Source organism: Caballeronia hypogeia, from assembly GCF_001544875.2.
Classification (GTDB): domain Bacteria; phylum Pseudomonadota; class Gammaproteobacteria; order Burkholderiales; family Burkholderiaceae; genus Caballeronia; species Caballeronia hypogeia.
The window spans coordinates 1-57,671 of sequence record NZ_FCOA02000029.1 but is presented as its reverse complement, the minus strand read 5'-3'; the positions used below and the strand labels follow the sequence as shown (position 1 = coordinate 57,671).

The window sequence follows — 57,671 nt, the reverse complement described above, 5'->3', positions numbered from 1 at the left end:
CGATTTGCGTCTGGATATACGCGAGGTGGCGATAGCCCACCGGGAATTCCGCGAGCGCCTTCCGATCGAGTTCGAGTCGCACCGAGGGATCCACCGGGTCGACGCGATCTTTTTCGTAGATCGGCTGGCGAAGGACAACACCCCAGCGTCCATCGCGTTTCTCGACAAAATCATAGAAGCGTCCCGTGCACACGACATCGCACAACACGCCCTGAACATCACCGCGCTGCGAGATGGTCATCTTCGTCTGCACGATGGCGCGATCGCCTGCGAGGTCGATCGACGAGCCACCGAGGAAGTGCAGAATGCTCACACCCTTCTTCCACCCCTCCTGCGTAACGCGAATGAAGTCGCGTGCGGGACCTTGAAACCAGGTCGCCATCATCACGCCATCGTCGTGCCATACGGTTGCAAAGCGCTCCCAGTCGCCCGCGTCGCGCCAAACAGCCCAGTTCTCGATGAGATCGCGAATGGCCAGACGATCGATGAGTTCCTTTTCCATGATTCGTATCCTGAAGATGTAAATTGCAGCTGCGAACAGCAAAAAGAAAGGCTCGCAGAGTTGTTACGAGATAGTCGAAACGGTCGAGGGCGCCTGCTCATCATCGGGAGTCGACGAACGAGCAGCGGCGCGCGCAACCCGACCCGGCGCGGTCTCCCGCAGCCCAGTTACCAGCAGTGCAGCGAGAACCGCCGATATGATGCCGACGACAAAAGGAGCACTGGCACCATACTTGTCGGCCGCTGCCCCGCACAGCACGGGCGACACACATCCGCCGATGACCTCACTGATCCCAATCACCCAGCCTATCGCCCGATTGGCGTAGACCCCTTCGACCGATTCGGCCGGGACGGTCGCAAGCATCACCGGCATCACCCCCATCCCGAGCCACGCGACGAAGATGCCAACGCATAGGATGGTGAAATCAGCCTGCACGAATGCGACCACGGCGGGAGCCGAACTTGCCAGTAGAAATCCAATCAACAGCGTCGGCTTGCGTCCAAGTCGGTCAGACAATGCCGGCATCAAGGCGCCGCCGACGACCGCCGCGGCACCCAGCGCGATCATGAAACCGCTCATCTGGCCGTCGGTGTAGCCGCGCCCCGCCATCAGATGAAGCGGGCCGAAGACCATGACGCTGTAAAACGTCGTGAGAAAGAGGCAGGCCATGGCCGCACAAATCATCACGTTCCGGTTGGCAAGCGGACGAATGGTCTTCGTCTTCGTCTTCGCCTTCACCTCCGCCTCGGCATCGTCGACGCGATGAAGCGCACTCGCCACACGTGTGAGCGACGGTTCATTGACGAAGCGCCACAGTACGAGGGCGAGGATGAGGCCCGGTATGCCGGTCAGATAGAACGCCGTACGCCATCCATGCGTGTGTGCAAGCGGAATGATCAGCGCCGGTCCCAGCAGCGATCCGAACACGCCCGCTGCCACTGCCTGAATGAAACCCATGTTGAAGCCGCGACGCCGGGGCGTCGATTCGACCATCATGAGCGTCTGCACGACGGGCAACACTGGCCCCTCCGCCACCCCCATCACACAGCGAGCCACGAGCAGCGACAGGAAACCAGCGGCGAGGCCTGAGCTCACCGAGCTGACGGAAAAGACGACGATGGCAACGACAAGTACGAGTTTCTTGATTGCGTGGCGATCGGCAAGTCGGCTGACCACGATGCCTGAGGTGGCCCATGTCAGCGACAAAGCAGACGTCAGCGCGCCTATCTGCAACCCGCTCAGGTTGAACTCAGCGTGCAGGTAGGGCGTTAGGAAATTGATGGCCAACCGGTCAAAGAACAGCAAGCCATTGGTGACAAACAGCATCGCCAGCAGCCGATTTTCGTATCGTTGCATTGTTGTCTCCGTCTTATCGTTATATGGTCGGTTCGCAGGTGGGTGCCCGCGCGGACTTACGCCGCTTCGTTGCGCACGGGATGCCTGAGCACACCGACGCAACTGACCTCGACCTCCAAAACATCCCCGTCCTTCATCCAGAGCGGTGGATTGCGTTTGCCGCCGACGCCACCGGGGGTGCCCGTTGCGATGACATCGCCCGGCTCGAGCTCGGTGAACGTCGAGCAGTAGGCAATCATCTCCGGGATGCTGAAAATCAACAGGTCCGTGGTGGTGCGCTGGACCTCGACGCCATTGAGGCGGGTCGAAAGAGTCAAGTCGGTCCCATCAGCGATTTCGTCGCGCGTCACCATCCATGGCCCAACGCCACCTGTGCCGACAAAGTTCTTGCCTGGTGTCCATTGCTGGGTATGGCGTTGCCAGTCGCGAATCGTCGCATCGCAGTACACGGAGTAGCCTGCGATGTGATCCCATGCGTCCTCGACCGAAATGCGGCGACCACGTTTGCCGATAACGACCGCGACTTCGCCTTCGAAGTCCAGCTGTTCAGACTCGGGAGGACGCAACAATGCTTGCTCATGTCCGACTTGCGAATTCGCGAAGCGCCCAAAAACCATCGGCTTCGCCGTGACGTCGCGACCCGTCTCGAGTCGATGCTCGTGATAGGCGACGCCAATGCAGAGGATTTTCGGCGGGTTAGGAATGACGGGTTCGAACGTCACGTCTGCCAGTTGCAACGTGGGTGTCGCGTTGCGTACAAGCTCCTTCACCTGTGACAGTGCATCTGCCGCGAGCGCATCGCGCAGGGTCGGCCACTGATTGCCGCTAAGCGCGCCGACGTCAACGATGCCGTCATCGGTCACTACACCCCAGCTCGTTTGACCGGCATGAGAAAAGCTAGACAGCTTCATCGTTGTTCCTTCAGATTACGCACGAATTCTGCAATCGCGAATTCCGCGAGTTGGGCGTCGAGATGCGGCGGTGCGCCCGCGACACCCACGGCACCGACACACAATCCGGCGACGGCTACCGGCACGCCACCCTCGATCGGCGTGTGGGGAAGCTTCAGCATCGAGAAGCGCCCTTCGTTCAACGGCTTTTCGAAGAACGTGGTCGGATGCCCACCCTCCGCAGCGCTTCGTGCTTTGTCGAACGCACCCTCGGCGCTCATCAACGGCGCGCCATCCATCCGCGCGCTCGCCTGCAGATAGGTCGTCACGTCAACCACGGCGACCGACACCGGAATGCCCAGTTCGCTCGCGCGCGAACACACCAAGTCAACCAGTTGCGTCGCATCAGCGAGACTCAGAGACGGCTTGTTCAGCATGCGTCCGACTCCTTCTCAGCGACCCCGCGTTCCTCTTCGATGTCATCGAAGAAGTTCTCCACGACACTGTTGTAATGCTGCGGCTCTTCGAAATAGGACGAGTGACCCGACTCGGTGAACGTGTAGGTGCGTGCGCCGGGGATGCAACGCGCGGCCGCAAGGTGTGTCTCACCACCGATGAGACGGTTTTGTACGCCGCCCATCACGAGCGTCGGCACGCGGTAGTCCGAGAAATGCTCGGGCATGATGCGCAGCTCTGCATCCGTGATCGTCGACAGATCAACTTTTTGATTCATTCGCGCGAGCATCTGGTAGAGCGCAATCAGTTCTGGACGCTCGGCGACGAAGCGCTCGCTGAAGCCCAAATCCTGCGGCGGTACAGCTTCACCGGCGGCCACCCGGCGGAAGCGCTCGGATACCTGCTCGAGCACTTTGTGATGAGGACCGTAGGCAGGCGTCGGCGAGCCGGACAGCACGAGTCCGGTGAATCGCTCCGGCTCCCGCACGGCGAGCGGAAGTCCAGACCACGCGCCCATCGACTGACAGACCACGGCAGCAGGTTCCGATACCTCTGCGTCCATCAGTCGTGCGAGATCCTGACTGAACAGGCGAGGGTGAAACGTAGCGGCGTCGCAGATCGAACCGCCGAATCCGCGCATGTCGAGGCAGATCACGCGACGGGTGCGCTGGAAATGAGCGACCTGCTGAAAAAAGACCGTTGAATTCGCACCGGCGCCGTGCACGAAGATCATCGGAGGGCCGTCACCAACCACGTCGTAGCGCAGACGCGCATTAGGTACATCAAGGAAAGGCATAGTTCGGTCCTCAGGCAATCGGGCCCATGAAGGGCGGTTCGTACCAGGCCGGACCACCGTGAACGATGGTCTCCGGCCATGTGTCATGCGAAGCGGGAAAAACTGGCGGCTGCGGCGCGAGTCCCGCGCGGTCGACGCGATCCATCCCGTAGAAGATCTGGATGGCCACCTGATCGGGCCCTTGCACCCAGAATCCGTAGTGAATACCGGGCGTCAATTCGTGCGGCAGATCAAGAATCCTGACGCCTTGCGTTTGAAGGAAGCGGCGTGCCTCAACGAGCTGCTGATAGCTCGAAACTGCGAACGCACATCCAGCGGCGAAACCGTACAACTCGCGCAAGTCGCGCGGATAGAGGGCAAGCGTGTGGTGCTCGTCGTCGGCACGGAGGAACACGCATTCGTGCCCATGGATCTTGACGCGCTCGCTCACTTTCAAGCCCAGAACGTCGCGATAGAAGCCGAGCGAAGCTTCGACGTCTGCTACGTAGAGCGATATCCGCGCAAGACGCGCGAGCTTGAAAGGCTGCGGCATGAGCACGCCTTCGACGTCGTAGCTGGCTTCCCGAAGTTCGAGGTTGCGATAGCCGTCGAGATCGTCGCCGCGCTTGAGCGCAAGGTCGACCTCCTTGTACTCGCCAATTTGAGGCAGCGGCGGCGTCGACGTGAAAGCGCGGTCGTACATGGACTCGGGCTTGCTCCGGCCATCCCAGCCGACCTGCTCCATGCCGTAAAAGATCTCGTTGATGTATCCGTCGGGGTCGTAGGCATACGCATGCCAGTTCGATCCCGGCGCATCGCGGCCGACGCGTCGCAGCTTCGCGGTCTTGTCGAGGAAGTGGAGTCCGTCCACGACTTCGCGAAGGCTACCGACTTGCCACGAGATCTGGCCTACGACGGCTCCCTTCCGGTTAGGTTCTCGCGTGTCGACGAGCATCTGACTGCCGATCACCACCGTGTGATGGTCGGTGCCACATCGAAGAAAGTAGCCCGTCGCGTGTTCCTTCGGAAGGCCGGGGACGCGTGACGTGAAATCGTCCACGTCGCTGATCGAAAGCCCAAGCTGCTGAGAGAGGAAGGCAACCGTTGCGCTGATGTCCGGCGAGTGGTAACCGAAGTGACCGATGCGACGAATACGGAACGGCTGTTCGAGGCGGAGACCGCCAACGTTGTAAGTCATGGTGAAAGTGGTCCTCTTCAGGCAGCGGATACGACCTGCGCAGGAGCGCGGACGGACTCGCCGATGGAATTGCTGTGAAGGCGAACGAACAGGTCCGCGACCAAGGCGTCAATACCGTTGGCCCTCACCGCGCCAAACAGGTAAAAGTCGGGCCGCACGATAGCCACGTCAGCATCAAGACTGTCGAGGAACGAAAGGTAGGTTCCGTCGATGTCCTCGAATGCGTGTTCGGAGGTCGCATCCTCGAAGACACCGACCTTGCAGCCGAGCCGATCCAGGATGTCGAGCGCCTGGGCGCCGATAAAGGCAGCGGGATCCTTGCGGCACCAGAGCTGAAACGCTCCGCCGAGAAACTGGTCGCCGCGATCCTCGATGCCATCACGGCGCAAGCGGCCCTGCGGCGTATAGCGTCCGCTTCCTGCAGCGACGATTCCAGCCGCATCGCGATAGAGGACACCGGCCTGCAGGCTCGGAAGCTCTGGTGGATGTCCCTCACCCTTTTCTCGCATGCCTTGGTTGCGTGCTTCGGCCGCAGCGACATCCACGATGTTCACAACACGCGAGAGGCGATCAGAGGCCATGACCAACGTGGTCACGTGTGGCCCGCGTTCTGCGCCATACTCATCCAGCAGCGCATCAGTGCTGCGCCCGGCGAGCACTTCGACCAGTTTCCAGCCGAGGTTGCGGCCGTCGCGGATGGCCGCGCATCCGCCCTGGCCCATATACGGCGGCATGGTGTGCGCTGCATCGCCCGCAAGGAAAACGCGGCCCGTGCGCCATTGCGAAGTGACACGCGTGTGATAGTGATAGACCACCTGACGCATGATGCGTACGTCCTCCGGACCCAAGCCATGCTGTCGGGAGAGGAAATCCCAAGCAACGTCGGGATGGGTCATCGCTTCATCGGTCTCGCCTTCCATCACCCGGAACTCAAGCCGGAGACGACGTTTGCCGATGGGCATGTGCATATGCGGGCGAGCCGGGTCCATGAAGATCTTCAGCTTCAGCAGCTCATCCGGAAGCGGACGGAGGATCTCCGCATCGAAGTTCAACCAGCGCTCGTGCAGATCGAAATCACGCATCTGGATGTCCAGCGCCGCACGCACGAAGCTACGCGCGCCATCGGTCCCGACCAGGTACTTGGCCCGGATGACCCGACTCGCGTTGTGTTCGACTCCGCTCTCCTCCGAGAATGGCGCAATGCCGAGAGTGACCACGTCATCCGTCTGCGAGAGCGATGTCGCCTCCCATCCGCGAAGGACGTCGACGTTCAACATCGTCGCTACCTTCGCCGCGATTGACCGTTCGAAGTCCGGTTGAAACACCGAGACGCGCGACGGCCACCCACCCAGCAACCCCGGGTATTTGACGACCATTAGCGGCGCACCGGCGGCGTCGACGAAATGGCAGGCATCTTGTACGGATGTTTCCTGAAATGCCATGTCTGTGTCGATGCCGGTTGCCTGCACGACACGGCAGACCTCGCCGTCCAGCGTCGTCAGACGGGGAAGCGGGTACGGCTGCGGCCACCGTTCAACCACGAGTACGCGGAACCCTGCCGCGCCTAGCGTCGAAGCCAGGACTTCCCCTGCCGGGCCGTAGCCCACGACCGCTACGTCGTATTCATCCGAATGACCGGACGCGTGCGTCGCCTTGAGGTTGGCGAGCGTCTCCTTGCTTTGATTCACTGATCTTCACCCTTCGTGTGTGTCGATGGGTTCCAAGAATATTCACGTCAGCGTCATTGATCAAAGCGGTTAGCAATATAATTGTCATTGTTTAGGATGATAATGGAGACAAAGATGACCTCATCGAGCGGGCCTACTTCCGGCGCTCTAGCGCCAATCATTGACCCCGCCCGGATGCGCCTGGATTTGAACTTGATGCGGGTATTCGACGTTGTAATGACGGAGCGTCACGTGACGCGCGCGGCGGAACGCCTGGAGATGACACAGTCTTCCGTAAGTAACGCGCTTAACCGCCTGCGCGATCTCTTCAAAGATCAGTTGTTCGTGAAATCGGCGCGTGGCGTGAACCCGACACCTCGTGCCATGACGTTGTGGCCGTCGATTCATCAGTCGATCGCGGACATCTACGACACGGTTTTGCCTGCGGGATTTGACGCCCCACATACTGCGCAACGTTTCCGGGTGTCGATGGGCGACTTATCCGCATCGCTGCTCCTGCCACATCTTTATCGGAGCATGGCCGACTTAGCGCCTGAGGCGAGCATTTTCGTCATTCCGCATGATCCGGCGACTGCCGGACCGCGGCTGATGCGCGGGGAGGTGGATTTCATTGTCAGCATCGAACCGCCCAAGACGTCCGTGGTTCAGTCGATGCCGCTGTGGTCTGAATCGTATGTCGTCGCGGCCCGGCGGGGTCACCCGGTCGTGAAGGGTCGAGTGTCGCTTGCGCAGTTCTGTGAGGCACCGCAACTTGCGATCAACCTGCCCGGCGATGATGATTATCCGAGCCCGATCGACGATGCGCTCACGATTCGGGGCCTCAGCCGCAATGTCCGCATGACCGTGAATCAATTCTCGGTAGCGACATCGATTCTCTTGGACTCTGACCTGATCGCAGCCCTTCCCGCTCGGTTCGCCATGACCGCGCGGGCTCGTGAGCAGATCGACGTATGCGCGCTTCCCTTTACAGTCCCGGACATTGTGCTGTCGCTCAGTTGGCACCAGCGCAGCAATTCACTCCCCGCGCATCAATGGTTCAAGCAGCGCCTGCTCGAGTCGGCAACGCAATTGAACGTCGGCGCCGACCTCATGGCGGCGGAACTCGGCGTCAAGAAGTCGACGCGCTAGCGGAATTTCCTAGCGCACTTCATCAATGACCGGGTGAAAGAGCGTGCCGACGTTGGCGATTTCGAGTTCGAGGTTGTCGCCCGGTTTAAGATACGTCGGATCTTCATTGTGTTCCCGCCGGCCACGTCCGCCGACAACGAGGACGTCACCCGGTTGCAATGTCGTGAACGCCGAACAGTACGCAATAGAATCTGCGATCTCCCGCTCGAATTCTGTCGCTGGCTGACGGCTCACTTCGGAACCGTTCAGGCGCGTTGCAATCTCGAAGGTCGCCTCTTCACCGGGAGACTCACGCATCTTCATCCATGGTCCGATTCCACAGGTGAGCGGGAAATTGATTGCCGGGGTGCTTGAGGAGCCCGGCCGTAGCCATTCGCGGACAGTGGTTTCCACGAACGGTGCATAGCCGACGACGTGATCGATCGCGAGTTCCGCGGGCACTCGTCGGCAGGAGCGTCCTATAACGACGGCTAGACGACCGCGAAACTCAAACTGCTCGGAATCCGCCGGGCGCACCAGCGGATTGCCGTGTCCAACCAGGGTACTGGCAAGCCGAATGACGACCTCCCGTCGCGCGTGCATCGAGACGCGCTTCTTGCCCGAATCGGCGCCAGCACTCGCTTCCGAACAGAAGATCGTCGTAGTGTCAGGGATCACGGTTTGAAGCGACACGTCTTGCAACTGGAACGTTGCTTCCGAGGATGCGACCAGCGACCGAAATTGGCCTAGGGCCCGGCCCGCGATGGCGCCGCGCAAAGTCGGCCACTCCCCGTCGGACAAGGCCTTAAAGTCGTACACCCCAGACTCAGTCAGAGCCCCCCAGCTATGGGACCCTTTGTGTGAAAAGCTGACCAGCCGCATGCTGCCTCGTCGATTAGATTGGGTAGCGAGACTGGCTGAGGCAAGATTCCCAAAAACCCGATCATTCTCCTCCACTGGCCGCCAGCTAGTCGCCCAAAGAGGCTAACCAGCCCACAAAGCGCATGCAACGTATCCAAGAATATGAGCATCATCACCGAGACGAATAATCGGTCACATCATCCTTTACGTAGCTCTCGCTCTGCGTCGATGTTCAACTGTGTTGCTGCTTCGATCAATCGCTGTTTGAGCCATTGATGCGACGGTAACGTGTTGCTCCGCTGATGCCAGGTCAAATAAAGCACGGCGTCCGGAATCGAAAAAGGAAGGGGTCGTGTCTCGATGATGCCGCGCGCCGTGTATGTCAAGGCCAACCTCGAAGGCAGCACGGCGATTAACTCCGACTCACGCAAGATCGGAGCGGCTACGGAAAATTGATTGACGGAGAACCGGACATCTCGTTTCAGACCGCGATTTGCCAGCGCATCGTCGACCGCGCTCGGCGCGTCATCTTCGCCAAGGACATTGACCGCAAGCTGGGGAGTCTCACAGAAGGACGCGAGTGAGATTGGTTTTTCAAACAGCGGATGTCCTTTACGGCCCGCGATCAGGTACGAAGTTGACCAGAGTGGCATCCCTTGGACAACCGCCGCCCGCGGAGGCTCAAGGCCAATCGCAAAATCCACCTCGCCACGCATGAGCCGCGCGCCCGCCATCGCCGGGTCGTGCGGAACGAACGACAGACGGGTGAGCGCGGAATGAGCGGCCAGCACACGGTAGAGATGTGGGGCTAGCAGGGAAGCAGACAGGTCGCCGAGCGATATGCGAAAGCGCATATCGGTGTCGCCGACGGCCATATCATCCAGATGCGTTGCCGCATGCAGTTCTTCCATGGCCTGATGCACTCTCGGCCACATCGCCAACGCACGCGGCGTGGGCATCACACCTTTGGGCGTCTTCACGAAGAGCTGGTCTTTGAACTGCACCCGAAGCCTGTTGAGCGAATTGCTCACGGCTGACTGCGTCATCTCCAGGCGCTCGGCCGCGCGCGTCACGTGCCGTTCTGTCATCACAACGTCGAACACGTTCAGAAGATTGAGGTCGATACGTTCCGCGGGCGCCGGCTCCGCCGGCCTCGTCGCCCGCTCCCCTTTCGTCTCCTTTGTTTCTTTCATTTCTCATCCTTAGTAATCACCGCGCGTGATGATATTAATATCGCGCACGGCTTTGATCAATGATCGTTCCACTTCTACGCTTGCGTCATTCCAGCCACGCGTTGGCGGATGAGCGCCCCTCAACGAGGGCGTGTTGATAACGCAAAACAGGAGATGGAGACAGCATGAAGAAGTCTGCTGCGCGCACGACCGCGTGCCCGCATAGAAACGCCAACAAGCTGCTCGCTGCCGGGACGGTGGCCCTTGCGGTTTCAAACGTCTGCAGTGCGCAGGTGTCCCTTTACGGGACCATCGACAACGGCATCACCTACATCTCGAATGTAAAAGGCGCTTCACAGATCGAGATGCAACCCGGAATCATGTGGAAGAGCGGTATCGGATTCCGCGGCACCGAGGATCTGGGTGCGGGAAACAGCTTCTTCTTCGACGTTTCTCAAAGCTTCAACGCCTCGACGGGCGCCAACTACGGGTTCGGGCCGCAGATCGGCGTGCGCAGCAACGACTGGGGTACTGTCACTGCCGGGCAATTGAACGACTACATGTTCCAGTCGCTCACGCTTTCACGTTGGGGTCCTGAGCTCTACGCGATGCCGCCCTACAACAGCGCGGCCGGACCCTTCTCCGGCTTCAATCTCGCGATGGGATCGCTGGACTTCAACGGTGTAATCGGCTGGTACCTGTACAACAATGCGATTTCATATCGCACCCCTGCGATATATGGGCTTTCTCTCGGTGCAATGTATGCCTTCGGCGGTGTGCCGGGACACACGGGCCGGGGCAATACGCAGAGCTTTGGCGCCGACTATTCTTGTGGTCCGTTGCAACTCGATGCCGCCTACACGTACACGCGCAACACCGATATCGTCAATGACGGGCAAGCGTTGCGCAACGTAGGCGTTGGCGGTCGTCTCGCGGTAGGCATTGGCTTCATCGACGCGCTCTACACGAACTCCAGGAACCCGAACAATGGTGCCGGTGCGCAGGTTGTCAGCGTCGGCGGATTCTATCCCGCTACGCTCAATGTCACGCTGTCGGTTCACTATCAGTACGGCTGGGGCAACGACGTCCTGAACAGTAACCACTATCATCAGGTCTCAGTTGGCGCATTCTACGGACTCTCGAAGCGGACTGACGTCTATGCGTTAGCCGCCTACCAGCGCGCCAGTGGAGACGGCGCGGTCGCGCGTATCGGCTTCCTGCCAGAATCGTCGTCGGGGGAGAATCAGTCGCTTCTACGGGTGGGTATTACACACCGGTTCTAACCATCTTCCACGCGCGTAGCAACTCTCTCTCGGAAAACCATCATGAAACGTATTCTCACCGTTCTGTTTGCCGGCGCCACGGTCACCGTCTCGCTGTTCGCCGGCGACAGCGTGGAAGCGCAGCCCAAAAAAGTTGTCTGCAAGGTCGGGTGGCATCAGGATCAAAAGACAGCGAAGTGTCGCCCGCCAAAGCGTGGCCCAGCCCCGCCGTCGCGACTTGACCATCCGCCCGGGCCTCCTCGCGGTCGCGGTGCAAGCCAGCCTGCGGCTCCCGCTGCCTCCGCACCACAAATGTCGTCAATCGGGAGGAAGCTAGACTAGTTCTGGAAGCATCCCGAGCACTGCAGCGATGCTCGGGATGTGTATCACCGCGCATGAGCATCCAATTACGCCTAGCTGCTCTCCCCACGCCCAGAATTAGAGGCGCTCTGCTCTGTCCTCCTCCAAAGCTGTGCTCGACCAAGCGTCGGCGAAAAGCCATCCAGAATTTTTCCATCACGCGTAAGTCATCAGAATCAGCTGAAGCTCGTGAACGCGACGCGCCTGGGGGGCGACGCGAGCATCAGAACTCCGGTTCCAGAGCGGTTACGCAACCAAGGCGACCGCGAGTTCCGATCGGCTGACCGTGCCCGAGCCAGCGATCACTGCCCGGCATGTCAGCAACTTGCCGTCACCGCTCGCCCTGCTTCGAATGGCTATCTTCTGTGCGCTCGCCGGATCGGCGCTGATGGCGCACGCGACACCTTATTTGCGCAGCCGCAAATTCATACGCGACGGTTCCGTGCTGTTGCTGACGTGCTCGAATGTCCAGGGAACTCTTGAAGACGTGTCTGCTAGACGTCGGGAGGGGCAGGACGATAACGAACGAAAGCGACTCTGCCGACGAGGGCAAAGTCGCTTTCGCTTCCACCTCCGTAGCCGTCAGAGCGCAGCCGCCTTGATCTGCGACACGGCGTAGTCTGCTGCGCGCGCCGTGAGCGCCATATACGTCAGGGACGGGTTGACGGATCCAGACGAAGTCATCGCAGCGCCGTCTGTCACAAAGAGGTTCGGGATGTCGTGACTCTGGTTGAATCCGTTGAGAACTGAAGTCCCAGGATCTCGTCCCATGCGAGCCCCACCCATTTCATGAACTGAACTTCCCGGGCGACCCAACTCCGGCGACGCGTGCAAGACATCCCACCCCATCATGGTCGCCATTTCACGCGCTGAATTGGTCGCGTGTTCAGCAAGTCGGTGCTCGTTGTCCGAGTAGTCGAAGTTGATGTGGAGTTGCGGCATCCCGTAGGCGTCAAGCGCGTTGCGAGACAGCGTGACAGTGTTACTCGCGCGCGGAAGTGATTCGATGAATCCGCCCATGAAAAGAATCCAGTCACCGACGCCCTTCAGTTCTTTCTTCAGCGGAACGCCTAGTCCCGGGCCTTCCGCGCCTCGTGGATAACCCCGTCGAAAGGCACCGCCCTGAAAGGCGTAGCCACGCAAGAGTCCTTCTGCCTTCTCCGTTACGTTGACGAACCGCGGGATCAGAAACGCAGCGGGTCGATTGATCGCATAGGTACTGTTGTCGAATTCCTTGATGCGTGCCACGAAGGTGGTCGATGCATGATCCATGATGAACTTGCCGAGCACACCGCTGGAATTTCCCAAGCCATCGGGAAACGCATCACATGCCGATCTCAGCAAAAGGCCTACCGAGTTGAAGGCGGACGCATTGAGAAACACGACTCGTGATGTGAGGCACTTGCGAGACCCGTCAATCGAACTCAGGAGGCTTACACCTGTGGCACGCTTCGATGTCGCATCGTAATCGACCTTTTCGACGATCTGGTCCGTCAGTACTGTGAGGTTTCCAGTGGCGCGCGCCGCGGGCAACGTCGAACTTTGCGTACTGAAGTAGGCTCCATAGGAGCATCCCCGTGAGCAGATGAGCCTCGCCTGGCAAGGGGCGCGCCCATCTTTCGGTTCCCTCAGGTGAGCAATTCGCCCGATGATCAACTGCCGCCGCCCATCATATTGTTTGGCGAGGCGCTCCTTCAGCGCGAGTTCAGGGTTCGTCAATCCAAATGGCGCCTGGAACACGCCGTTCGGTAAGCCCTCTACCTTGTCCGCCGAGTCGCCAGAGACACCGATGAACGATTCAACGTGGGCGTACCAAGGTGAGAGATCCCGGTAACGTATCGGCCAATCAACGCCGTTGCCGTCCTTCAGATTCGCCTCGAAATCGTGGTCGTCGCGACGGAATACATGTCGTCCCCACGTCAGGGATCGGCCACCGAGCTGGTAGCCTCTGCGCCACTGGAACGGGCTCGATCCGGACGTTTCGTAGGGATTCTGCCTGTCGTTGACCCAGTGATCCTGAGTCCACTCGTTGAAGAAGAGACCTTGTTGTTCCCGATAGTCACGGTCGTACAGACGCTGGTCGCCAATGCCGCGAAATGGCAACTCCCAAGGAGCTCGCATTTCGTTGTGGTAGTCGGTCTGGTGCTCGATCGGCCTACCGCGTTCGATCAACGCCACCTTGAGGCCTTTCTCGCACAGTTCCTTGGCCGCCCAGCCACCAGAAATTCCGGAGCCAACGACGATTGCATCGAAATCGTAACCCATGATCACATCACCCCAAACCAGTCGTTCGAATAAGCGCGGTCGCCAGACGCATACGGCACGTCAGGCTTAAACTCGCCCGGATCCAGCACGTACCGAAGTTCTCGCGAACCGCCCACTTCGGACGTGTAGTAGCCGACTATGACAAGACGTTTCACGGTAGGCCAAGCTCGACCGGGTTTGGACCGTCCTCGCTCGAAGCTGTCAGCATCATGTCGAGCAAGCACCTGCAATCGCGCATCTGCAGGCAGCGCCATGAACTTGCCTCGTGCTGCCGTATCGAGTTCCGTCGTGAGCGACTCAAGTAGATTCGACTTCGCACCGAGCAGTCCGCGGCTGATAGCGAGTTGAACGAATCGCGGCACGCCCACAGCAACGGCCCCCGGTGTATCTGTATCCGGGATTGTCTGATCACAGACATAGTCGAGCAGTGAATTGGAGGTGCCCGCGAAGGCCGCGATTCCGGTCATCGACCAGATTCCGGCCGCGGTCACGGTGGCACCCGCGCCTATAATGAATCCGCGGCGGCCTTTCAGCGTCGCGGCTGTCTCCGAATATTTTTTCATGTGGCATCCGTTTAAAGCGTCATTGCCCGTCTTTCCCTACCCCTGAACAGTCTCGACATCGCGGGTCTCGAGTCCCAGCAATCTTCTGTTTCGAGCGGAATCCGGCTGTGTCCCAGCGAAGTCATCGAACGCTCGCGCCGTCACCTTGATAATCTGTCTTCGAACGAAATCTGCGCCTTCAGCGGCTCCCGACTCAGGATGTTTTAAGCTGCATTCCCACTCGACGACCGCCCATCCGTCGTAGTCGTATTGGGCGAGTTTGCTGAATATGCCTTTGAAATCGATCGTTCCGTCGCCGAGCGATCGGAATCTCCCCGGCCGGTCGATCCAACTTTGGTAACCACCGTAAACACCCGATCTACCATTCGGTCGATACTCAGCGTCCTTGACGTGAAATGCTCGAATCCGGCTATGGTAGATGTCGATGAACTCGAGATAGTCCATCTGTTGAAGATGCAGATGACTGGGGTCGAACAAGATATTGGCACGCTGATGCGAGCCGGTTGCCTCGAGGAACCTTTCGAAGCTCGCTCCGTCGTGAAGGTCCTCGCCTGGATGAATCTCAAAGCAAACGTCGACCCCAGACTCGTCGAACGCGTTGAGAATTGGCAGCCATCGACGCCCGAGCTCTGAGAACGCCTCCTCGACGAGTCCGGTGGGTCTCTGAGGCCATGGATAGAAGAGGTGCCAGGCGAGTGCGCCAGAGAAGGTCGCGTGCGTTGTCAGACCCAAATGTCTACTGGCGACGGCAGCCAGGCGCAACTGACGCTCCGCCCACTCTCTTCTTGCCCGCTCGTTGCCTCGAACCTGCTGCGGCGCGAAACCGTCGTAAAGCTCGTCGTAGGCCGGATGCGTAGCGATGAGCTGTCCCTGAAGATGGGTTGAGAGCTCACTGATCTGGATCCCATGGCGACTCAGCACGGCGATGATGTCGTCGCAATAGCTGCGACTGCTACCCGCGAGTTCAAGGTCAAAAAGCCGGCGATCCCAGGTCGGAACCTGAATTGCAACATACCCAAGATCGCTCGCCCACTGAGCCATGGATTCAAGCGAGTTGTAGGGCGGCGTATCCCCAGCGAATTGGGCCAGGAATATGCCGGGTCCCTTGATCGTCTTCACGTGGACTCCTTGCTTTATGCGATGTGAACCCAGCCGCGCCCCTCACGGCTGGCCGTAACAGCGGTTTCGACGAATCTCATGCTTCGGACGCCCTTATCGATGCCATTTATGAGATCGTGAGTTCGAGTCTCTCCCGACCATTTGGCCCGAACGCAGGCTGCGAACTCGCGATAGAGATTGGCGAACGCTTCGATGTAGCCTTCTGGATGTCCCGACGGCAGCCTGGATGAGCCACATGCAGTCGGTTCCAGATAGGACGAGCCGGCATGTAGCATTTGAGCAGCGTGATCCGCCCAGGAAACGTTGAGCACATTCGGCCTCTCCTGCTCCCATCGCAGTGAACCTCGCTCCCCGAAGACACGGATCGTCAGCCCATTGCGCTCGCCAGCCGCAATCTGAGTTGTCTGGATCACGCCCGGCGCACCGTTGCGAAGCCGAACCAGCACATTGCAGTCGTCGTCGAGTTGGCGTCCTGAAACGATCGAAGAGAGATCGGCGCATAGCTTGACGACTCGCTCGCCGGTGACAAACTCAAGTAGGTTGAATGCGTGCACGCCAATGTCACCAATGCATCCTCCGGCGCCGGCTTGCGCCGGATCGGTCCGCCATTTCGCTTGTTTCTGATCGCTCGTTTCGAGCGGCTTGCTTAGCCATCCCTGGACGTACTCGACGACCACCTTTCGTATCTGGCCAAGCTCGCCATTCATGCACATCGCACGCGCCTGCCTGATCATCGGATAGCCGGTGTAGGTATAGGTCAGTGCATAAAGCTGTTGGTGGCGAGCGACGAGCTCGGCCAGCGCTTGGGCTTCCTGGAGCGTCGTCGTCGCCGGCTTGTCGCTTATGACGTGATAGCCGCTTTGGATCGCGGCGGCCGCAACGGGAAAATGCAGGTGATTCGGCGTGACGACGGCGACGAAATCCGCCGCATCTTCCCTGTCTCGCTCTGCGGCTAGAAGCGCTTCGTAGTGAGGATATGCGCGAGATGGATCGATGCCGTATCCGGCAGCCGCTTCGAGGGAGCGCCGGGCATCGCTGCTGAACGCTCCGGCGACAAGCTCAATCTGAGCATCGAGTTCGGCAGCCATCCGGTGAACGGGCCCAATGAACGATCCCGGGCCGCCACCCACCATCGCCATACGCAATTTACGCGGAATCCCTTGCATTCGCGACACCCGACTTATTTCGTTGAAGAGAGGGACGCAAGGTACGCAACGAGGTCGCGACGGTCCTTTTCGTTCTGGACGTTAAAGGGCATCCTGTTGCCGGGATACATCTTCGCCGGGTCGGCCAACCATGCTGAGAGTCGTTCCGGCGTCCAGGCCTCGTGCGCCGAAGACAACGCTGGTGAGTATCGGAAATTGGCTATTGAGCCCACCTTGCGACCCACAACCCCTGCAAGCGGCGGACCCACGAGATTGACGCCCGGAGTAATCGAGTGGCACGCTGCGCATCGCGTGAAGGCCGCTTTCCCTGCGGTTATGTCGCCGGACTCGGCCTGAGCCGCATGCGTCGCAAACGCTGCCATTGTCGAGATTAAAACTACCGCAAAACGCATAACATCCCTCTTCCTTGTAACTGACTACCAAATCGATTCATGCAATACGTGTACTATTTAACGAACCGGCTCAACTTCTTGAAGGTCATTCAAAACCCGACGGGCAAGTGCATGATGACGGCGCAGCTTGTCGAATCCGTCTGAGTCGGTCCACATATGGCCTTCATATTCGCTCGACATGTAGCCGTTGAATCCTGCATTGACGAAAATGGGAAGGATCCGGTCATAGTCCACTGATACTTCCGTGCCGTCCTCGGCGAAGTCGAAGAACTTGCCATGAATGTGAACCACCTGCGGCATGATCTCGATCCACGCTTGCGGGTCTTGCCTCGAGAAGAGCCCGAATATGATGCTGATCTCGGTGATGAAGCGTTCGTCGGCGTTGAGCGCACGTGCTTCGGCCTGAAATTTGTCCCGGCGAGGATAGGCCTCGCCTTCTCCATTCCAGTGTTCGAGCGCCAGTTGGATCAACGACTCCGGGATGCCGAGTTCGCGGAAATACGTGATAAAGCTCGGAGGAACGGCCCGTGCGGAGGCGCCGAAGTCCGGAATGAACCCAAGGTAAGGCGACCCAACGCGTTCGTACATCTCCCGGAAAGCGAGCACGTCCGGATGCTGCACGTGATGAGGTGCGTGAACCTCCAGGCCGAGCTTGACGCCGAGACGCTCAGCGAGCGGCACGAGACGTTCGATGACTTCAGGTCCTGCAGGGTACTGATATCGAACAACCGGGAATCCAAGTTTCGCAGCGGCGTGAAGCTGCCGCTCGTGATACTCGACCAGTTCTGCGACCGACATGTCTTGATCGCGCGAGATCCGGAAGTCGGCATTAATGCCGAGGCAGGACGGCTCAAGACCCGTCTCTTCAATGAGGGCGCGAAAGTGCTCGGCGAACTCGTCACTGACAGAAGGGAATCCGCGAATACTCTGAAAGCCGACCACTTCGAGCCCGGGGCCGAGGTTCTCGGCCGCAACCTTGCGCACGAGTTGATCGAACGTGTATTCGCGCCCATGGAATTGGGTTGTCAGGCTGTACAGCGTGGTGCCGAGTCGCAGACCTTTGGTTTGTTTTTCCATCTCAATGCTCCTTCGTTCAGGTCAGTTCGCGACCAGGCGCTTTTCAGTTTTGGTGAGTCGGACAAGCCCCTTGATGTACGGGGGACGTACGGCCAGCGTCACTGCAACGTTGTGCGCGGTCCCCGGTTGCATGGGTGCATGTTTGACATGAAGGAATGCCGAGTCGAGTACGTACCACCAGCGGTCCGTCAATGAACGAAGTTCGGTCGGTTTGATGCACTCACCATCGAGCTCGAAGGTGACGTCCTCAAGAGCAATGGTTTCGCCGTTCAAGGAGATTTCGGCGACATCGACAGTCGACAAGGGAAGCGAGCGATACCAAGGCAGTCTCACGTCAATCGCGAAGCCCGTTTCCGTGGCTCGCAGTCCGTTATCGCTCACTACGCGATTTTTCATCATGATCAAGTGTTCCTAAAATTTTCAACTCAGAGCGCCTTTGGTGCGCCCTCTCCTTGCATCGCATTGTGGTTACGCGATGCTCGCACTTCGTCGTATCGGTAAAACGACAGGCAGATGACCTGCAGAATCATCAGGACAACGGGTGTTACGTAGAAGAGAGAAGCGACTACCGAAGACGTTTTGTGGGTGAGGTCTGCTGGGTTGTAACCAGCCCAGCCGAGCGCAAATGCGGTCAATGCGGTACCGACCGCCATGCCAACCTTGATCCCGAAGCTGACGCTGGACACGACGAGGCCGTCCGCACGATTATTGAACTTCATCTCGTGAACTTCGACGGCATCCGCCATCATCACGAAAGTCGTGGCCGCTTGAACTCCCGTTACGATGTTGGACAGCACGAAGAGCGCGATAAACACCCCTGCTTGTGCCTGGAAGAACGGCATGGCAAGCGTAAGTAGGATCGAAATCGCGATCGCGGCGATGTTGCCGACTCGTTTGTTGTAGCGCTTGAAGAAGAGACCCGCGGAGAATCCGCCAATTAGAATCGCCACGGAGAGCAACGGCAACAGCACCGAGATCATCCACGGCATCTGAAGCACGTCCTTCGTGAAGTAGGCGACGCTCGATACCAAGACACCCAGCTTGATAAAGATGAGCAGCGCCATAATGAAGACAATGCGCCAGACTCGATTGCTGAACATCTGCGCAATACTCGTCTTGACCGGAACGCGCTGGACCACCTGAGAGGTTTGCGTGCGCTCCCTGCACTTGCGGAAAACGAGCAGATACAGCAAGGCCGAAATCGAGGCCATGATCACGGCGGCCACAGTGAAACCGTGCTGACGGTTGCCAGCGCCGACGTAGCCCACGATGGGCATGGTCAAGCCGTAGACAAAGATCGACGCAAGAGAAGTCCCCATCGAGCGGAAACTCCCGAGCTGGTTTTTCTCGGCTGGATTGCGCGTCATCAAGGGAAGCAGCGCGCTATAGGGGATGTAGAGCAGCGAGTACAGCAAGCCGAGAAGCGTCAGCGTGACGTATGCGTAAGCCAGCTTCCCGACGGGGGAGAGCTCCGGAACGGAAAAGGTCGCGACGCAAAGAATGCCGAACGGAACCGTGGCATAGAGGAGGTAAGGACGCGCTTTCCCGTAACGGCTGGATGTGCGGTCCACGATAATCCCGACCATCGGGTCGAAGATTGCGTCGAGCACTCGCGTCACCAGCATCAAGCCGCCCAGTGCGGCAACGGGCAGCAGCGCTACATCGCTGTAATAGAAGAGGAGAAAGCCCGTCACCATGTTCCAGGCAATGTTCGAAGCGATTTCTCCCGCTCCGTAGCTCAACTTCTCACCCATCGAGAGCGCCTGGGGTTCCGCCGCCGGGCTATTAAGGGACTGTTCCATGGTCCAAGAGCGCGGGTCGTCGCCTTCCCACGCCGTGTCTCCTATTAAGAGTTGTCGGTGTGGATGCAGTCTATGAGGCCGTCAGATGCTGATCAACGAACCACCCAATATCAACATCATCACGGGCGGTGATGACGAGAAGGACTGATTTGGGCTCTTGGGTCGACCAATGGAGTCAGCGAACGCTGCTGCAGGACTGTACGGACGGGCGTCCGGCGCGACCAAATCAACAGCCGCAGGGCCCTGTGGACCATCTTAACTTTACATAAATTAATTTATCGTCTTTTTAGTATGTAGCTAACACAACACCGTGCGCCGACACCGCGCGTGACCTCGTCGCATGATTTATTTTCGATAAATACAAAGTTTGCGCGAATTGGATTGATCAAATCATGCACCGCAGTCCTCGAGTGGCTGAATCAGGTGCTAAATGAAAAGCCTACCGCATGCCGCTTTTTAGCCATGAAGCGGCGCTCAGACATCATACAGCCGCCCTGAGCGCGCTACGTCGGGCTGTACCGACGTGGACGAAAAGCGCAAAATTTTGCGCCTTTTGACGCTTCGGCTTATAATTGGAGCGGAGGCCAACATGGACATTCGCTCACTCGGCAAGACCATCAGCGCACGGCGGCGGTCGCTTGGCTTGACACAAGAGCGTCTGGCGAAAATGGCTGGCCTGTCTCGTCGCACGATCCAGGCGCTGGAAGCTGGCACCTTGCAAGACCTTGGTTTTGAACGGGTCACACGGACCTTGGGGGTGCTCGGGCTGTCGTTTTCCCCGAACGTCGACGCACGAAAGCGCAAGCGCGGCTTATGGATGGCCGCAAAAAACGCCAGCGTAAGCTATCGCGGCGAACTGTCGGCGGAAATGTTGGAACGGGCGCTGGCCACGGCCGAAGTGCCATCGGGCTTCGAGGCACACGTCGGCCACTTTCTTGACGAGTCGCCGCTCGATTACGTGGTAATGGCCGTTGAGGAAGCCGCTCAGATGGAGCACCGCGCGCCGTCCGAGATATGGGCCAATGTCACGCGCCTCGCCCAGCTGCACTCGATCAACCGTAAGGATCTGTGGGCATGACCCAGCCGAAAGAGCTGCCGGCGGGTCTCTGGGAGTCCTTGCTCCCTAAGGCCCTGATGCTTGTCGATGAAATTTCGAAGCACGGTGGCGTGCCCAACCCATTTTTCACGTTTGGTGGGGGCACCGTCCTGATGCTGCGGTACGGACACCGCAACAGCAAGGACATTGATTTTTTCGTGTCCGATCCGCAGGCGCTTGGATACGTGACGCCGCGCCTGAGCGACGTCGCCGACGCCCTCTGCGATTCGCAATACACGGAAGCGGCGAATTTCGTGAAATTGCATTTGGAAGATGGCGAAATCGACTTCGTTGCGTCGCCTAATCTGCTACCTGACGCATATGCCTTCGACACTTGGGAGCTTTTCCAGCGTCCCGTCCGCGTAGAGACTGCTGCGGAAATCATTGCAAAGAAAATGTATCACCGGGGAAATCAAGGAACCGCGCGCGACCTTTTTGATCTGTCGATGGTCGCAGAGCGGGAGTCCGATGCGCTGGAGCTTGCGAGGCCGTACATATACCGTCATCTGGAGGCTTTTGCTGCTGCCCTCGATGCGCCCCCACCCGCAATGAAAGAGCGCTTCGCCGCAATCGAGATGTTGAATTATTCGCCAACATTTGAGCATGCGGTTGAGGTCGTGCGGACATTCTTTGCAGAGTTGCGAGCAGTTCGACAGAGGTCTGTGAACGAGGCCGAGTCATTCGTCTCGGACCGTGGTCTTACATTGCAGCAAATCGATACGACTCGAGGCGAGTACTGCGGCCGAATTATCTACCGCACCGAGCAACACGTGGTACAGGGTATTGGACTCCATGAGGCAGTCGTTCACAATATTGAACAGCTGGGCCGCAACGCTCAATCGGGCGACGAACTGCTCCGGATACGCTACCACAACGGGCAAGCGGCGGTCGTTTCCGTTCAGAAACCGGCCAGGACCACACATCCGTAACTCACCGGAAAGCGCCGGCACGGGCTCGCCTCAAGCAACTCTATAAGTTTATTAGTATGGCTATTCTGTCATCGTTGGAGATGTTCGTTGTGTTCAATGAATAGGAAACCTAAAAGTCTTCCACGTTGTTTGTGCATGACCCCACGTTACGATAGCGTCGACCTACTGCACGCAGCGAAACGAGCGTTTAAGCTAGACGTCGCGACTTTCCTGAGGCGCTCTTTCGAGTGCGTCGGTTCGTGTCAACACTCGCTCCCGCCCCCATTCGATCGCGGCCCGCCCGGCCCCATCGAACTCGCTAGCCTGTACAGAACCGGGCGGGGAGTGCTGAAAAGCGCTGACCGCCAAAGCCTTGGAGCCTCCTTTTTCGACGAGTGCCAAATTGCCATAAACTGCCTATATTTGACTAGGTACGCGCGAACAGCACGAATTGTAAGCAGGAGGCGAATAATGAACATCAACGCACGATCCACGTGGTTCGCGGTACTCGGACTCGCTGCACTATCAGGTGTCGCAATGGCAGGTCAACGCGACGAACTGGTCAATATTCACCTTTCCGCGACGTCGCAAAATGCGGGAAGGGTCGCAGTGGCTACCCTGGTCCCGACCAGTGCCACGACCATGCAAATTGTCCTGTTCGTCAGCGGACTCCCGTCACACGTCGCCCTGCCGGCGCGCCTCTATTCATACATCTACGCAGGCACGTGCGAGCAATTGGGACCCGCACCGGAGTTCGAACTGAATCAGCACGCAAGAGTCGGTGACCTCGTGCCGATGAGGATGTGGAAAAGCGTGCCAGTCCCGATGGCGCAGCTTCGCTCTGGCAACTACGCCGTGGTCCTGAAAACCAGTCCGGTGGACGGTTTTTATAACGTTTTTTGTGGCAACCTTGGCGGCGCTGGCCCCTCCCCGGCCTGACGACGCGGTGAGCCTCGATTTGTCCGCAGAAACGCGAGTCGTGAACGCGCTGTGACAGTAAGCGCCGATCCATTTACGTCTAGCGACCCCTCCGCCTGTTGCTCAAATCCCGAAGCCCCGCCCCTCCCTCTTCGGACGGATTTTCGTGCCCACTGCACTACAGGGTGTCGAGACATCAGAGATTTAGTATGATCGACATCGAGAGCACGCAAGCGACTGATCTCGCGGTTTCGCGCCGGTCCGCGTGACACTGAGCATTCCCTTTACCCCTGTTCTTTAAATCAGCATGCCACCGTCCGCGATTCGTTCCGGGAATCTTTTCGTCGCGACGAAATTCTCGCCGCCGCGTATTAGTACGCGCCACATCCCTCGCACCCATCTACTGGCGCGTCTGCATGAAGGCCAGCATTGCACTGCGACACTTGTTACCGGGAGCGCCGGGTTCGGAAAAACCATCCTGCTTGCGCAATGGCGGCAAAAATTGATGACAGCGGGAATCGACGTGGCGTGGCTATCGCTGAGCCACGACGACGGCCAGTTCTCGAGCTTCCATTCCTACCTGCTTGCTGCTCTGCAGCGCCTCGGCGTCCCTTGCGACGACGGAGGCTTGCTCACGGATGGCAGCACGCAGTCGATGGAAGCAACGGTTGCGGTCGTCACCACGGAGGCGGAGGCGGTCGGCAAGGAGCTTTTCTGCTGATCGACAACTATCATCACGCGGAGTCACCCGCCACGTACCGGCTGATGCAGAAACTGCTGGATCACTGCCCGGCGAACCTGCACCTCGTCATCTCTTCTCGTTCAACGCCGCAACTCGACCTTGGGCGCCTACGCATGCAAGGACAGTTGCTGGAGATCGATTTCAAGGCGCTGCCTTTCACCGTGGATGAGACGCGACACTTCCTTGAACAGAATCTCAGTTCGCCGAAGCTAAATGCCGACGAGGTGCATCTTATACACGATCTGACGGGTGGCTGGCCAGCGAGTCTGCAGCCAATCGCCACGATGCTGCGAATTCATCCCTCGAAGCGCTCCAAGCTGCGGACATTGCTGTGGAAATCAACTGATCTCCAGACTTATCTCGTCGAAGATGTCGTTGCGTATCTGCCCGCTGACTTGATCGAGTTCATGGAGAAGATTTCGGTATTGCGGCGCTTCAATGCCGAACTCGCTGAATATGTCGCAGAAAACCCCCAAGCGTCCGAAATGATCAAGCGTGCCGAGGACGAAAATCTGCTGATCTTCCGTATCGACATCGACGACGAGTTACCCTGGTATCGCTTTCATCCGCTCTTCGGCGAGTTTCTCGCACAGCGGCTGCCGCGACAAGGACACGACAAGGTTGAAGCTATCCACAGGCGTGCGAGCCGATGGTTCGCCGAGCACGACATTCTCGTCGAGGCCTTGCGCCACGCGAATCTCGGCGGAGACCTCGAATATGCGGTCGATGCGATGGAGAAAGCCACTCCCGCGACCTGGAGCATGGACTATATAAGCCCGATGCTGCATCTTCTCGACAGGCTGCCGCAGGAAACGCTGTTCGCCCATCCCAAGCTTTTCTTGTTGGGCTGTCTGACGTACGCATACTCCGGCAGGCCGGACAAGGCGGAACGATGGCTGGAAGAGATCCGTCGGACCGACGCGGTAAAGAATCCCGCCATTTCGTCCAAGCTCACGTTGATGGACGCGAGCGTCGCCATGCACCGCGACGACATGAAGCGAGTAATTGAGTTGCTCGAACCCTTGTACAAGGTGTCGTTCGATAATCGCTCCCTGCACTACCTCAGTCTGGCCGGGCTCGCGGTGGGCTACATGTCCTACGGCCGTTATGACGACGTGCGAAAAATCTATGACGACCACCCGGTCAGGCCCGAGGACCGCGACACCGATATGGCATTGGGGTTCGAGAGCCTTCGCGCGCAGATGTACCTGATGGAAGGCAACGCGCGGGAAGCCGAGCGCATCGGCGCGGATGTCCTGATCCGCGCGGAAACCACCTACGGACGCTTGTCGATCCCCGCCAATGTGTGCGCTGCCACGCTAGGCGACGTGTACTACGAGTTGGACCGTCCGGACGACGCGCTGGAAGTTCTGGCCAATCGCCCTGGCCTCGTGCGTTCGTCGACGCCGGACGTCATGATAAGGGCCTCGCTGACCCGCGCGCAATTGGATGTCTTGCGCGCATCGCCGGAGCTCGCGCTCGCCTTTCTCGAAAAGCAGACCAATCACTTCCACATTCACGGGCTGGATCGCGCGGAAGCGTACATGGTTGCGGAGCAATTGACGATTCTTCTCGCGATGGGCGATCGCTTGCGCGCCGCCGAGCGCGCGTCGAAACTGAAGGCGCTGGGGGCGCAATACCAGCATGCGACGGGGTCGCATGCGGAGATACTCGCCATCGTGGCAATGGCACGCGCACGCCTGGCGCTGGTCGATTGCAACCCCACGGACGCGCTCGATGCCTTGTCCAAAGTGCGTGATTTCGCAGAGAAATACGGCCGTGGCCGGATCCTGGTCAGAACGGCCCTGCTTTGCGCCGTTGCGCACGACGGCCTGGGCCAGGATGAAGACGTCCGACACTGCCTCGCGCAAGCGCTGCAAACCGCCGCCACACTCGGTCTGGTGCGCACGATCCTCGACGAATGGGAAGATGTTGGTGAGCTGCTTGAGCGCTTCCGGGATGAACTCGACCTGCAGCCAGCGGCTAAGCAGTATCTCGTCGACCTATTCGCCAGAGCGGTGCCCGAAAGTCCGCCGCCGGAACCCGTGCCGGCGGACCGGGACGGTCCCGAGGTACAGCGCGCTATCCTGACGCCCCGCGAACTGGAAATCATGGGGCTGATGGCGCAGGCAATGTCAAACAAGCGGATTGCGCTGACGCTCAACATTACCTTCGGGACAGTGAAATGGAACGTCAAGAACATCCTGGACAAGCTGGAGGTGTCGAGCCGCTACGCCGCGATCGCCGTCGCGCGCCAGCGAGGGTTTCTCAAGTAACGCGCGACGCGCTGGCGGTCGGCCGCAGCCGGCGCTTCCGGCCGGCCAGGCTTATTCCACGATGACCGTCTGTCCGCGAGCCGACCACTGCTGCATCTTGTTTTCGTAGCGGTCTTCGATCAAGCTGCGACGAATCTTCAGGCTCGGCGTCAGCAGGCCATTTTCCGTGGTCCATGCATCGTTCACGACTACCACGAAGGCGAGCTTTTCATGGCCCTCCAGCGTGGTGTTCGCGTCGTTGAGCACGGCCTGCAACTCGGCCTCGAGGACACTGCGACTGCCGGCATCCCGCATCTCGCTTCTCGCATCCGCGCCGAGCATCAGGAGAGCGAACGGTTGCGGAAAACCGTGTCCGGTCACACAGACGGCTTCGATCTTCGGATGGCCAAGCTTGTTCTCAATGGGCGCGGGCGCGACGTACTTGCCCTTGCTCGTCTTGAAGATCTCCTTGACGCGGCCGATGATCTTCAGGCGTCCGATCTCGTCCAGCTCGCCACGGTCCCCGGTTTTGAAGAACCCGTCTTCCGTAAAGCTCTCGGCAGTCAGCGCGGGCTGATTGTAGTAGCCCATCATCATCGTGGTCGCCTTGACCAGCACTTCGCCGTTCTCGCCAATGCGGCATTCCACGCCCGGCATTGCTTGGCCTGAATAGCCGGGACGCACGAGGCCCGGCCTGCTGTAGTGCGAGTACGACAGATTCTCCGTCATGCCGTACACATCCAGCAGTTCGAGCCCCAGCGCGCGATACCAGTTGGTGATTTCGAACGGCAACGGCGCTGAGCCTGTGAAAGCGATGCGCGCAGCATCGAGGCCGAGCATGCCCAGTAGCCGCTTCTTCAGCGCTTCGGCCTCGGACGACCGTTCGTGGATCAGCGCCTGTTGCTCGGCCGGCACTCTTGAGCAAATGCTCTGGTAGAACTTGGTCCACAGGCGCGGCATTGAGATGAATGCCGTGGGGCGGGCCCGCAGCAGGTCTTGTGCAAAGCTCGCCAGGCTGTCGTTGAAGAAAACGTGAAAGCCGTGGCACAGCGCGTTGCACTCGATGAAGCAACGCTCGGCCGTATGCGCGAGCGGCAAGTACGAGAGCACACGGTCCTCCGTGGTAAATCTACAGAACTCACCCGAGCGGCTTGCATATTCGAACATGCCAGCGAAGCTGTGCATCACGCCCTTGGGCCGACCCGTGCTGCCCGATGTGTAAATGATGGTCGCCATGTCGGCGGGAGCGGGCAGATGCACATCGCGCAGCGGCTCGTGCAAAGCGGCGATCTGATCCCATGTCTGCATGCCGGGCGCTTGCGGTGACATCGGCATGTAGATGATCGGCGCACCCGCCGGTACGACCTCGCGGATCTCGTTCCACGAATCTGTCTTGCCATCGAGCTTACCGGCGAAGATCACACGGACGTCGCAGTGGTCGAACACGTATTTCGCCGTGTCGGCGTTGGCGGTCGGATAGAGCGGCACCGAAACATGGCCCGCCAGCCAGATGGCGACATCCGCGAGCATCCAGTGCGCGCTGTTCTTGCCGACGATGCCGATGGAGCTGCCCCGCGGCAATTGCAGCGATTGCAGGTAGGCGGCCGCGCGGCGCGCCTGGTCACCGGCGTCGCGCCACGTATAGTCGACCACCCGCCCGTCCGGCATCGATTCGGTCAGGAAGACCGCATCGGGCTGGGTAAGCTCCCAGTGCAGGAAACGGTGGACCAGGGTGGATGAATTGTTGTCGATCATTGATGTCTCCATTCGTCTTCTTCGCCGGTGCGGCGCGCCGGACGAAGATCGTCCGTTGCGGCCTGCTGCCGGGTACGGTTGCGGCGGATCACTCGCGGCACCAGTCCTGCAATACCGTCTCGGTATGTTGGCCACGTTGTGGAATGCTGCGGGGTCTGCCTGTCGGCGTAGCGGAGAATCGTGGCGCGGGGTTGGCTTGCAGAATACCATCGACCGTGCTGTACACGCCGCGCGCGGCCATGTGCGGATGGGCCGCCGCCTCGTCCGGATTCAGTACCGGCGCGAAGCATGCGTCGGTGCCTTCCAGCAACGCGCACCACGCGTCGCGGGTTCGCGTGGCGAAGAGCACCGCGAAGCGCTCGTGCAGTTCCGGCCAGCGCACCGGATCGTAGGCCGCGGCATGAAGCGGGTCGTCTGTCAGGCCCAGCTTTTCCAGCAGCAGCTTGTTGAAACGCGGCTCGACTGCGGCGATCGAAAGGAACTTGCCGTCGGCGCAGCGGTAAGTGCGATACCAGTGCGGACCGTCCAGCAGGCTGCGTCCGCGCTCGTTGACGAACTGACCGGTCGACTTCAGGCTCAGAATCAGGTTCAGCATGTGGGCGCTGCCGTCGACGATCGCGGCGTCGACCACCTGGCCCTTGCCGGTCGCCCGCGCGCTCATGATGCCCGCCAGCAAGCCGACCGCCAGATACATCGAGCCGCCCCCGATATCGCCGACGAGGCTCGGCGGCGACATCGGCGCTTCGCCGGGCTGGCCTGACCACCACAAGGCACCCGATAGGGCAACGTAGTTCAGATCGTGACCCGCCGCTTGCGACAGCGGACCGTGCTGGCCCCAACCGGTCATCCGGCCGTACACGAGTTTCGGATTGCGCGCGAGGCACACATCCGGTCCCAGCCCGAGCCGCTCCATCACGCCCGGGCGCATGCCTTCGATCAGCGCGTCGCAGTTCTCCACGAGTTTGAGGACGGTTTCGACACCCTCCTGCGTCTTGAGATCGACCGCAATCGAGCGCTTGCCCCGGTTCTGGATCGCATGCTTGCCGAGGTCGAGGTCTTCCCGACCCATCTGCTTCTTGTCGACGACGACGACGTCGGCGCCCATGTCCGCCAGCAGCATGCCGCAGATCGGCGCCGGACCCATTCCCGCAATTTCCAGGACGCGCAGTCCCTGCAGCGGACCGCTCCCATTCCAAGTCATTTCCTAACCTCCAGAGCGGACGCCACCTCAGGAGGTGGCGTCTTGAACACGTACTCGACAGATAAGTGAACCGCCAGCGTCAGCCGCGTGCGGCCTGCATCCTCGTCACGTAGGCATGCACCTGCTGGCCGGCATCCTCGCGGAAGGCCGCCGTGCTCCAGTCGCTGATCTGCGCGAAGCGCGCCTCCACGGCTTCAGGCGTCAGCTCCGACACTGGGATCGCCACCGGCGCCGTGTCCACCATGCGCATCGTCGAGAACACCCCGCCGCTCGCACCGAGCACCACCCGGTTCGGCGCGTTCTCGCTGACGAGGTATAGCGCACCCGGCGTCACCGTTTCAGGACCGGTCGCCTCGAGCAGGTGCGCCGGGAAAACGTCTTCCGTCATGCGTGTGGCCGCCATTGGCGCGAGCGTGTTCACGCGGATGTCGTTCTTCGTGCCCTCGATGCCAAGCATGTTCATCAGCCCCACCAGCCCGACCTTCGCCGAGCCGTAGTTGGCCTGGCCGAAGTTGCCGAACAAGCCCGCCGCCGACGTCGTCATCAGTACGCGGCCGTAGTTCTGCTCGCGCATGATTTCCCACACCGCCTTGGTGCAATACGCCGAGCCCATCAGGTGCACGTCGACCACCGCGCGGAAGTCCGCCATCTCCATCTTCGAGAAGCTCTTGTCGCGCAGAATGCCCGCGTTGTTGATCAGGATATCGATGCGGCCGAATTCGGCCTTGGCCTGCGCGACCATCGCTGTCACCTGCTCGAAGTCGGCAACGTTGGCGCCGTTGGCGATGGCCTCGCCACCGGCGTGACGGATCTCCTCGACGACGGCAAGGGCGGCATCGGACGAGCCGCCCTTGCCGTCGCGGCTGCCGCCGAAGTCGTTGATCACCAGCTTCGCGCCGCGTCTGGCCAGTTCCAGCGCGTGCATGCGCCCCAGGCCGTTGCCGGCTCCCGTCACAATGGCCACTCGGCCGTCAAAGCGAATCGTCATGGTCTGCCTCCAAGCAGAAAGTAAAAGTTCAGGCAAACAGCCGAAGGATGGCCCGGCTAGGCATGCGGACCTATCCGGGCCGTCCGATCTAGCGCAGCACGCTGTCTCGCAGCAGCAACTACTCCGGGCTCAGTGTGAAATCGCTATCCGTCCGCTGCCTAGAGTTGGAAAAGGAGCTTGGCGATGATGCCGCGCTGCACTTCGCTGGTACCGCCATAGATGGTCGATGCGCGGCGGAAGAACATGTCGTTGGCGATGCCCCGCGCCGTGTCCTGCAGCGGATAGGGCTCGTCCGGTGCTGGATCGTGCGGATGCGCATACGCCACCGCGCCGTAGTCACCGAGCGCCTCGACCTGCGCTTCGGTGATGCGCTGCTGCAATTCCGTACCGCGGATCTTGAGCATCGAGCCCAAGGTCAGCGAGTCCGGGTGGTGCTCCATCTCCAGCTTGGCCACGCGTTGGACCATCATGCCGATCGCCTGCAACTCGGCGTCCAAACGTGTCAGTTTCAGTGCGAATTCCGGCCGCTCGATGAGCCGTTGCCCGCCGATGCGCTGCGCGGCGCCGAACTGGAGCAGTTCGCGCATGTAGCGCTTGAGCGCCGGCAGTTCCGCCGCGGTGGAGTGCTCGTTATTGAGCAGGAACTTGGTGATGCGCCAGCCGGCGCCCTCCTCCCCGACCAGGTTGCCGACGGGCACGCGCACGTCGTTGAAGAACGTCTCGTTCAGGTGATGGCAGTCATCGATACTGCGGATCGGCCGCACGGTGATGCCGGGCGTTTTCATGTCCACCAGCAGGAAGCTAATGCCAGCCTGCTTCTTGCCCTCGGTGCTAGTGCGCACCAGCAGAAAGATCCAGTCGGACTCGTGTGCATAGCTGGTCCAGATCTTCTGGCCGTTGACGACGTAATGGTCGCCGTCGCGCGTGGCACGTGTCTTCAGCGAAGCGAGGTCGGAGCCGGAGCCCGGCTCGGAAAAGCCCTGGCACCAGAGTCGCTCACCCTGCACGATCGCCGGCATGTGCTCGGCCTTCTGCTCGGACGTAGCGAACGCGTTCAGCACCGGGCCCAGCAGCTTGTGCACGAAACCGTCCTGGGTCGGGGTGCCGGCCGCCACGCACTCCTCATCGAACACCAGTTGCTCCGGCAGCGACCAGCCATTGCCGCCATGCTCGGCCGCCCAGTACGGCGCACCCCAGCCGTGCTCATGCAGGAGCTTCTGGAAGCGCAGGACCTGGTGTCGCGGCGAGCGGGTGCTGCGCGGCAGCCCCTTGAGGTCCGCCGGAACGTGCTGCTCGAGGAAATGCCGGATTTCCTGGCGAAACGATGCCAGGCCGGGATCAGGTTGAAAATCCATTCGAGATGCTCTCCGTCAGTCCTTGCGGTACATGGTGACGACCGCTGCCCCGCCGATGCCGACGTTGTGCTGCAGGGCGATACGGGCGCCATCGACCTGGCGCTGGTCGGCCCGGCCACGCAATTGCTGCACCAGTTCGGTCGCCTGGGCGAGACCCGTCGCGCCGATCGGGTGACCCTTCGATAGCAGGCCGCCCGACGGATTGACCACGTACTTGCCGCCGTAAGTGTTATCGGCGGCGTCGACGAATTTCTGCGCGCCGCCCTCCGGGCACAGGCCCAGCGCTTCATAGCTCAGCAGTTCGTTCTGCGCGAAGCAGTCGTGCAGTTCGAGGACATCGATGTCCTCGGCGCCGATACCGGCCTCCTCGTACACCTTGTTGGCCGCCGCCCGCGACATGCCGTAGCCGGCGACATGCCGAAGGTCGCCGGACCTGAAGGTCTCCGGACCATCCGTGGCGATGGCCTGGCCAGCGATCCACACGCTCGCATCGAGGCGATGTTTGCGTGCGTAGGATTCGCTGCACAGCACGACAGCGGCCGCGCCGCACGTCGGCGGGCACGCCATCAGGCGCGTCATGACGCCGGGCCACATCATCTGGTCGGCCATGACCTCTTCGGCGGTGACTTCCTTGCGGAACACCGCCATTGGGTTGTTCATCGCATGGCGGCTCGCCTTGGCGCGGATCTTCGCAAAGGTTTCCAGCGGTGTTCCGAAGCGGCGCATATGCTCCAGCCCGGCCGCCCCGAACAGGCGCAGCGCCATCGGCACGCCTTCGGGCACCACGCTGGCGCACTCCTGCAGGAACGGGTCGAGCGGAGCCGGACGGTCGTTGTAGAGACCGCCCAGCGCACCCGGATTCATTTGTTCGAAGCCGAAGGCCAGCACGATGTCCACTCTGCCGCTAGCGATGGCCTGATTGGCCAGGAACAGCGCCGATGACCCGCTCGCGCAGTTGTTGTGGACGTTGACGACCGGAATCCCGGTCATGCCGATGTCGTAGAGCACGCGCTGGCCGCAGGTCGAGTCACCGAAGATATAGCTGGCGTAAGCCTGCTGGATCGATTCGTAGCCCACTGCCGCGTCCGCCAGCGCGAGGCGCACGGCCTGTGCGCCCATGACCGTATACGGTTCGCTCTGGCCTGGTTTCTTGAACGGAATCATGCCGACCCCGGCAACAACGACCTTCTCGGTCATCTCTTTCTCCTTGGTTTAGACCACTCACGGGCAGGCGTCCCGACGACGTCCGCTGGCGCGCTGCGGCGCAACGGCGCGGCTTGCCGCGTGAAGTACGCATCAACGATATCCGTCGACCGTCCCGGGGCGCACCTCCCGAAATGGAGACAGGGAAGGGGTTCGCGTCAGCGCCTGCCTGAGCGCTCGTCAGATCCGATACATCGTGACGACCGCCGCGCCGCCGATGCCGACGTTGTGCTGGAGCGCAATGCGGGCGCCTTCGACCTGGCGTTTGTCCGCCCGGCCGCGCAATTGCTGCACGAGTTCCGTGCACTGCGCGAGGCCCGTCGCGCCGATCGGGTGCCCCTTCGACAGCAGGCCGCCCGACGGATTGACCACGTACTTGCCGCCGTAGGTGTTGTCGCCGTCGTCGACGAATTTCTGCGCCCCGCCTTCCGGGCACAGACCCAGCGCTTCGTAGCTGAGCAGTTCGTTCTGCGCGAAGCAGTCGTGCAGCTCGACCACATCGACTTCCTCGGCGCCGATGCCGGTCTGCTCATACACCTTGTTCGCCGCCGCGCGGGACATGCTGAAGCCGGCGAGGTCGCGCAGATCGTTCGAGGCGAACACCTCGGGGCCGTCCGTCGTCAGCGTCTGACCGGCGATCCAGACGCGAGCGTCGAGGCTATGCTTCTTCGCATAGGCTTCGCTGCACAACACGACCGCCGCTGCGCCGCAGGTCGGCGGACAGGCCATCAGTCGCGTCATCACGCCCGGCCACATCACCTTGTCGGCCATCACGTCCTCGGTGGTCAGCACGTTGCGGAACACCGACATCGGGTTGTTGAACGCATGACGGCTCGCCTTGGCGCGGATCTTCGCAAAGGTCTCCAGCGGCGTGCCGAAGCGGCGCATGTGCTCGAGCCCGCCGCCACCGAAAGTCTGTAGCGCCTGCGGCACGTCGACCGAGCCGAGCAGTTCGTTGAGCTTCTCGCTGAAGCGCTCGACGGGATTCGGCTTGTCGGCGAAATTGGAGCCGAGCGCGCCCGGGTTCATCTGCTCGAAGCCAACCGCCAGCACGATATCCACTTCGCCGCTCGCGATGGCCTGGCGCGCCATGTACAACGCCGTCGATCCGCTCGAGCAGTTGTTGTTGACGTTGATGATGGGGATGCCCGTCATGCCGACGTCGTACAGCACGCGCTGGCCGCAGATCGAATCGCCATAGATATAGCTGGCGAACGCCTGCTGGATCGATTCGTAGCCCACGCCAGCGTCCGCCAGCGCGAGGCGCGCCGCCTCGGCGCCCATCACCGGGTAGGGATCACTCTGCCCTGGCTTCTTGAAGGGGACCATGCCGACCCCCGCAACCACGACCTTCTGTGTCATGTCTTGTTTCCTTGGAAAGTTGAATGTATGTCAGAAAAGACGCTCGGCGCCCGGATAGATCGGCGCTTCTTTCGCGAAGAAGCGCCGCATCGCTTCGGCGCTGAAACTGCTGGACGTACACATACCTTGCAGCGTCGCCTCCATCTGGAGCATCGCTTCCCGGTCGGTCTCGTAGGCGCGGTTCATGATCCGCTTGGCCGCGCCCAGCACGTGAGTCGGCGCATCGTCGAAGCGCTGCGCCATCTCGATGGCGATATCGCGCAGTCGCTCGGCCGGCACCACTGCTTGAACCAGGCCTAGCGCCAGCGCCTCGTCGGCCGAAATGTCGCGTGCGGTGAACACGATCTCCTTGGCGCGAGCCACGCCGACCAGTCGCGGCAACGTGTACATGAGCCCGAGATCCGGACCGAAGCCGATGCGCGCGAAGTTGGCGACCAGTTTCACGTTCGGGCCGGCGATCACGAAGTCCGCCGCCAGCGCGAGCGAGAAGCCCGCGCCCACCGCGAAACCGTCGACCGCAGAGATCACCGGCTTCTCCAGATCCATCAGCGCCGTGTACCAGCGCTGGTGGTTGACCAGCACGTCACGGCCGATGAAGCCTTTGTCGCCCTCTTCGTCACCGCCCGCCAGGTCCGCGCCCGAGCAGAAGTGACCGCCCGCGCCCGTCAGCACGACCGAGCGGATCTCGCGGTCGGTCTGCACCGTCCGGATGGCGGCGATCAGCAGATCCCGGGCAGAACTGTCCAGCGCATTGCGGCGGTGTGGCCGGTTCAGCGTGATGACGGCCGTCTTGCCGATGCGCTCGAAAATGACCGCGTCTTCGCTCATGCGACTCCTCCTGTTCTGTGTTTCTTGCGACTATTTTTTTCAGGCGCGGGCAAAGATGCCGACGTGCTCGGTCGACTCCTCGACCCGCCACAGTCCGCCGCCATTGCCCTGCAGTGCGATGCGCGCGCCTTCGACCTGGCGCTTTCCGCAGTTGCCGCGCAACTGTTCCACCAGTTCGAAGATCTGGCCCAGGCCAGTGGCACCGATCGGGTGGCCCTTCGACTCGAGGCCGCCCGACGGGTTGATCGGCAGCCGGCCGCCCAGCGTGGTCTCGCCCCGCTCGGCCATTTCGCCGCTCGCGCCCGGCTCGCACAGCCCCAGCGCCTCCACCGCCAGCAGTTCGCCGATCGCGGTGGCGTCATGGATCTCGGCCACGTCGACGTCTTCCGGTGAAATACCAGCCTGCTCGTAGGCCGCCTTACCGGCCTGGAGCGTGCAGCCGTTGTCGAAATCAGTGGCGGCGCGAGCCGAGGCCGAGCGCACCACGCTCGCCAGCACCTTGATCGCGCGCTGGCGATCGAAGCCGTACTTTTTCAGTGCGGATTCCGTGCAGACGATGGCGGCGGCGGCGCCGTCGGAGATCGGCGAGCACATCGGCAGCGTGATCGGATAGGTGATGGGCGGCGCCGCGAGAATTTCCTCGATGCTCATCGCGTTGCGGTATTGCGAGCGCTCGTTATGCACCGAGTGGCCGTGGTTCTTCGACGACACGGCTGCCAACTGGCGCTGCGTGATGCCGAAGCGCTCCATCAGTCCGCCTCGGCCGATCGCCGCATACACGTCCATGAACGGGCTGTACGGCTTGTCCGACTGCGAGCCCGGCGGCGGCACGATGCCCTTGCCCATCTCCGCGAGGTAGTTTTTGTTCTCCTCGAATGTCTCGATGTCCCAAGCCGACTCGAAGGCCGAGAACATTTTGGCTTTGTCCTTCGAGAACATCTTCTCGGCGCCCACGGCAATGGCGATATCTGCCGCCCCGGCTCGCAGCTGGTTCACCGCGAGGTTGAACGCGTGGCTCGATGAAGCGCATGCGCCTTCGATATTGAAGATAGGAATACTGTCGAAACCGAGCGGCAGCAGCGCCACTTGACCACGGATCATGTGCTGCCCGTCGAAGTGGCCCTGCGTGCAGTTGCCATAGAAGGCCGCCTGCACCCACTTGCGCTCACAACCGGCGTCCGCCAGGGCGTCTTCCACGGCCGAGGCGGTCAGTTGCTTGATGGTTTTGTCGGCGTGGCGGCCAAACGGCGTCATGCCGACGCCGACGATGTAGATGTTTTCCATGATGTTCTCGATCCAGTATTGGGCTCAATAGCCCTTGAATTCCGGCGTACGCTTCTCGGCGAAAGCGCGCAGGCCCTCGGCGATGTCATACGAGCGTTGGTGATTGCGCAGTTCCAGCAGTTCGTGGCGCAAAGCGTCGGCCAGCGGCTTGTCGGCGGTCTCGTCGGCCACCTTCTTCATCTTGCGCAGCACCAGCGGGCTCTTCGTCGCGAGCTTGTCGCCGATGGCCTGCACACGCGCCACCAGTTCACCGTCGGCCACGACCTCGACGACCAGGCCGTACTGCTTCATGTCGCCGGCCGGCAGCGATTCGCCGGTGAACAGCAGGTACTTGGCCACGTTCAGCGGAATCTTTCGCCCCAGAACGGCCGCGCCGCCGCCGCCGGGGAACACGCCGAAGTTCGAGTGGGCATCGCCAAAGCGCGCGCTCTGCGCAGCGATCACGAAGTCGCAGGCCAGCACCGTCTCCAGGCCGCCGGCCACCGCGAGGCCGTTGACAGCGGCGATTGTGGGCTTCGGAAAGGCGCGTAGCGTGTCGAAGAACGCGACGAGCGTGTCCAGAAGGTCTGGCTCGCCGGGACCGGGAGTACCGCTTGCCTTCAGGTCGGCGCCCGCGCAGAAGGCGAGGCCGGTGGCAGTCACGGCGACCACCCGCACCTGGTCGTCCTGCTGCCAGTTACGCAATTGCGCGGTCATGGCCAAAGCCATGTCCTTGCTGATGGCGTTGCGGGCCTGTGGCCGCATCAGGGTGATCCAACCGACCTGGCCTTTCACCTCAAAGGACACAGATTCACTCATGTCTTCTCCTCAATAGATTCCATACGGCGTTCTTGCCTGCTCGTCACGATATGCATCGCGGCGCTTGCGTTCACCTCCCCTTGCGGACGCAATGCGCTTCCTGTTTGCTCTGGATGCCGGCCTACGCCTCACTGGCGGCCTCGGCCCTGTCTACTAGGGAGGGGACGTTCCAACATGCAGCTGGCTATCGTTCGATGAGCCAATCTGGCCCATCACCCGTCATCACGGAGACAACATGGACTTCAGCGCATACCAGCACATCACCTTCACCCGGCGCGGCCGCGTCCTCGAAATCACCCTGAACCGCCCGGAGCAGTTGAATGCCGTCAACGGCGGGCTGCATGCCGAGTTGGCCCGGGTGTTCATCGACGCGAATAACGATCCCGAGTCGGAAGTCATCGTGCTGTCCGGCGCAGGGCGTGCCTTCTCGGCTGGGGGGGACCTGGAGGCTGTCAAGGCTGGCTTCGACGACCCCGCTGCGTTTCGCGTCACGGCGCGCGAAGGTAAGCAGATCGTCTTTGCCCAGCTCGACTGCGAGAAGCCGATCATCGCCAAGGTCAACGGTCCGGCGATCGGCCTCGGCTGCAGCATCGCGTTGTTCTGCGACGTGATCTTCGCTGCCGACACCGCGAAGTTCGCCGATCCGCACGTCAATGTCGGCCTCGTGGCCGGCGATGGGGGCGCCATCATCTGGCCGCAGCTGATCGGTTACGCCCGCGCCAAGGAATATCTGCTGACCGGCGATCCGATCCCTGCCATCGAAGCCGCCCGCATCGGCCTGATCAACCATGCCGTGCCGGCCGCCGAGCTGGACGAGTGCGTCAATCAGTTCGCCGACCGTCTCGCCAATGGCGCGAGCAACGCGATCCGCTGGACCAAGGTGTCGACCAACATCGGCCTCAAGCAGCTCGCGCACGCTGTCATGGATACCTGCATGTCGTACGAGTGGCTGGCGAGCAAGACAGAAGACCATCGGGAGGCGATCACCGCCATCCTCGAAAAGCGCAAGCCGGAGTTCACTGGCAAGTAAGCGGTGCGGCGACGGACGGTCCGCACGCTGCCGGCCGACCGCGCGTAGGCTTCCCTTCGGCGGTCCCGGCAACCCATCGAAGGGTTAAAGTCAGAGAGGAGCGCACGCCTGCGGCGAAGCCGGAAACGTGCGCCCTACGCCCGCCCTCAAGCCGTCAGGCCGCCATCGATCATGTAGTGCGCGCCCGCGACGAATGACGCCTTGTCGGAGCACAGCCACATCACCAGTTCCGCCGCCTCTTCCGGCTCGCCCGGCCGGCGCAGGATGGACGCCGCCAGCAACGCATCCGCGGTTCCCGGCGGTGACGCCGTGGCCAACTCCTCTGCCATCGCCGTCTTCACGACGCCCGGGCAGATCGCGTTGATGCGGATACCGTACCTGCCGTACTCCCTCGCCGCCGATCGGGTCAGACCAATGACGCCATGCTTTGACGCCGCGTACGCCGAACTGAAGGGAGCACCGCGCACGCCGGCGACGGAAGCGGTATTGACGATCGAGCCGCCGTGCTCTTTCATCGCGCGCAGCTCATGCACCATGCAGTGGAAGACCCCGTTCAGGTTGACGTCGATGATCCGGTGCCAGTGCGCGAAGCCTTGATCCTCCGTCTTGGAAACCCGGCCCGGCATGCCGGCGTTGTTGAAGGCGATGTCCAGCCTGCCGAAGCGCTCGACAGCGGCTTTCACCATCGCCGCGCAATCCTCTTCGCGGCTCACGTCCACGTGCTGGAACATCGCCTCGCCGCCTTCCCGTTCGATCTCGGCGACCACCGCCCGGGCCGCCTCCTCCGCCCTGTCGGCGACTACCACCCGTGCGCCGGCTCGCGCGAACAACAGTGCAGTGGCGCGGCCAATTCCCGCCGCGCCGCCCGTAACGATCGCAACCCTGCCCTGCAAGTCAGACATTTCTTCCTCCCTGTAACTGAACGTTCCCGCGCTCATGCCTGTTCCGATAGCAGCGTTCGTAACCGGCGACGCCCTGGCACGCCTGCCCGATATGGCAGCGGTTGCGCCGGCTCCACGACAACTCGAGGAGCGACGTACTCATCACCAGGCCGAACGCGGCAAAGGTCCCAGTCGCGCGGCAACTGCGGCCGGGTCATCGCACCCTGGCACTCCAACAATAGGGGCCCGCACCACCCGCCTCACCTCTATCTTTGGGAGGGCACACCGAGCCGATCGTGCAGCCGCCGGTGCCCCCGGGAAGGCTGGTGCGTTCGGACGCCCTCCCGCCCGGGGAGGGGCGCGCTGTAGATCGACGTGCTTATCCTTGTTGCATCCCATTTCCCTGTGGACGGGTGAGCCTGACAAGCCGCCGATACCCTGTTGTCAACATGTGATCAGAGAAGAAACCATGAAACCGTGCTTTCGCACTTTCCGCGTCGCCTTGCTGGTGGCGGTTGCTGGCGCAGCCCTTCCCACGGTAGCGGAGACCACGCCGGCGGAACCACAAGCGACCCCGCTGACGGTAACGGTCGACAACTTCGCGCGCGCGGAGTCCGACATGTACTTTTCTACGGTCGTGAAACAAGGCGGCTTCGGCAAGTTGCGTCACTATCGCGACCTGATGCCGATCGACCGGCAATCGGTCGTGCGAGCCAATCGCGATACCGTCTACTCGACGGGAGTTTTCGACCTGAACGCTGGCCCCGTGACGATTACCCTGCCGGATGCGGGCACGCGGTTCCGCTCGGTGACGGCGATCAATGAAGATCACTTCACGATGATGGTGGCCTATGGAAAAGGACCCTATACATTGACGCGCAAACAGATCGGTACGCGCTACGTGATGATTGGCGTTCGCACGCTGGTCGATGCGCGCGATCCGGCGGACCTGCGGGCGCTTCATGCCCTGCAGGATGGCATTGCGTTGCAGCAAGCCGCGCCTGGAAGCTTCAAGGTTCCGGACTGGGACAAGACCAGCCAGAAACGCGTTCGCGACGCGCTCGCCACGCTGGGTGACACGCTTTCGGACTTGAACGATGCCTTCGGCATGCCGGGGAAGATCTCACCCATTCACCACTTGATCGGCACCGCCATCGCGTGGGGCGGTAATCCAGAAAAGGACGCCATGTATCTCAACGTGAAGCCGCGCCGCAACGACGGCGCCACGGTGTATCGCCTGCGGGTGGGCGACGTGCCGGTGGACGGCTTCTGGTCGATCAGCGTCTACAACGATAAGGGCTACTTCGAGCCGAACGCTCAGGGCGCATATACGTTGAACAACGTGGCGGCGAAGAAGGATGCCGACGGCATGGTATCGGTGCAATTCGGCGGCTGTGATGGACAGCGGGCGAACTGCCTGCCCGTCACCCCCGGCTGGAACTACATGGTCCGACTGTATCGGCCTCGTGTGCAGGTGCTTGACGGCAGCTGGAAGTTTCCGGAGGCCGAAGCCGTTCAATGAACTGGTGCGCACCCCATGGCGTCATAGTGGCTCGTTCGTCAGATTCTTTCTGCTGAACCAGAATGCGCGCAGCGGCGACGCCAGAGAGCAGGTTACCTGGCGTCTCTCAGTTCGCCGGCTCCGCTTCCGGGAAGGTCCACTTATCATCCAGGATCTCCGCGCGCGGCCGATAGAGCCGCACCATGTAGTTCCATCCTTTCGTGATCGGCAGACAGTTCGGTATCCCGGCATCGCAGCCGCCGAACCGGATGGTGATCGCGCCGTCCGCGTCCTTTCTGGCCGTGATGTCGTTTACGGTGTATGCATCGTATGCATTCTTTTCGTAGTAACCCTCGGCGTTATAGACACTGATCGACCAGAAGCCGTCGACAGGAACGTCCTTGACCTTCAGCGTGTAGCGCGTGCCGCCGTCGTTCTTTGCTGGAACGACGTTGAGATAGACTGCATCGCGGGGCGCGTTAGCCCCCCATGCCGAAGCGGCGCCGATCAGATATTGGACCGGATCGACTTCCTTTTTTGTTCCAAAGGCGCGTCGTGTGTCGGTGACCGTGCTCGCGAGAACGAGGAGCGCTTCGCGCACCTTTTTCTCGCTTTTCTTGTCCCAGTTCGGAATCTCGAACTTTCCAGGTCCGCCCGGCTGCGAAACCTTGATTGCGTCCTGTAACGCATGGGCGCGCTTGAGATCGCCTGGGTCGTGCGGATCGACCAGCGTGCGAACGCCGACCATCACGTACCGCGTACCGATTGTCGCTTTGTCCAGTGTGTGGGCGCCGGCTCCATATTCGGTCGTCGTGTATTGATCCTCGCTAATCACCTGTAGCGACATGAACCGCGGTCCGGCATCCGGCAAAGTAACGGTGACCGGGCCAGCGTCGAGATCAAAGACGCGCGTCGAATACAACGTGTCGCGGTTGCCCCGGATGACGGTCTGATGATCGATGGGAAGAAGGCCGCGGTTATGATGCCAGCCCCCGAATCCGCCGTCGGTCACGGAGTTATTAAAGTAGAGATCGGTTTCGGCCCGCACGAAGTTGTCCACGGTCACTGCGGCCGGGGCGCCCAGCGGTTCTTCGGTCGTGGCCCACGCGATCGACGACAGAGCGGTACTTGCAATCGTCAACCCGACGATGCAGCGGGAGATTCGCAAGCGAGGCTTCATGGTGTGCCCTCGTCGGTTTTGTCTATCAGGGCGCAGTCAAACCGCGCGCCATTGGCCTTCCCAGAAGCGGGCACGAATGTCGCGTTTCAGAACCTTGCCTACCGCACTACGCGGCAGATCGGGCCAGAATTCAACCGACTTGGGCGTCTTCAGGCTACCCAGGGCGGTCTTGCACATCACAATCACTTCGTCCGCCGACAGCGTCTTGCCGGCCTTGAGCTGCACCACGGCCTTGGCGGCCTCGCCCCATTTCTCGTCGGGCACACCCACCACCGCGCAATCGAGCACCGCGGGATGACTGTTGATGACCGCCTCGATCTCACTCGGAAACAGGTTGAAGCCACCACTGACGATCATATCCCGGGTGCGATCGAGAACGGTGATGAAGCCTCGTTCATCGCGCACGCCTACGTCAGTGGTGTGATGCCACCCGAACGCCGACACTTCCGCAGTCTGCCCGGGGTTCTTGTAGTAGCCCTTCATGACGCTGGTCGATTTCACGACGATCTCGCCCTTCACGCCAGGCCCCGCGAGATTGCCCGACTCGTCCATGATCTCAACCCATCCGAACGGGCCAGGCTGCCCCGCCGACCGAAGTACGCCTTCATCGAGCGAGCCGTCCGGTCTCAGATAATCGGCTGGCTTCTTGATGAGGCAGCAGAGGCACTCGCTTTGCGCGAACACCTCGTAGATCACTGGACCGAGGCGCCGGATTGCCTCACGCATTTTCTCGGGCGCGATGGGCGCGCCGCCAACCAGGACCGCACGCAGCGACGACAGATCGGCGCTGGCCGTGCGCGAATCGCCAATCAAGGTATAGATGACGGTCGGCGGTACAAACAGGTGCGTAATCCGGTCGCGTTCGATCGCGGCGAGCACAGCCTCGACGTCGAACGCGGGCAGCACGACTGTCATGCCGCCGCGCGCCGCGCTGGCGAACGTCAGATAGCTGGCCGCGTGGGTCAGGGGCGCCACCGCGAGCACGCGTGTCTCGCTGTCCATGCCCAGATTGACGAACGTGGAGACGATCCCCATCTCCACTGACCTGTTCGTGTGGACGGCTGCCTTCGACGGTCCGGTGGTACCGCCGGTGGGCTGCAGCAGGACAGTGCGGTCCGGTTCTTCGGGGCCGGCGCAGAACGGAGTGCCGTGCGACGCGGTCCAGTCCGCCAGATAGCGTCCGTCAGCCGAGGGCGCGTCGATGCTGATGAAACGGCAAGTCGGCGCAAGGCCGCTCCTGAGTTGCGGGACGAGCCGCTCGTAGGCGCTGTGGAAGAAGACGAGCTGCACATCCGCGTATTCCAGTACCTGGATGTTCGTTTCCACCGAATTGCGCGTGTGAACCGCTACCCACGCCATGTCGGCGCGGTTGATAGCGATCTGGAGCAGACTGACGCGGTAGTCGTTGGGCGCGTAGATCGCGACATGCGCCCCCGCCGCCAGCGACGGCTCGGCGGCGAGAGCATGCGCCACGGCATGGACGAAACGCTGGGCATCGGCGAAATCGATGCGCACGGCCCCGTCGACGAAAGCGGTGCGGCTCGGAAAACGGGACGCGGCGGCGTCGAAGTAGTCGGCAAGGCGCATGGGTCAGACGGCTCCTCAAGTTTGAGTCAATTGCTTTTCGGCGCGCGATTGCTCCTAAGAACTCGAAACCTATGTCCGGGCTTCGAGTTCGCTCACGAGTTCCGGGGCGACGGCAAACAGATCGCCGACGAGGCCATAGTCGGCCACACTGAAGATCGGCGCTTCTTCGTCCTTGTTGATCGCGACGATCACCTTCGAGTCCTTCATGCCGGCGAGGTGCTGGATCGCGCCCGAGATGCCAACCGCGACATACAGTTGCGGCGCGACGATCTTGCCGGTCTGGCCGACCTGATAGTCGTTCGGCACGAAGCCCGCGTCGACCGCCGCGCGCGATGCGCCCAACGCCGCACCCAGCTTGTCCGCCAAAGGCTCCAGCACCTTCGTATAGTTTTCGCCGCTTCCGAGGCCCCGGCCGCCCGACACGATGATCCTCGCGCTCGTCAGTTCCGGACGGTCCAGCTTCGTCACCGCGCGGCTCACGAATTGTGAGATGCCCGCATCCGCCGCTGCCGCGATCGTCTCGACCGTCGCGCAGCCGCCTTCTGCCGCGACCGGATCGAACCCTGTCGTGCGCACCGTGATGACTTTGATCGGGTCCTGAGATTGAACCGTCGCGATCACGTTGCCCGCGTAGATCGGACGCTCGAACGTATCCGGGCTGGCGACTGCGATGGTGTCGCTGATCTGTGCCACATCGAGCTTCGCGGCAATGCGCGGCGCGATGTTCTTGCCGTAGGCGGTGGCCGGCGCGAGGATGTGCGTGTAGTTCTTCGCGATGTTCAGCACCGTTGCTTCGACGTTTTCAGAAAGCCCGTCGGCCAGTTGCGGCGCGTCGGCGAGCAGCACCTTGGCGACACCCGCGATCTTCGCTGCCGCATCGGCTGCGGCCTCCGCATTGTGGCCCGCCACCAGCACGTGAATATCACCGCCGACCTTCTGTGCCGCTGCGATCGTGTTCAGCGTCGCGGCCTTGATCGACGCGTTGTCGTGTTCTGCAATTACCAGGTTCGTCATTTCTTGGTTCTCCTCACAGCACCTTGGCTTCGGTCTTCAGCTTCTCGACCAGCGTCTTCACATCCGGCACCTTCACACCGGCGGAGCGCTTCGCCGGCTCGGCGACTTTCAGCGTCTTCAGACGCGGCGTGACATCGACGCCGAGGTCCTCGGGCTTGAGCGTTTCCAGCGGCTTTTTCTTGGCCTTCATGATGTTCGGCAGCGTCACGTAGCGCGGCTCATTGAGGCGCAGATCGGTCGTGACCACGGCCGGCAGCGTCAGCGACAGCGTTTCCGCACCACCATCCACTTCACGCGACACCGTCGCCTTGCCGTCGGCCACGACGACCTTCGATGCAAACGTCGCCTGCGGCAGATTCGCAAGCCCGGCGAGCATCTGGCCGGTCTGGTTGGAGTCGTCGTCGATGGCCTGCTTGCCGAGGATCACCAGCTGTGGCTGTTCCTTGTCGACCAGCGCCTTGAGCAGCTTCGCAACCGCCAGCGGCTGCAGATCTTCGTTCGATTCGATCAGGATTCCGCGATCCGCGCCGATGGCGAGCGCGGTGCGCAGCGTTTCCTGCGACTGGGTCACACCCGCCGACACGGCGATCACTTCGGTCGCGACGCCCGCTTCCTTCAGACGAACGGCCTCTTCAATCGCGATTTCGTCGAACGGATTCATCGACATCTTCACGTTGGCGATGTCGACGCACGTACCGTCCGACTTCACACCGACCTTTACGTTGGCGTCCACTACCCGCTTCACTGCTACCAGTATTTTCACCACTCCCTCCTGTTGCTGCGCGTCGTCGGCGCATGCCGTGATCGATATCGGTCGTCATGGCTCCTCGCATTCGCGAATGAACGCCGGCTTGCTCTGGCGACCGCGCACCAGCGCGGCACCGCACAAACCAGACAACCTGTTTGGAATGACTCGAAGGATAGGCGGAACTGCCACGGGGTGCCCCTATCTTATGTAGAGGGCCAGGGAGGGTCTCCCTCACCTCCCCGCGCGCGAAGCCGCGACGACTGACTTCCCTGCGCAGATACCAGTGGCACCTCGCCGCCGCTCAGCATGTGCGTCTACCGGCGACTGAACGGAGCTGACGAGCGCAACGACCAGCGAGGCCAAGCGCGAAAACGCCGACAAGGTCAGCCTCGGCACGGCGATTTCTTAGCCAGATCATCCAGGGCACTGCTCACTGGCTTGCGCGTACCGCCTTGCAGCAAAAAGTGAGACAACGCGGGAATCAACACCAGCGCACCTATCATGTTCCAGACGAACATGAACGTCAGCAATACCCCCATGTCGGCCTGAAACTTGATCGGCGACCATGCCCAGGTGACGACCGATATCGCCAGCGTCACGCCGATCAGCGCGATCACCTTGCCGGTAAAACCGACTGCCTCGCGATATGCGGTCTCGAGCGATGCGCCCTGGCGCTGCAGCGTCAACTGAACGCTGAGCAGATACAGCGCATAGTCGACGCCGATGCCCACGCCCAGTGCCGTAACCGGGAGCGTAGCGACCTTCACCCCAATGCCCAGTATCACCATCAGCGCCTCGCAGAGAATCGACGTGACCACGAGCGGCACCACCGCAGCGACCACGGCACGCCAGTTCCTGAACGTAACGAAGCACAGTGCGATCACAGCGGCATAGACGAGCAGCAGCATCGTGCGATTGGCCTGCTCGACCGCCATGTTCGTCGCTGCCTCGATGCCCGCGCTGCCGGCGGCCGGCAGAAATTGACGATCCCGTGTGTTGTGCTGCGCGCCGAATGCCTCAACTACCTTGACGACCCGCTCAAGCGTCTTTGCCTTGTGATCGGCGAGGAACGCCACCACGGGTGCGACCGAGCGCGCGCCGTTGACGAGCTCCGGGTTCGCCACATAGGCGTCGTTGACCGCCTGCGACGAAATGGCCGGATCGCGTGCGATAGTCATCCAGCGCGGATCGCCTTCGAAATCCGCCGCGGTGATGCGCCGGCTCACAGCGCTGACCGAGGCCGTGGTCTGGACGCCCTCGATGCCGCGCAAATCCTGCTCGAGCTCGTCGATCTCCATCAGCGTCTTATAGTCGGCGATGCCGCCCGGAGGCGTCGTGACGATCACCGCGAACTGGTCCGTCGATAGCCGGTAGTGACTCGTCACGTACGCGTTGTCGCGGTTATAGCGCGAGTTCGGACGCAGCTCCGGCGCGCCGGGATCAAGGTCGCCAATCTTCAGGTATTGGCCGACCACCAGGCCCCCAACGCACAGAATCCCCGCCAGCAGCACGGCCACGCTGGCGGGTCCGCGCCGCGTAAAAGGAACCAGCAATGCCCCGAGCAGATGGTGCTTTTCGGCGCGCAGGCTGCGCGCCGCAGCGGCCGCGCTGACCCCGGTGTACGACAGCAGCACGGGCAGAAACACCAGGTTCGTGAAGATCAGCACCGCCACGCCGACGCTCGCGGCCACCGCCAGTCCACGAATCACCGGGATGTCGATCAGCATGAGGACGGCGAAGCCGACCGCGTCCGCGAGCAGCGCTGTCAGCCCAGCGAGGAACAGACGCCGGAACGTGTAGCGCGCGGCGACGTATCGGTGGGTGCCGCGGCCGATATCCTGGGTGATGCCGTTCATCTTCTGCGCACCATGCGACACACCGATCGCGAAGATCAGGAACGGCACCAGGATCGAATACGGATCGAGATCGATACGCAACAGATGGACGATCCCGAGCTGCCACACGACCGCGGCCAGCGAGCAGCTGATCACCAGCGCGGTGCTGCGCACGCAACGGGTATAGCCGTAGATCACGGCCATCGCAATTGCGGCAGCAGCGGCGAAGTACACCGCCACCTGCAGGAGTCCGTGAATCAGGTCGCCGACCAGTTGCGCGAAGCCGATCACATGAATGTCGATGCCGTCGCGCGCGTAGTCGTGGCGGATCTTCTCGAGCGCGTCGTGCACTGCTCGCGCGTCGAATGGCTTGCCGGTATCCGCGTAGTGATCGAGCAGGGGCACGAAGATCGTGCTGGAATGCAGGTCGTCGGCAATGAGAGACCCCAGGATGCCCGCCCGCGCCACGTTCTGGCGCAACCGGTCGATGCTGGCGGCAGAGCCGTCATAGTCGTCCGGCATGACGGGACCGCCCTGAAAGCCGCTCTCCGTTACCTCGGTCCAACGAACGACGGGCATCCACAAGGACTTCACAAAGGCCCGGTCCACCCCCGGCTGCAAATAGATCTGGTCGTTGACCTTTCGCAGGACTTTGAGATATCGAGCGTCGTAGATCGTGCCGTTGCGATTTTCCACGACTACGCGTACCGAGTTGCCCAGGGACCGCAATGAATCGACATTCGCGAGGTAATTGCGAATGAACGCGCTCGACTGCGGCATCATTCGTTCGTAGCTCGCGCTGACGTTCGACTGCGTCGCCTGAAAGCCGAGAAACAGTGTGACGAGCACGCACGCTACGACAATCCAGCGCCGATTGTTGAAGATCAGCCGTTCCAGCCAGCCCCCCGAGTTCGACTCGAAGTCCTCTTTTTTTTGCACGACCGGGTTCGGGTCGACGCGCTCCGAATTGGAGTTCATATCGATACTCTCTTTACGCAAACAGCAGTGGTTACCGGGTGGAAGCGAAAGTAGGGCCGACCAGCGACATGACTGCATACGCGCCGGCTTTCAGAGGGAGAACTGCCGTCAGCACCGACGCTTGCCCCGTCTGCATTGGCGTGAACGAGCTGTCATGCTCGTCGTACAGCGCGGCTTCCCCCGCTGCGGAGACGAACACGAGCTGCTCACGCGAAGCGATGGGCGCCCCTCCCGTCACCGCACCGCGCAGCGGGCTAGGCAATCTTGACCAGCTCATGCCATGGTCCGCGCTTCGATAGATCGTGCCGCGCAGACCGAAGGCAAACAACGCGCGATCGTTACCGGTCATGCCGAAGAAGCTGCCCGCATAGCCGGTATTGACCGCAACGAATCGGCCGCTTGCGGAATCCAGGCGGAACACCGTCCCCTTCTCCGCAGCCACGTAGACCTGGTCGCCTTGCCCGAAGACAGTGTTCAGATGCAGGAACTGCGGATTGTCGAAACGATCGAGTATCGGCCGCCACGTCTTGCCGCCATCCTCGGTTGCGATCGCCATGCCGAAGGGTCCGACCGCGATCCCATACTGAACGTCGCGAAACCAAACGCTGAGGAGCGGCAGCGACGGACCCTGCCGGTAGTTCAGCATCAACTGGTCGAGAAAAGGCCGCAACGTGGAATCGCCGCCCGCAATTTGGGCCTTGTAATACGAGACGAGCGTCGTCGCTGCCACCCGGCCGTCCAACTGGCGCCGCCACGACCGGCCACCGTCGACGGTGTGCAGCACCACACCGTCATGACCGACCGCCCAACCGTCTCGCGCCGTCGGGAAGCTGAGCGCGAGCAGGTCGCTGCGTACCGGCACGTCGACCTGCTGCCAGGTCTTGCCTTCATCATCGGAGATGATGATCAGTCCACGCATGCCCACCGCGACGATGCGTGTACCCGCGCGCGCGGCGGCCATCACGGGCCGCCCGGTCGCTCGCCGGTGCATGAACGCGGGTGCGTCGAGCGGGTCGACGAATGGATCTTTCGGCGCGATAGCGGCCCCCGATTGAGACGCCGAACTGCTCCCCTGCTCCACTTGCGCGCCCGCTACCCAACTTGCCGTCAGTAACGAGATTCCCAAGAGGCCTACGCGCATCGTTCGCGCAACGTATTTGTGATGAAGCATGCTGTACCTCGATCCGGCCAATGCAAAATGAACCAGGCCGGCCCCGCACCGGCGGCTTGCCGGGAGGACCGTGGTTTTTTCCTGAGCTAAGGGTTACGCGTCAACGCAAGCCCGTCCCCGACATGCCCGCGGGCGTGAACAGATTCGGGTGGCTCAGGTGGTCGGAAACCCGCAACAAGGGTGCGCCGTTCGCGCCATTGGTGAAGGTGAGGAAGTAGTTCCCTTTCTGCAGATCGTAGAAGCCGTAGCACAGCGCGAAAACACCGCCGCCATCGTAAAGCGGGAATTGGTAGTCGATCCCCACGCGCCACAGCTTTCCGTCGTGGCCGTAGCCGTCGGCCTCGACGAAGGTCCAGCTGTCTTCGTCGATGTAGAAGACCCGCTTCGCGTACGCATGTCGCGCGTCAGCCTTCAGCGTGGCCTCGACGACCCACACGCGGTGGCGCTCCCAGCGCACCGCATCCGGTTTCAGGTGTTTGGGGCCGAAAACGTCGTCCACCGGGAGTTGAGAGAGGCGATAGTTGTTAGCAGGAACGATCATCTCCTTCTTGCCAATCAGCTTGAAGTCGAAGCGGTCCATCCTGCCCGTGAATACGTTGCCTTCGTCCCAGAAGAGCACGCCGCCGTAACTGGAGGACGGTGTGTCGTATTTGTAGTCTGGCGCCATGCGGGTACGGCGTTGTGAAGGAAAGTAAGCCCAGCTCACCTGGTCGGTGTCGGAATAGTTGCTCGAGTAATCGACAAGCACGGTGGTGCCAGCCGTCGTCGGTGGCGTCTCGGCCTGTATCCATGCGCGCAGGTACGGTCCCGAGAAATTACCGGCGGCGTTCTTCTGATCGAAGTAAGGCCGGTATTCAGTAATGTTCAGAACGGGCAGTTCCGTACGGCCGCCGGACGAATCGATGAGTTGGCCGCCCATATTGACGACCGAGAATTCCGTGGGCCGATAACTGAGCATCGCATTCCACATGACCTCGTAGCCACTCTTCGGAATCGGAAATGGAACGCCGCCAAACGCACCGGCCACGCCGTCACCTTCCACCTTGCCGACGAGATGCGCGCTCGTTGCGTTTTTCACCGTGTTATCGAGCACCCATTGCGGATATGACGCCGAGCGATGCGTCGGATAGACCTCCAGACGCATGTCGGGAAAACGCTTGAGGAGCGCATCCGCGCCAGGTGTCAGTTGGTCCGCGTATTGGCCCATGTTCGCCGGAGTCACGCTGAAGAGCGCCTTTTCGGCGCTGTACGGATCGGGCCACTTGCCGCTGTTCGCCGTATAATCCGCGGGCGGTTTGGACAGGCCGCCGGTGTACTCCGGAATCGCGCCGTCGGCGCTACCCGCTTTTTCGGATCCGAACCGGGTGAGCGTGGTACCGAGCTGCCGAGCCTCGTCTGCGGACACGGCGGCGGCCGCACCCGCGGCATGCAGGGTCACGAGGCCTGCCGCGGCTACTTGAAGTAGAACTTTCATATGCTTGTCTCCTGAACTTTGTTACGCCTCAGAACGAGGATTGGAGGGCGAGCGACACCCAAGGCCGGTCGTTGAGATCGATCAGGCCGTTGCCCGTGTTGTTGTACGGCAGGCCAGACGGCGTCACGGAAGTCGTGTTCACGTGAGCGTGATAGCCGATATACGAGAGCGTGATGGTCGTCTTCTGGCGAATCAGTGCCTGCAGGCCGATCGAATACTGGAAGAAGCCCTGCGCGCCTCCGGCGGAACCTGGATTGATCGGGTTGTTACCCCACACGCCGCCCGTGACGGTCGTCGGCATGCTCAGATCGACGCCCGGAAACACCTGCAGCCACTGCGGCTGGAATACGATGCCGGCACCGACGTAGTCCTTGGTGGAGCAGCCATTCCATTTGTTGTTGCTCGGACAGGCCGAGTAGCCCACGCCGTTGAAGAGCTGCGCGTTCTGCGTAACGGACAGCAGATGGGTATAGCCGATTTCTGCCGTCAGGGTTCCTGTCTGCCACAGCGGCGATTTCGAAAGTGGCACGATCGCGTTCGTCACGATGTTGAAGACATTGCCCTTTGCACCTTCGGTCTGGTTTGCAATAGCGGGGCTCAGCGCCGTGGCGAGCGCAGTGTTGTGACGATACGAGGCTTCGAAGCCGACACTGACGCTGCCCAGCGTCGTGTCGAGGCTGTAGCCGATCAGTTGGACGCCACGGTTGTAAGAGAGGTGGTAGTCGGTCGGCACCCCACCCTTCCAGTTCGTGAGAATCCACGGCGCCACTTCATCCAGACGGCGGAAATAGAAACCCATCGCGCCTTCCATGAAGGTCGGCGTCCAGCTGACTTTCAGCCCGAAGTTGTTGTCGATCTGAGAGGGCTTGATGGACTCCCCTTGCGGAACGAGCACCGCGGCCTTTGCAGTGGGAATGACGAGATACGACGGCCCCTGGGCCGCGGCGTCGTTCGCTTCAAGATAGGTCCCGCCGGTCGGAAGCCGGCTGTATGTCCAGCCCAGTGCGTACTGACCCGACACGGCCACCTGGGGGGTAACCTGCGCCGTCATGCTGACCTGCGGACGTGGCAGCAAGAGTTCCTTCGTCGTCGTGCCGGGTGAGTTCAACGCCTTGATCCCGTCTGTCGCGCCCTGCGCAAACGAAATGCCCTGACTCGGCGAAAGCAGCGAATTGCCCCAGTATTCGGTAAATTGACCGGCTTTCAGATAGATCGCCCGGTCTGCCACCTGGGTGTTATAGAACGCAAATCCATCGAGCAGTTGGGCACCCTGCACGTAGTAGCGGTTCGTGAACGAGCTATAGGTGGCGTTCGGATAAGACGCCAACGAACGATACGTGATGCCTGGCGCAAAGACACCCGGATTCGTGGCGTCGCCGCTGCCATACGCGAAATCTTTCCAAGCAGAGCCGGACAGGCGAAAGCCCACGTAGCCCTGATAAGCGGCAGTCAGCTCCGACAGAATCGAGAGCCGGTTCGTGATGATGTCGCCCGCGTGATTGAATTTGTAGTCGCCGTCGTCGAAGTTCGGGTTATTGCCGATCATCGGATCGATACCGTTCGCGCGCATGCCCAGGTTGTAGCTGACGGTGTTGTCCCAATTAACGTCCCAGTCCGTCGAACCGGTATCGATCTTGAAGGCGTAGGCCTGGAGCGGCATCATGGCCGCAAGCAGGCCGGCCAGCACGGTGAGGCGTGGCATGTTCGCAGGCCCAACGGCCTTCTGTTTGTTGCGCAACATCTCCTTGTCTCCTTTGTCTTTTATTGGCAGCGCGCTCGCGAAGGGAAATGCCACGCCTACGCTGTTCCCCTCATTCGTACCGCTCGTGTTGAATCGACCGTGCCCGCCTCCGGGACGACAACTGGTGTGATGACGATGAAAAGATCCTGTCGCGCATCCCGAACCCACTGCTCAGTCAAGCGCAAGTTAGCATCGCGATCGCGTGCTCTTCCCCTGTAGAAAGGGGGGGGTGGGGAGGGGAAACGGCCATCGACGCTGTCGAAATCTGCGTTGAGACGAATGGGCGCGCCGCCTGGGAAGGCTCTTGCGTTCAGTGGCACCTTGCCCCGGGACTATCCGGTATATGCGCCTTCACAAAACGGCGATTGCATCCCGGCCGGGGTCGCATTCGCGAACGTCAGCGCACCAGCTGATTGATGGATCGAAATAAGGTTCAACTGCTACGCGAGTGGCGGTCGTTGCGTGGCCGGCACTTGTCGCACGCTAGGTGACGCTGAATCTGATCGCCTCTGCTGACGGGGAGCGCGTCGGCAAAAGGTGCGCCCCACAGTCAATTGGTCTTCCACAGCCGACCGCCAGCTCGGTTTAGGCGCAGGCGCGCTCCATCGCGGTGACGAACCCATGTACCGCCTGGTTGGCGTCGTCGCGACAGGCAGACGTGCTCCAGTCGGCGATCTGTTCGAAATGTGCCTGTACGGCGTCTACTGACAACGCACCGGCAGGAATCACGACCGGCTCGGTTTCGACGCCACCCGGCCGTCAAATCGAATCGTCATGAATTGCCTCGGAGAACGAGATAATGAAAGCAATTGCATGGCGGCGGACCGACCACGCAACGCCGGTTATGTAATGGGAAGACTGAGCCGAACGCCGGTCAAGACTCCGGTTGGCCCGATAGCCACCTTAAGCCGTGCGCATGCGCGTGCGCGGCCTCCCCTCTATTTGTGGACGGACGGCCACCGGGGCTGGTGGGCAGCGGTTTCGCCTGCGCGTGGCAATGGCGCGCCTCAGCTACACCCGGTGGGCGTCTGAATCTGTCGACGAACCCATAGCTGCAGCAAGCCTGTGAAGGCGGCGAGAGCGCCTCGACTCAGAAGCGATGCGTGATGCCAAAGACCACCAGACGCTGAGAGCTGTCCGGTTCGGTTACCACCACGCCTGGCCAGCTCATCATCGAGCTGCCATGGTTCTTGATGTAACCGGCACGCGCGTAGACCGCAGTGCGCTTCGAAATGCTGTGGTCAGCGCCGATCTCGATGCCCACCGCACTGTCGTGCACACCACGCGCGTTGCGTTCGACTCCGGCGATTTCGAACGTATCGGCTAGGGTCGCCTGAATCGTCGCGCCGACCTCGGCGAAGCTGTACGAGTGCGCCGCGTCGAGTTGTGCGGCGAGCGAGCCTTTGGGCCCGTTGCTCGAGCGGTTATAGGTGTAGTTGGCCTGCAGATTCACGATGCCGATCCGGTAGCCAAGGCCGCCCGTGAAGCGTTCCGTGCCAAGCGTATTCAGCGCAGCAGGCAGCCCCGGCATGATCTCCGATCCGCCATGCTGATTCTGATACGCAAGACCCACGTACAATGCAGCTCCGCTGTAGGAAAGCGCGATATCAAACAGATTACCGACGGACTGCACGACAGGCTGCGTCGCAGTCGAACTGAAGGCGTACATCGTATAAAGCTTCAGCCCCCCTACGATGGGCGACTGGTACTCCATCGAGTTGCTGGTTCGCCCGGAGGTGACCTGCGTAGCGAGGGTATGGCGATCCACCGCCACCGCCGTGGCCGCGACAGGCGACAAAGCCTCCCCACCGCGGAACGGGTCGGTGTAATAGATGGCCCAGAAAGTCGGCTGGTACTGTCGTCCGAACGTCAGCGAACCATAGTCCGTGTGCGCCAACCCGACCCAGGCCTGACGATAGAACAGCGTCGAACTGTCGACGTAGAATCCGCCGTTGTTGATGGTGTAACCGCTCTCGAGGACAAACTTTGCTTTGAAACCGCCCCCCAGATCCTCCTCGCCTCGCATGCCGAAATTCGAACCGGTATTACCGCCGCTGCGCACGGAGAACGACTGCGTCGATCCGTTACCCAGAAATTGCACGAAACTGTCAGCCACACCATACAACGTCAATCCCGTTTGTGCCCAGGCGCCCTGTGCTGCCACGACCAATGCCGCGCCGCCGATACTCCGCCGGATGAAACACATACGAACTCCTTCAAACATCCCTCGTGTCTATCACGACGTCTCAACGACTCATAGAAGCGTTCCGTAGGAACATCGGAAAGCAACGGTCTTCATTAGGGCTATTGCACCGACGTCGCCAGTACCGACGTCTTCAAACGAACCTGACTCGCAAATTCTTGTGAGCGGAACAACATCAAGGGATAGGCTTCGGCGCGCAATCGTCTCGCGCGTGCTACGCAATGCAGTTGCTGGGAGTTGCCGCGGACGTGCGCAGAATCCGCCTCACTGCCGCACGACGTCCGGCAACCGCCACGACTTGTCGAGGATCGGCGCACCCGGTCCGTAGAGACGGAACCCGACGAACCATGGCTTTCCAGGAGCGGTATAGATCCAGTTGGCCGCCTTGCCCGCCGGCGGCTGCGGTCCGAAGTAAATATCGATCGATCCGTCCGCATTGCGCTGCAGTCCCTTGTCGTAGGAGTCCAGACCGACGCGCGGGGCTCGACGTATGAACCCGCACGTTTCGCTGTCGTAGACGTTGACCGCCCAGAACTCGCGCGCGGGTACCCGTGGCGGGACCCGCAAGCGGTACTGCCCAGAACCCTCGAACAATTCGCCCCGATCGTCGCGCCAGCCCGTCAGGTAGAACGTCGCTTTTCCGAGTTTCTGGGGCGGGGCGTAGGCGAAGTAGAAGACTGCCGCGCGCGCCCCAATGTCGAGGCGTTGTCCGTCGTCGAAGGTGAAGCCGGTTTTCACGCCCTGGATGACCTGCGAATTGATGCCCCAGCGCGAACCAGGCCACCACGGCACTTCGCCGGCCAGCAGCGCCTGACGGAAGCTCGCGTGTGCCAATTGCGCAGCAGCGCGCAATCGCGCGCGGGTCGCCGCGTCGGGAGTGAAGGCCCGGCCCGGCTCGATGCCGAGCGCACGCACGCTGGCGTACATGCGGGCGTCGCGCGGCAGCGCGGGCTCCTCGTTCACCATGCGCGCCAGCCGCACGAAGTAGGTATCGTCAAAGCGGACAATACCGTCGAACAGCTTGCCGTTCATATCGATGAATCGCTGCTGCGCGCCACCCGAGACATCTGAGAACGCCGTCACGCGCAGCTTGTGGATATACGCGTTGCCTGTATCGAGGTCGGCCCGCGACAACGTTTTCGAGGTCACCCGAATCAGCGCGTAACCATTGTTGGTCGTCGAGCGCAGCGGAATATAGCCCGGCGGAACCTCGCCCTTGAACCCGGGCGGCAACAATAGATAACGCCCGCCTTTTCCCTGGTCCTGGCCCGCGGGCCCGACATCCGTCAACGGTACCTGCCACGCGTCGATCAGACCGCCGAAGACCCCGATACCGTCCGCGGCTGGAAGATCCACGACGACCGGCCCGTCCTTCAGGTTGAAGTTGAAGTAGACGTAAAGCGACGAGGAATTCGGCGTGGTGGTCTGGTTGTTCCAGTCGGCTGGACGTGACCAATAAACGATGTCGTTGTAGCGTGCACCCGCATCGCGGAAGTACGCCTCGCGCATGGCATCGACGCTGACGATCGGCATGCCCCAGACGGCGGCATCGAACGCCCGGGTGCGCAACTCGTCTATCGCACCGGCGGGAACAACGGCAGTGGGTCCGGCCGGGGCAACCTGCGCTACGGCAGGTTGAACCTGCAGAGCGGCAACGGTGAGAAAGCAGCCAAGCCAACGGGCTTCAAAGATTGGAAACATGGATCTCTCGACAAATGAACCAGGGCAACCCGTGCCGTCGTCGGATCAGCTTGACGCGCGGCGCCTCACTGAATCCACGTGCCGGACCACCCACGTCTACGAAAACGCCCGGCGCTAGCCAGGCACCTCAGCACGAAGCCCTCTATCGGTATCGCACGGGTCGATACCTGCCCCGACTCGCGCGACATGACCGCACACGACCACATCGTTTGCGCGTTCAGCGGCCTGCGATCTCGCGCGAAATGATGACCTTCTGGATGTGGCTGGTGCCTTCGTAGATCTTGGTCACGCGTGCGTCGCGGTAGTAGCGCTCCACCGGGAAATCGGTCAGATAGCCATAGCCGCCATGGATCTGAATGGCGTCCGAGCAGACCTTTTCCGCGATTTCACTGGCGAACAGCTTGGCCATCGATGCTTCTTTCGCACAATGGACCCCGGCCGCCTGCAGGCGTGCCGCGTGCAACATGAACTGGTGAGCGATCTCGACCTGCGTGGCCATGTCAGCGAGGTCGAAAGCGACGCCTTGCAGCTTGACAATCGGGCCGCCATACGCTTCGCGCTCCTTTGCGTACTTCACTGCGGCTTCCAATGCGGCGCGGGCGACGCCGCAGGCGACGGCCGCAATGCCGATGCGGCCTTCGGACAACATGCCCATCACCCGCTTGTAGCCGGCACCTTCCTCGCCGATCAGATTTTCGACGGGCACGCGATGATTGTCGAGTTGGATCGCGGCGACGTGGGCAGACCGCTGGCCCAGCTTTTCCTCGACCCGGGTCACGTTGTAGCCGGGCGCACGCGGATCGACGATGAACAGGCTTGGGCCCTTCTTGCCGTCTGGCGTCTCGGTCACCGCCGCGATGGCAATGCCGACGCCCGCCTCATTGCCATTCGAGATGAACTGCTTGCTGCCGTTCAGCACATAGTGATCGCCTTCGCGGCGCGCGGTCGTACGGAAGGCCGCGGTGTCGGAGCCGGCCTGCGGCTCGGTCAGCAGCCCCGCCACGATGGTCTTGCCCGAGGCCATGTCCGGCAGGTACTTTCGCTTCTGCGCCTCGGTGCCGGCCTGGGCCACACAGCCTGCCAGACCGTTGTGGACGTGCATGATGGTGGCAAAGCCAGCGTCCGCGGCGGCAAACTCCTCGACGACGAGACAATATTCCGGAAAGGTCAAAGCCGAACCGCCGTACTCGGCGGGGACATGCATGCCGAGAAAGCCGAGTTCTGCCGCGGCCTTCAACTCGTTCGTCGGCCACGCGCATTTGCGGTCGCGCTCGGCGGCCGTTGAGGCGACGACTTCCTGCGCCACCTTGCGAGCTGCGTCGCGGATCATGATTTCCTGCTCGCTCAGGAGTACCGTAGATGTTTCGCTCATTGTCTTCCTCTCTTGAATCTCTTGATCGTTTCACTCAGTCGAACAGACGCAGGATCGACTCGGCGACGCAAACCGCCTTATCCGCGCCCTCCATTTCGACCGTCATTTCGAAGATGAGCTGGGTGCCCTTGTTGTCGAGAGACTCGAAACTGAGCAGCTTGAAATGGGCACGCAAACGGGCATTCACGACTACTGGCTTCAGAAAGCGGACTTTGTTCAAGCCATAGTTCACACCCAGCCTGAACTGACTGATCACGAAAGCGCTTTCCGAAAACACCGGCAGCAGGCTAAGGGTCAGGAAGCCGTGCGCGATCGGTGCGCCGAAAGGCCCCGACGCCGCGCGTGCGGGGTCCACGTGAATCCACTGATGGTCACCGGTCGCATCCGCAAACGTGTTGATGCGCTGCTGATCGATGACGGTCCAGTCGCTGGTGCCCACCACTTCGCCCAAGAGAGGTTGCAGTTGATCCACGGTGAACCGCCCCGACTTTGTCGGAGACCGCCGAGTTTGGCGCTACGCCGCGCGAGCGGAGAGCACCAGATTCCGATTG

At 61.3% G+C, this 57,671-nt stretch carries 48 protein-coding genes (1 of these 48 running past the window's edge); 9 read left to right on the top strand and 39 right to left on the bottom strand.

Annotated elements, in window-relative coordinates:
- From AWB79_RS30200 to AWB79_RS30170, 7 genes are all read right to left on the bottom strand, one after another.
- Nucleotides 1-502, bottom strand: the 5' portion of a protein-coding gene (locus tag AWB79_RS30200) for a nuclear transport factor 2 family protein (RefSeq protein WP_061171110.1). Its footprint begins 98 nt before the window's first position; 502 of the gene's 600 nt are visible here — the first part of the coding sequence; the start codon lies at nt 500-502; the stop codon falls past the left edge of the window.
- Between the two features lie 63 nt (nt 503-565).
- On the bottom strand, nt 566-1,858 hold the full coding sequence (locus tag AWB79_RS30195; protein ID WP_063963581.1) for an MFS transporter: 1,293 nt from the start codon (nt 1,856-1,858) through the stop codon (nt 566-568).
- 56 nt (nt 1,859-1,914) lie between these two features.
- Complete coding sequence (locus AWB79_RS30190) at nt 1,915-2,769, bottom strand: fumarylacetoacetate hydrolase family protein (RefSeq protein ID WP_061171108.1); 855 nt, start codon at nt 2,767-2,769, stop codon at nt 1,915-1,917.
- A complete protein-coding gene (locus AWB79_RS30185) occupies nt 2,766-3,185 on the bottom strand; it encodes a GlcG/HbpS family heme-binding protein (protein ID WP_061171107.1) in 420 nt (139 codons plus the stop codon). Before AWB79_RS30185 ends, AWB79_RS30190 begins: the two co-directional genes overlap by 4 nt.
- Nucleotides 3,179-4,000, bottom strand: coding sequence for an alpha/beta fold hydrolase (locus tag AWB79_RS30180; protein ID WP_063963580.1), 822 nt, complete (start codon nt 3,998-4,000; stop codon nt 3,179-3,181). The genes AWB79_RS30185 and AWB79_RS30180 overlap by 7 nt, the downstream gene beginning before the upstream one ends.
- 10 nt (nt 4,001-4,010) lie before the next feature.
- The gene (locus AWB79_RS30175) at nt 4,011-5,177 is read right to left on the bottom strand and encodes a VOC family protein (RefSeq protein ID WP_061171105.1); all 1,167 of its coding nucleotides are present in this window, start codon (nt 5,175-5,177) and stop codon (nt 4,011-4,013) included.
- 17 nt (nt 5,178-5,194) lie between these two features.
- The gene (locus AWB79_RS30170; protein ID WP_061171104.1) at nt 5,195-6,865 is read right to left on the bottom strand and encodes a bifunctional 3-(3-hydroxy-phenyl)propionate/3-hydroxycinnamic acid hydroxylase; all 1,671 of its coding nucleotides are present in this window, start codon (nt 6,863-6,865) and stop codon (nt 5,195-5,197) included.
- A gap of 114 nt (nt 6,866-6,979) precedes the next feature.
- Between AWB79_RS30170 and AWB79_RS30165 the strand changes: the two genes are divergently transcribed.
- Nucleotides 6,980-7,993: a LysR family transcriptional regulator gene (locus tag AWB79_RS30165; RefSeq protein WP_198399127.1), complete on the top strand. Its 1,014-nt coding sequence runs from the start codon at nt 6,980-6,982 to the stop codon at nt 7,991-7,993.
- A 9-nt stretch (nt 7,994-8,002) separates the two neighbouring features.
- Here the strand turns inward: AWB79_RS30165 and AWB79_RS30160 are convergent, their stop codons facing one another.
- Both AWB79_RS30160 and AWB79_RS30155 read right to left on the bottom strand, forming a co-directional pair.
- Complete coding sequence (locus tag AWB79_RS30160; RefSeq protein WP_157695878.1) at nt 8,003-8,791, bottom strand: fumarylacetoacetate hydrolase family protein; 789 nt, start codon at nt 8,789-8,791, stop codon at nt 8,003-8,005.
- Between the two features lie 239 nt (nt 8,792-9,030).
- Nucleotides 9,031-10,026, bottom strand: coding sequence for a LysR family transcriptional regulator (locus AWB79_RS30155; RefSeq protein ID WP_061171101.1), 996 nt, complete (start codon nt 10,024-10,026; stop codon nt 9,031-9,033).
- Between the two features lie 164 nt (nt 10,027-10,190).
- On the opposite strand from AWB79_RS30155, the gene AWB79_RS30150 reads away from it, so the two are divergent.
- Entirely contained in the window at nt 10,191-11,288 is a 1,098-nt protein-coding gene (locus AWB79_RS30150) for a porin (protein ID WP_061171100.1), read from the top strand.
- A gap of 921 nt (nt 11,289-12,209) precedes the next feature.
- Here the strand turns inward: AWB79_RS30150 and AWB79_RS30145 are convergent.
- From AWB79_RS30145 to AWB79_RS30110, 8 genes are all read right to left on the bottom strand, one after another.
- A complete protein-coding gene (locus AWB79_RS30145) occupies nt 12,210-13,892 on the bottom strand; it encodes a GMC family oxidoreductase (RefSeq protein ID WP_061171099.1) in 1,683 nt (560 codons plus the stop codon).
- Nucleotides 13,893-13,894: 2 nt separating this feature from the next.
- Complete coding sequence (locus AWB79_RS30140) at nt 13,895-14,455, bottom strand: gluconate 2-dehydrogenase subunit 3 family protein (RefSeq protein ID WP_061171098.1); 561 nt, start codon at nt 14,453-14,455, stop codon at nt 13,895-13,897.
- 36 nt (nt 14,456-14,491) lie between these two features.
- Nucleotides 14,492-15,574 (bottom strand): sugar phosphate isomerase/epimerase family protein, encoded by a 1,083-nt coding sequence (locus AWB79_RS30135; protein ID WP_061171097.1) that lies wholly within the window; start codon nt 15,572-15,574, stop codon nt 14,492-14,494.
- A 14-nt stretch (nt 15,575-15,588) separates the two neighbouring features.
- Nucleotides 15,589-16,740, bottom strand: a complete 1,152-nt coding sequence (locus AWB79_RS30130) for a Gfo/Idh/MocA family protein (protein ID WP_061171096.1) — start codon at nt 16,738-16,740, stop codon at nt 15,589-15,591.
- 14 nt (nt 16,741-16,754) lie between these two features.
- The gene (locus AWB79_RS41090; RefSeq protein ID WP_374728575.1) at nt 16,755-17,102 is read right to left on the bottom strand and encodes a c-type cytochrome; all 348 of its coding nucleotides are present in this window, start codon (nt 17,100-17,102) and stop codon (nt 16,755-16,757) included.
- Between the two features lie 87 nt (nt 17,103-17,189).
- The gene (locus AWB79_RS30120) at nt 17,190-18,209 is read right to left on the bottom strand and encodes a sugar phosphate isomerase/epimerase family protein (RefSeq protein ID WP_061171094.1); all 1,020 of its coding nucleotides are present in this window, start codon (nt 18,207-18,209) and stop codon (nt 17,190-17,192) included.
- A 21-nt stretch (nt 18,210-18,230) separates the two neighbouring features.
- Nucleotides 18,231-18,608, bottom strand: a complete 378-nt coding sequence (locus AWB79_RS30115; RefSeq protein ID WP_061171093.1) for a C-glycoside deglycosidase beta subunit domain-containing protein — start codon at nt 18,606-18,608, stop codon at nt 18,231-18,233.
- A gap of 26 nt (nt 18,609-18,634) precedes the next feature.
- On the bottom strand, nt 18,635-20,011 hold the full coding sequence (locus tag AWB79_RS30110; protein WP_061171092.1) for an MFS transporter: 1,377 nt from the start codon (nt 20,009-20,011) through the stop codon (nt 18,635-18,637).
- A gap of 589 nt (nt 20,012-20,600) precedes the next feature.
- Here AWB79_RS30110 and AWB79_RS30105 point away from each other — a divergent pair.
- The 5 genes from AWB79_RS30105 to AWB79_RS30090 all read left to right on the top strand — a co-directional run bounded on the left by AWB79_RS30105 (nt 20,601) and on the right by AWB79_RS30090 (nt 25,951).
- Nucleotides 20,601-21,089: a helix-turn-helix domain-containing protein gene (locus tag AWB79_RS30105; protein ID WP_061171091.1), complete on the top strand. Its 489-nt coding sequence runs from the start codon at nt 20,601-20,603 to the stop codon at nt 21,087-21,089.
- Nucleotides 21,086-22,036 carry a nucleotidyl transferase AbiEii/AbiGii toxin family protein gene (locus AWB79_RS30100; protein WP_063963579.1) on the top strand — a complete coding sequence of 317 codons (951 nt, stop codon included), beginning with the start codon at nt 21,086-21,088 and terminating at the stop codon, nt 22,034-22,036. Before AWB79_RS30105 ends, AWB79_RS30100 begins: the two co-directional genes overlap by 4 nt.
- Before the next feature lie 450 nt (nt 22,037-22,486).
- Nucleotides 22,487-22,954: a hypothetical protein gene (locus tag AWB79_RS30095; protein ID WP_063963578.1), complete on the top strand. Its 468-nt coding sequence runs from the start codon at nt 22,487-22,489 to the stop codon at nt 22,952-22,954.
- A 286-nt stretch (nt 22,955-23,240) separates the two neighbouring features.
- Complete coding sequence (locus AWB79_RS40200) at nt 23,241-23,654, top strand: hypothetical protein (protein WP_198399126.1); 414 nt, start codon at nt 23,241-23,243, stop codon at nt 23,652-23,654.
- A 44-nt stretch (nt 23,655-23,698) separates the two neighbouring features.
- Nucleotides 23,699-25,951, top strand: a complete 2,253-nt coding sequence (locus AWB79_RS30090) for a winged helix-turn-helix domain-containing protein (protein WP_198399125.1) — start codon at nt 23,699-23,701, stop codon at nt 25,949-25,951.
- 51 nt (nt 25,952-26,002) lie between these two features.
- Here AWB79_RS30090 and AWB79_RS30085 read toward each other — a convergent pair whose 3' ends face one another.
- The 9 genes from AWB79_RS30085 to AWB79_RS30045 all read right to left on the bottom strand — a co-directional run bounded on the left by AWB79_RS30085 (nt 26,003) and on the right by AWB79_RS30045 (nt 36,704).
- Nucleotides 26,003-27,685, bottom strand: a complete 1,683-nt coding sequence (locus AWB79_RS30085) for an AMP-binding protein (protein WP_061171135.1) — start codon at nt 27,683-27,685, stop codon at nt 26,003-26,005.
- Nucleotides 27,686-27,773: 88 nt separating this feature from the next.
- On the bottom strand, nt 27,774-28,886 hold the full coding sequence (locus tag AWB79_RS30080; RefSeq protein ID WP_061171089.1) for a CaiB/BaiF CoA transferase family protein: 1,113 nt from the start codon (nt 28,884-28,886) through the stop codon (nt 27,774-27,776).
- A gap of 79 nt (nt 28,887-28,965) precedes the next feature.
- Complete coding sequence (locus AWB79_RS30075; protein WP_061171088.1) at nt 28,966-29,874, bottom strand: SDR family NAD(P)-dependent oxidoreductase; 909 nt, start codon at nt 29,872-29,874, stop codon at nt 28,966-28,968.
- A gap of 158 nt (nt 29,875-30,032) precedes the next feature.
- A complete protein-coding gene (locus AWB79_RS30070; protein WP_061171087.1) occupies nt 30,033-31,229 on the bottom strand; it encodes an acyl-CoA dehydrogenase family protein in 1,197 nt (398 codons plus the stop codon).
- Between the two features lie 15 nt (nt 31,230-31,244).
- Complete coding sequence (locus AWB79_RS30065; protein WP_061171086.1) at nt 31,245-32,426, bottom strand: lipid-transfer protein; 1,182 nt, start codon at nt 32,424-32,426, stop codon at nt 31,245-31,247.
- 186 nt (nt 32,427-32,612) lie between these two features.
- Nucleotides 32,613-33,794: a lipid-transfer protein gene (locus AWB79_RS30060; RefSeq protein WP_061171085.1), complete on the bottom strand. Its 1,182-nt coding sequence runs from the start codon at nt 33,792-33,794 to the stop codon at nt 32,613-32,615.
- 30 nt (nt 33,795-33,824) lie between these two features.
- Nucleotides 33,825-34,622 carry an enoyl-CoA hydratase/isomerase family protein gene (locus tag AWB79_RS30055; RefSeq protein WP_061171084.1) on the bottom strand — a complete coding sequence of 266 codons (798 nt, stop codon included), beginning with the start codon at nt 34,620-34,622 and terminating at the stop codon, nt 33,825-33,827.
- A gap of 39 nt (nt 34,623-34,661) precedes the next feature.
- The gene (locus AWB79_RS30050; protein WP_061171083.1) at nt 34,662-35,906 is read right to left on the bottom strand and encodes a thiolase family protein; all 1,245 of its coding nucleotides are present in this window, start codon (nt 35,904-35,906) and stop codon (nt 34,662-34,664) included.
- A gap of 24 nt (nt 35,907-35,930) precedes the next feature.
- The gene (locus AWB79_RS30045) at nt 35,931-36,704 is read right to left on the bottom strand and encodes an enoyl-CoA hydratase/isomerase family protein (RefSeq protein WP_061171082.1); all 774 of its coding nucleotides are present in this window, start codon (nt 36,702-36,704) and stop codon (nt 35,931-35,933) included.
- 235 nt (nt 36,705-36,939) lie between these two features.
- Between AWB79_RS30045 and AWB79_RS30040 the strand changes: the two genes are divergently transcribed.
- Complete coding sequence (locus AWB79_RS30040) at nt 36,940-37,734, top strand: enoyl-CoA hydratase/isomerase family protein (protein ID WP_061171081.1); 795 nt, start codon at nt 36,940-36,942, stop codon at nt 37,732-37,734.
- Between the two features lie 146 nt (nt 37,735-37,880).
- Here the strand turns inward: AWB79_RS30040 and AWB79_RS30035 are convergent, their stop codons facing one another.
- Complete coding sequence (locus AWB79_RS30035; RefSeq protein WP_232471061.1) at nt 37,881-38,672, bottom strand: SDR family NAD(P)-dependent oxidoreductase; 792 nt, start codon at nt 38,670-38,672, stop codon at nt 37,881-37,883.
- A 412-nt stretch (nt 38,673-39,084) separates the two neighbouring features.
- Here AWB79_RS30035 and AWB79_RS30030 point away from each other — a divergent pair, with 412 nt between their 5' ends.
- Entirely contained in the window at nt 39,085-40,137 is a 1,053-nt protein-coding gene (locus tag AWB79_RS30030) for a DUF1254 domain-containing protein (RefSeq protein WP_082862507.1), read from the top strand.
- Between the two features lie 106 nt (nt 40,138-40,243).
- Here the strand turns inward: AWB79_RS30030 and AWB79_RS30025 are convergent, their stop codons facing one another.
- From AWB79_RS30025 to AWB79_RS29970, 12 genes are all read right to left on the bottom strand, one after another.
- Nucleotides 40,244-41,296, bottom strand: a complete 1,053-nt coding sequence (locus AWB79_RS30025; RefSeq protein ID WP_082862506.1) for a DUF1254 domain-containing protein — start codon at nt 41,294-41,296, stop codon at nt 40,244-40,246.
- 36 nt (nt 41,297-41,332) lie between these two features.
- The gene (locus AWB79_RS30020) at nt 41,333-42,883 is read right to left on the bottom strand and encodes a class I adenylate-forming enzyme family protein (RefSeq protein WP_061171080.1); all 1,551 of its coding nucleotides are present in this window, start codon (nt 42,881-42,883) and stop codon (nt 41,333-41,335) included.
- Between the two features lie 69 nt (nt 42,884-42,952).
- Nucleotides 42,953-43,897, bottom strand: a complete 945-nt coding sequence (locus AWB79_RS30015; protein WP_061171079.1) for an electron transfer flavoprotein subunit alpha/FixB family protein — start codon at nt 43,895-43,897, stop codon at nt 42,953-42,955.
- A gap of 13 nt (nt 43,898-43,910) precedes the next feature.
- Nucleotides 43,911-44,660: an electron transfer flavoprotein subunit beta/FixA family protein gene (locus AWB79_RS30010; RefSeq protein ID WP_061171131.1), complete on the bottom strand. Its 750-nt coding sequence runs from the start codon at nt 44,658-44,660 to the stop codon at nt 43,911-43,913.
- Nucleotides 44,661-45,028: 368 nt separating this feature from the next.
- A complete protein-coding gene (locus tag AWB79_RS30005) occupies nt 45,029-47,458 on the bottom strand; it encodes an efflux RND transporter permease subunit (RefSeq protein ID WP_061171078.1) in 2,430 nt (809 codons plus the stop codon).
- Between the two features lie 31 nt (nt 47,459-47,489).
- Complete coding sequence (locus tag AWB79_RS30000; protein ID WP_082862505.1) at nt 47,490-48,629, bottom strand: WD40/YVTN/BNR-like repeat-containing protein; 1,140 nt, start codon at nt 48,627-48,629, stop codon at nt 47,490-47,492.
- A 100-nt stretch (nt 48,630-48,729) separates the two neighbouring features.
- Nucleotides 48,730-50,103, bottom strand: coding sequence for a DUF1329 domain-containing protein (locus tag AWB79_RS29995; RefSeq protein WP_063963576.1), 1,374 nt, complete (start codon nt 50,101-50,103; stop codon nt 48,730-48,732).
- Between the two features lie 28 nt (nt 50,104-50,131).
- Nucleotides 50,132-51,844: a DUF1302 domain-containing protein gene (locus AWB79_RS29990; protein WP_157695877.1), complete on the bottom strand. Its 1,713-nt coding sequence runs from the start codon at nt 51,842-51,844 to the stop codon at nt 50,132-50,134.
- A 1,090-nt stretch (nt 51,845-52,934) separates the two neighbouring features.
- Entirely contained in the window at nt 52,935-54,050 is a 1,116-nt protein-coding gene (locus AWB79_RS29985; protein ID WP_061171074.1) for a porin, read from the bottom strand.
- A gap of 261 nt (nt 54,051-54,311) precedes the next feature.
- On the bottom strand, nt 54,312-55,748 hold the full coding sequence (locus tag AWB79_RS29980) for a DUF1214 domain-containing protein (RefSeq protein ID WP_082862504.1): 1,437 nt from the start codon (nt 55,746-55,748) through the stop codon (nt 54,312-54,314).
- A gap of 217 nt (nt 55,749-55,965) precedes the next feature.
- The gene (locus tag AWB79_RS29975) at nt 55,966-57,120 is read right to left on the bottom strand and encodes an acyl-CoA dehydrogenase family protein (protein ID WP_061171072.1); all 1,155 of its coding nucleotides are present in this window, start codon (nt 57,118-57,120) and stop codon (nt 55,966-55,968) included.
- A 34-nt stretch (nt 57,121-57,154) separates the two neighbouring features.
- Nucleotides 57,155-57,592 (bottom strand): MaoC family dehydratase, encoded by a 438-nt coding sequence (locus AWB79_RS29970; protein ID WP_061171071.1) that lies wholly within the window; start codon nt 57,590-57,592, stop codon nt 57,155-57,157.
- Nucleotides 57,593-57,671: the final 79 nt, after the last annotated feature.

Excerpts from the sequence above, each read along its gene's own strand:
- AWB79_RS30195 (WP_063963581.1), bottom strand. The coding sequence starts at position 1,858 with ATGCAACGATACGAAAATCGGCTGCTGGCGATGCTGTTTGTCACCAAT.
- AWB79_RS30190 (WP_061171108.1), bottom strand. The coding sequence starts at position 2,769 with ATGAAGCTGTCTAGCTTTTCTCATGCCGGTCAAACGAGCTGGGGTGTA.
- AWB79_RS30185 (WP_061171107.1), bottom strand. The coding sequence starts at position 3,185 with ATGCTGAACAAGCCGTCTCTGAGTCTCGCTGATGCGACGCAACTGGTT.
- AWB79_RS30180 (WP_063963580.1), bottom strand. The coding sequence starts at position 4,000 with ATGCCTTTCCTTGATGTACCTAATGCGCGTCTGCGCTACGACGTGGTT.
- AWB79_RS30175 (WP_061171105.1), bottom strand. The coding sequence starts at position 5,177 with ATGACTTACAACGTTGGCGGTCTCCGCCTCGAACAGCCGTTCCGTATT.
- AWB79_RS30165 (WP_198399127.1), top strand. The coding sequence starts at position 6,980 with ATGACCTCATCGAGCGGGCCTACTTCCGGCGCTCTAGCGCCAATCATT.
- AWB79_RS30155 (WP_061171101.1), bottom strand. The coding sequence starts at position 10,026 with ATGAAAGAAACAAAGGAGACGAAAGGGGAGCGGGCGACGAGGCCGGCG.
- AWB79_RS30150 (WP_061171100.1), top strand. The coding sequence starts at position 10,191 with ATGAAGAAGTCTGCTGCGCGCACGACCGCGTGCCCGCATAGAAACGCC.
- AWB79_RS30145 (WP_061171099.1), bottom strand. The coding sequence starts at position 13,892 with ATGGGTTACGATTTCGATGCAATCGTCGTTGGCTCCGGAATTTCTGGT.
- AWB79_RS30140 (WP_061171098.1), bottom strand. The coding sequence starts at position 14,455 with ATGAAAAAATATTCGGAGACAGCCGCGACGCTGAAAGGCCGCCGCGGA.
- AWB79_RS30130 (WP_061171096.1), bottom strand. The coding sequence starts at position 16,740 with ATGCAAGGGATTCCGCGTAAATTGCGTATGGCGATGGTGGGTGGCGGC.
- AWB79_RS41090 (WP_374728575.1), bottom strand. The coding sequence starts at position 17,102 with ATGGCAGCGTTTGCGACGCATGCGGCTCAGGCCGAGTCCGGCGACATA.
- AWB79_RS30120 (WP_061171094.1), bottom strand. The coding sequence starts at position 18,209 with ATGGAAAAACAAACCAAAGGTCTGCGACTCGGCACCACGCTGTACAGC.
- AWB79_RS30115 (WP_061171093.1), bottom strand. The coding sequence starts at position 18,608 with ATGATGAAAAATCGCGTAGTGAGCGATAACGGACTGCGAGCCACGGAA.
- AWB79_RS30110 (WP_061171092.1), bottom strand. The coding sequence starts at position 20,011 with ATGGAACAGTCCCTTAATAGCCCGGCGGCGGAACCCCAGGCGCTCTCG.
- AWB79_RS30105 (WP_061171091.1), top strand. The coding sequence starts at position 20,601 with ATGGACATTCGCTCACTCGGCAAGACCATCAGCGCACGGCGGCGGTCG.
- AWB79_RS30100 (WP_063963579.1), top strand. The coding sequence starts at position 21,086 with ATGACCCAGCCGAAAGAGCTGCCGGCGGGTCTCTGGGAGTCCTTGCTC.
- AWB79_RS30095 (WP_063963578.1), top strand. The coding sequence starts at position 22,487 with ATGAACATCAACGCACGATCCACGTGGTTCGCGGTACTCGGACTCGCT.
- AWB79_RS40200 (WP_198399126.1), top strand. The coding sequence starts at position 23,241 with ATGCCACCGTCCGCGATTCGTTCCGGGAATCTTTTCGTCGCGACGAAA.
- AWB79_RS30090 (WP_198399125.1), top strand. The coding sequence starts at position 23,699 with ATGCAGAAACTGCTGGATCACTGCCCGGCGAACCTGCACCTCGTCATC.
- AWB79_RS30085 (WP_061171135.1), bottom strand. The coding sequence starts at position 27,685 with ATGATCGACAACAATTCATCCACCCTGGTCCACCGTTTCCTGCACTGG.
- AWB79_RS30080 (WP_061171089.1), bottom strand. The coding sequence starts at position 28,886 with ATGACTTGGAATGGGAGCGGTCCGCTGCAGGGACTGCGCGTCCTGGAA.
- AWB79_RS30075 (WP_061171088.1), bottom strand. The coding sequence starts at position 29,874 with ATGACGATTCGCTTTGACGGCCGAGTGGCCATTGTGACGGGAGCCGGC.
- AWB79_RS30070 (WP_061171087.1), bottom strand. The coding sequence starts at position 31,229 with ATGGATTTTCAACCTGATCCCGGCCTGGCATCGTTTCGCCAGGAAATC.
- AWB79_RS30065 (WP_061171086.1), bottom strand. The coding sequence starts at position 32,426 with ATGACCGAGAAGGTCGTTGTTGCCGGGGTCGGCATGATTCCGTTCAAG.
- AWB79_RS30060 (WP_061171085.1), bottom strand. The coding sequence starts at position 33,794 with ATGACACAGAAGGTCGTGGTTGCGGGGGTCGGCATGGTCCCCTTCAAG.
- AWB79_RS30055 (WP_061171084.1), bottom strand. The coding sequence starts at position 34,622 with ATGAGCGAAGACGCGGTCATTTTCGAGCGCATCGGCAAGACGGCCGTC.
- AWB79_RS30050 (WP_061171083.1), bottom strand. The coding sequence starts at position 35,906 with ATGGAAAACATCTACATCGTCGGCGTCGGCATGACGCCGTTTGGCCGC.
- AWB79_RS30045 (WP_061171082.1), bottom strand. The coding sequence starts at position 36,704 with ATGAGTGAATCTGTGTCCTTTGAGGTGAAAGGCCAGGTCGGTTGGATC.
- AWB79_RS30040 (WP_061171081.1), top strand. The coding sequence starts at position 36,940 with ATGGACTTCAGCGCATACCAGCACATCACCTTCACCCGGCGCGGCCGC.
- AWB79_RS30035 (WP_232471061.1), bottom strand. The coding sequence starts at position 38,672 with ATGAGCGCGGGAACGTTCAGTTACAGGGAGGAAGAAATGTCTGACTTG.
- AWB79_RS30030 (WP_082862507.1), top strand. The coding sequence starts at position 39,085 with ATGAAACCGTGCTTTCGCACTTTCCGCGTCGCCTTGCTGGTGGCGGTT.
- AWB79_RS30025 (WP_082862506.1), bottom strand. The coding sequence starts at position 41,296 with ATGAAGCCTCGCTTGCGAATCTCCCGCTGCATCGTCGGGTTGACGATT.
- AWB79_RS30020 (WP_061171080.1), bottom strand. The coding sequence starts at position 42,883 with ATGCGCCTTGCCGACTACTTCGACGCCGCCGCGTCCCGTTTTCCGAGC.
- AWB79_RS30015 (WP_061171079.1), bottom strand. The coding sequence starts at position 43,897 with ATGACGAACCTGGTAATTGCAGAACACGACAACGCGTCGATCAAGGCC.
- AWB79_RS30005 (WP_061171078.1), bottom strand. The coding sequence starts at position 47,458 with ATGAACTCCAATTCGGAGCGCGTCGACCCGAACCCGGTCGTGCAAAAA.
- AWB79_RS30000 (WP_082862505.1), bottom strand. The coding sequence starts at position 48,629 with ATGCTTCATCACAAATACGTTGCGCGAACGATGCGCGTAGGCCTCTTG.
- AWB79_RS29995 (WP_063963576.1), bottom strand. The coding sequence starts at position 50,103 with ATGAAAGTTCTACTTCAAGTAGCCGCGGCAGGCCTCGTGACCCTGCAT.
- AWB79_RS29990 (WP_157695877.1), bottom strand. The coding sequence starts at position 51,844 with ATGTTGCGCAACAAACAGAAGGCCGTTGGGCCTGCGAACATGCCACGC.
- AWB79_RS29985 (WP_061171074.1), bottom strand. The coding sequence starts at position 54,050 with ATGTGTTTCATCCGGCGGAGTATCGGCGGCGCGGCATTGGTCGTGGCA.
- AWB79_RS29980 (WP_082862504.1), bottom strand. The coding sequence starts at position 55,748 with ATGTTTCCAATCTTTGAAGCCCGTTGGCTTGGCTGCTTTCTCACCGTT.
- AWB79_RS29975 (WP_061171072.1), bottom strand. The coding sequence starts at position 57,120 with ATGAGCGAAACATCTACGGTACTCCTGAGCGAGCAGGAAATCATGATC.